Origin of the sequence: Nostoc cf. commune SO-36 (genome assembly GCF_023734775.1) — a bacterium.
GTDB lineage: Bacteria > Cyanobacteriota > Cyanobacteriia > Cyanobacteriales > Nostocaceae > Nostoc > Nostoc commune_A.
In genome coordinates this window covers 4,285,001-4,342,671 of the sequence record NZ_AP025732.1, presented here as the reverse complement: position 1 = coordinate 4,342,671, position 57,671 = coordinate 4,285,001, and the positions used below count along the sequence as shown (strand labels likewise).

The 57,671-nt window shown below is 41.4% G+C and carries 40 protein-coding genes, 2 rRNA genes and 12 pseudogenes (2 of these 54 running past the window's edge); 28 read left to right on the top strand and 26 right to left on the bottom strand.

Annotation, left to right across the window (positions count from 1 at the left end):
* Together ANSO36C_RS19500 and ANSO36C_RS19495 are read left to right on the top strand one after the other, a co-directional pair.
* Positions 1 to 189 (top strand): annotated as a pseudogene (locus ANSO36C_RS19500) (helix-turn-helix domain-containing protein) (its annotated part extends 279 nt beyond the left edge of the window); the annotation flags it as partial.
* A gap of 263 nt (positions 190 to 452) precedes the next feature.
* The gene (locus ANSO36C_RS19495; RefSeq protein WP_251955862.1) at positions 453 to 1,208 is read left to right on the top strand and encodes a metallophosphoesterase family protein; all 756 of its coding nucleotides are present in this window, start codon (positions 453 to 455) and stop codon (positions 1,206 to 1,208) included.
* 56 nt (positions 1,209 to 1,264) lie between these two features.
* Here the strand turns inward: ANSO36C_RS19495 and ANSO36C_RS19490 are convergent, their stop codons facing one another.
* Positions 1,265 to 2,128, bottom strand: a complete 864-nt coding sequence (locus ANSO36C_RS19490) for a M48 family metallopeptidase (protein WP_251955861.1) — start codon at positions 2,126 to 2,128, stop codon at positions 1,265 to 1,267.
* 393 nt (positions 2,129 to 2,521) lie between these two features.
* On the opposite strand from ANSO36C_RS19490, the gene ANSO36C_RS19485 reads away from it, so the two are divergent.
* Positions 2,522 to 3,058, top strand: a complete 537-nt coding sequence (locus tag ANSO36C_RS19485; protein WP_251955860.1) for a DUF4330 domain-containing protein — start codon at positions 2,522 to 2,524, stop codon at positions 3,056 to 3,058.
* 180 nt (positions 3,059 to 3,238) lie between these two features.
* Here the strand turns inward: ANSO36C_RS19485 and ANSO36C_RS19480 are convergent, their stop codons facing one another.
* Entirely contained in the window at positions 3,239 to 4,135 is an 897-nt protein-coding gene (locus tag ANSO36C_RS19480) for an alpha/beta fold hydrolase (protein ID WP_251955859.1), read from the bottom strand.
* A 641-nt stretch (positions 4,136 to 4,776) separates the two neighbouring features.
* On the opposite strand from ANSO36C_RS19480, the gene ANSO36C_RS19475 reads away from it, so the two are divergent.
* Positions 4,777 to 5,574, top strand: coding sequence for an armadillo-type fold-containing protein (locus tag ANSO36C_RS19475; RefSeq protein ID WP_251955858.1), 798 nt, complete (start codon positions 4,777 to 4,779; stop codon positions 5,572 to 5,574).
* 63 nt (positions 5,575 to 5,637) lie between these two features.
* Here the strand turns inward: ANSO36C_RS19475 and ftsE are convergent, their stop codons facing one another.
* A complete protein-coding gene (gene ftsE / locus ANSO36C_RS19470) occupies positions 5,638 to 6,384 on the bottom strand; it encodes a cell division ATP-binding protein FtsE (RefSeq protein ID WP_251955857.1) in 747 nt (248 codons plus the stop codon).
* 265 nt (positions 6,385 to 6,649) lie between these two features.
* Positions 6,650 to 7,405 carry a WecB/TagA/CpsF family glycosyltransferase gene (locus tag ANSO36C_RS19465; RefSeq protein ID WP_251955856.1) on the bottom strand — a complete coding sequence of 252 codons (756 nt, stop codon included), beginning with the start codon at positions 7,403 to 7,405 and terminating at the stop codon, positions 6,650 to 6,652.
* A gap of 425 nt (positions 7,406 to 7,830) precedes the next feature.
* On the opposite strand from ANSO36C_RS19465, the gene ANSO36C_RS19460 reads away from it, so the two are divergent.
* The 3 genes from ANSO36C_RS19460 (at position 7,831) to ANSO36C_RS19450 (ending at position 10,816) form a co-directional block, all read left to right on the top strand.
* The gene (locus tag ANSO36C_RS19460) at positions 7,831 to 8,550 is read left to right on the top strand and encodes a response regulator transcription factor (RefSeq protein WP_251955855.1); all 720 of its coding nucleotides are present in this window, start codon (positions 7,831 to 7,833) and stop codon (positions 8,548 to 8,550) included.
* Positions 8,551 to 8,713: 163 nt separating this feature from the next.
* Entirely contained in the window at positions 8,714 to 10,387 is a 1,674-nt protein-coding gene (locus ANSO36C_RS19455) for a SpoIIE family protein phosphatase (RefSeq protein ID WP_251955854.1), read from the top strand.
* A gap of 3 nt (positions 10,388 to 10,390) precedes the next feature.
* Positions 10,391 to 10,816 carry an ATP-binding protein gene (locus tag ANSO36C_RS19450; protein WP_190940748.1) on the top strand — a complete coding sequence of 142 codons (426 nt, stop codon included), beginning with the start codon at positions 10,391 to 10,393 and terminating at the stop codon, positions 10,814 to 10,816.
* A 269-nt stretch (positions 10,817 to 11,085) separates the two neighbouring features.
* Here ANSO36C_RS19450 and ANSO36C_RS19445 read toward each other — a convergent pair whose 3' ends face one another.
* On the bottom strand, positions 11,086 to 11,517 hold the full coding sequence (locus tag ANSO36C_RS19445; protein ID WP_251955853.1) for a ketosteroid isomerase family protein: 432 nt from the start codon (positions 11,515 to 11,517) through the stop codon (positions 11,086 to 11,088).
* Positions 11,518 to 12,451: 934 nt separating this feature from the next.
* Here ANSO36C_RS19445 and ANSO36C_RS19440 point away from each other — a divergent pair.
* The 6 genes and pseudogenes from ANSO36C_RS19440 to ANSO36C_RS19410 all read left to right on the top strand — a co-directional run.
* A complete protein-coding gene (locus ANSO36C_RS19440; RefSeq protein ID WP_251955852.1) occupies positions 12,452 to 14,359 on the top strand; it encodes a PAS domain-containing hybrid sensor histidine kinase/response regulator in 1,908 nt (635 codons plus the stop codon).
* Between the two features lie 29 nt (positions 14,360 to 14,388).
* Positions 14,389 to 15,602 (top strand): annotated as a pseudogene (locus ANSO36C_RS34955) (ISAzo13 family transposase).
* A gap of 83 nt (positions 15,603 to 15,685) precedes the next feature.
* A complete protein-coding gene (locus ANSO36C_RS19425; RefSeq protein ID WP_251955851.1) occupies positions 15,686 to 15,988 on the top strand; it encodes a response regulator in 303 nt (100 codons plus the stop codon).
* Positions 15,989 to 16,083: 95 nt separating this feature from the next.
* Positions 16,084 to 17,159: pseudogene (locus tag ANSO36C_RS19420) on the top strand (hybrid sensor histidine kinase/response regulator).
* A gap of 274 nt (positions 17,160 to 17,433) precedes the next feature.
* Positions 17,434 to 17,673: a transposase domain-containing protein gene (locus ANSO36C_RS19415; RefSeq protein ID WP_410174620.1), complete on the top strand. Its 240-nt coding sequence runs from the start codon at positions 17,434 to 17,436 to the stop codon at positions 17,671 to 17,673.
* Positions 17,674 to 17,895: 222 nt separating this feature from the next.
* Positions 17,896 to 18,136, top strand: a pseudogene (locus ANSO36C_RS19410) (IS4 family transposase); the annotation flags it as partial.
* A gap of 536 nt (positions 18,137 to 18,672) precedes the next feature.
* Here the strand turns inward: ANSO36C_RS19410 and ANSO36C_RS19405 are convergent.
* The 11 genes and pseudogenes from ANSO36C_RS19405 to ANSO36C_RS19360 all read right to left on the bottom strand — a co-directional run bounded on the left by ANSO36C_RS19405 (position 18,673) and on the right by ANSO36C_RS19360 (position 28,393).
* Positions 18,673 to 18,783, bottom strand: coding sequence for an RNAseH domain-containing protein (locus ANSO36C_RS19405; protein ID WP_251955850.1), 111 nt, complete (start codon positions 18,781 to 18,783; stop codon positions 18,673 to 18,675).
* A gap of 55 nt (positions 18,784 to 18,838) precedes the next feature.
* On the bottom strand, positions 18,839 to 19,018 hold the full coding sequence (locus tag ANSO36C_RS19400) for a hypothetical protein (RefSeq protein WP_251955849.1): 180 nt from the start codon (positions 19,016 to 19,018) through the stop codon (positions 18,839 to 18,841).
* Positions 19,008 to 21,839 (bottom strand): pPIWI_RE module domain-containing protein, encoded by a 2,832-nt coding sequence (locus tag ANSO36C_RS19395; protein WP_251955848.1) that lies wholly within the window; start codon positions 21,837 to 21,839, stop codon positions 19,008 to 19,010. The genes ANSO36C_RS19400 and ANSO36C_RS19395 overlap by 11 nt, the downstream gene beginning before the upstream one ends.
* A gap of 2 nt (positions 21,840 to 21,841) precedes the next feature.
* The gene (locus ANSO36C_RS19390) at positions 21,842 to 23,428 is read right to left on the bottom strand and encodes a hypothetical protein (RefSeq protein WP_251955847.1); all 1,587 of its coding nucleotides are present in this window, start codon (positions 23,426 to 23,428) and stop codon (positions 21,842 to 21,844) included.
* A gap of 99 nt (positions 23,429 to 23,527) precedes the next feature.
* Entirely contained in the window at positions 23,528 to 23,686 is a 159-nt protein-coding gene (locus ANSO36C_RS19385) for a hypothetical protein (RefSeq protein WP_251955846.1), read from the bottom strand.
* 7 nt (positions 23,687 to 23,693) lie between these two features.
* The gene (locus tag ANSO36C_RS19380) at positions 23,694 to 25,085 is read right to left on the bottom strand and encodes a pPIWI_RE_Z domain-containing protein (protein ID WP_251955845.1); all 1,392 of its coding nucleotides are present in this window, start codon (positions 25,083 to 25,085) and stop codon (positions 23,694 to 23,696) included.
* Positions 25,051 to 25,209, bottom strand: coding sequence for a hypothetical protein (locus tag ANSO36C_RS34950; RefSeq protein ID WP_410174715.1), 159 nt, complete (start codon positions 25,207 to 25,209; stop codon positions 25,051 to 25,053). Before ANSO36C_RS34950 ends, ANSO36C_RS19380 begins: the two co-directional genes overlap by 35 nt.
* Before the next feature lie 43 nt (positions 25,210 to 25,252).
* Positions 25,253 to 25,891, bottom strand: a complete 639-nt coding sequence (locus ANSO36C_RS19375) for a restriction endonuclease-related protein (RefSeq protein ID WP_251955844.1) — start codon at positions 25,889 to 25,891, stop codon at positions 25,253 to 25,255.
* 146 nt (positions 25,892 to 26,037) lie between these two features.
* Complete coding sequence (coaBC, locus tag ANSO36C_RS19370; protein ID WP_251955843.1) at positions 26,038 to 27,228, bottom strand: bifunctional phosphopantothenoylcysteine decarboxylase/phosphopantothenate--cysteine ligase CoaBC; 1,191 nt, start codon at positions 27,226 to 27,228, stop codon at positions 26,038 to 26,040.
* 192 nt (positions 27,229 to 27,420) lie between these two features.
* A pseudogene (gene isiD / locus ANSO36C_RS19365) lies at positions 27,421 to 27,633 on the bottom strand (protein IsiD).
* Between the two features lie 154 nt (positions 27,634 to 27,787).
* Positions 27,788 to 28,393, bottom strand: coding sequence for an alpha/beta hydrolase (locus ANSO36C_RS19360; protein ID WP_251960376.1), 606 nt, complete (start codon positions 28,391 to 28,393; stop codon positions 27,788 to 27,790).
* Between the two features lie 187 nt (positions 28,394 to 28,580).
* Between ANSO36C_RS19360 and ANSO36C_RS19355 the strand changes: the two genes are divergently transcribed.
* From ANSO36C_RS19355 to purH, 3 genes and pseudogenes are all read left to right on the top strand, one after another.
* On the top strand, positions 28,581 to 29,642 hold the full coding sequence (locus ANSO36C_RS19355) for a TIGR03032 family protein (RefSeq protein WP_251955842.1): 1,062 nt from the start codon (positions 28,581 to 28,583) through the stop codon (positions 29,640 to 29,642).
* Positions 29,643 to 29,705: 63 nt separating this feature from the next.
* Positions 29,706 to 34,686: pseudogene (locus ANSO36C_RS19340) on the top strand (beta strand repeat-containing protein).
* A 224-nt stretch (positions 34,687 to 34,910) separates the two neighbouring features.
* Entirely contained in the window at positions 34,911 to 36,431 is a 1,521-nt protein-coding gene (gene purH / locus ANSO36C_RS19335; protein WP_251955839.1) for a bifunctional phosphoribosylaminoimidazolecarboxamide formyltransferase/IMP cyclohydrolase, read from the top strand.
* A 513-nt stretch (positions 36,432 to 36,944) separates the two neighbouring features.
* Here the strand turns inward: purH and ANSO36C_RS19330 are convergent.
* Positions 36,945 to 37,435 (bottom strand): annotated as a pseudogene (locus ANSO36C_RS19330) (orange carotenoid protein N-terminal domain-containing protein).
* A gap of 510 nt (positions 37,436 to 37,945) precedes the next feature.
* On the bottom strand, positions 37,946 to 38,344 hold the full coding sequence (locus ANSO36C_RS19325) for a DUF6335 family protein (RefSeq protein WP_251955838.1): 399 nt from the start codon (positions 38,342 to 38,344) through the stop codon (positions 37,946 to 37,948).
* Between the two features lie 346 nt (positions 38,345 to 38,690).
* Here ANSO36C_RS19325 and ANSO36C_RS19320 point away from each other — a divergent pair, with 346 nt between their 5' ends.
* The 6 genes and pseudogenes from ANSO36C_RS19320 to ANSO36C_RS19295 all read left to right on the top strand — a co-directional run bounded on the left by ANSO36C_RS19320 (position 38,691) and on the right by ANSO36C_RS19295 (position 43,950).
* Positions 38,691 to 39,788: a DJ-1/PfpI/YhbO family deglycase/protease gene (locus tag ANSO36C_RS19320; RefSeq protein WP_251955837.1), complete on the top strand. Its 1,098-nt coding sequence runs from the start codon at positions 38,691 to 38,693 to the stop codon at positions 39,786 to 39,788.
* A 105-nt stretch (positions 39,789 to 39,893) separates the two neighbouring features.
* The gene (locus tag ANSO36C_RS19315) at positions 39,894 to 40,592 is read left to right on the top strand and encodes an SRPBCC family protein (protein ID WP_251955836.1); all 699 of its coding nucleotides are present in this window, start codon (positions 39,894 to 39,896) and stop codon (positions 40,590 to 40,592) included.
* A 46-nt stretch (positions 40,593 to 40,638) separates the two neighbouring features.
* Positions 40,639 to 41,808 (top strand): zinc-dependent alcohol dehydrogenase, encoded by a 1,170-nt coding sequence (locus ANSO36C_RS19310; RefSeq protein ID WP_251955835.1) that lies wholly within the window; start codon positions 40,639 to 40,641, stop codon positions 41,806 to 41,808.
* A 62-nt stretch (positions 41,809 to 41,870) separates the two neighbouring features.
* Positions 41,871 to 42,254 carry a hypothetical protein gene (locus ANSO36C_RS19305; RefSeq protein ID WP_251955834.1) on the top strand — a complete coding sequence of 128 codons (384 nt, stop codon included), beginning with the start codon at positions 41,871 to 41,873 and terminating at the stop codon, positions 42,252 to 42,254.
* 178 nt (positions 42,255 to 42,432) lie between these two features.
* A pseudogene (locus ANSO36C_RS19300) lies at positions 42,433 to 43,601 on the top strand (zinc-dependent alcohol dehydrogenase).
* 7 nt (positions 43,602 to 43,608) lie between these two features.
* Complete coding sequence (locus ANSO36C_RS19295) at positions 43,609 to 43,950, top strand: cupin domain-containing protein (RefSeq protein WP_251955833.1); 342 nt, start codon at positions 43,609 to 43,611, stop codon at positions 43,948 to 43,950.
* Positions 43,951 to 44,121: 171 nt separating this feature from the next.
* Here the strand turns inward: ANSO36C_RS19295 and ANSO36C_RS19290 are convergent, their stop codons facing one another.
* A complete protein-coding gene (locus tag ANSO36C_RS19290; RefSeq protein ID WP_190728582.1) occupies positions 44,122 to 44,304 on the bottom strand; it encodes a CsbD family protein in 183 nt (60 codons plus the stop codon).
* A gap of 305 nt (positions 44,305 to 44,609) precedes the next feature.
* Between ANSO36C_RS19290 and ANSO36C_RS19285 the strand changes: the two genes are divergently transcribed.
* Positions 44,610 to 45,497, top strand: a complete 888-nt coding sequence (locus ANSO36C_RS19285; RefSeq protein WP_251955832.1) for a TIGR02587 family membrane protein — start codon at positions 44,610 to 44,612, stop codon at positions 45,495 to 45,497.
* Positions 45,494 to 45,889: a TIGR02588 family protein gene (locus tag ANSO36C_RS19280; RefSeq protein WP_251955831.1), complete on the top strand. Its 396-nt coding sequence runs from the start codon at positions 45,494 to 45,496 to the stop codon at positions 45,887 to 45,889. Before ANSO36C_RS19285 ends, ANSO36C_RS19280 begins: the two co-directional genes overlap by 4 nt.
* Before the next feature lie 223 nt (positions 45,890 to 46,112).
* Here ANSO36C_RS19280 and ANSO36C_RS19275 read toward each other — a convergent pair whose 3' ends face one another.
* From ANSO36C_RS19275 to ANSO36C_RS19260, 4 genes are all read right to left on the bottom strand, one after another.
* The gene (locus ANSO36C_RS19275; protein WP_251955830.1) at positions 46,113 to 46,880 is read right to left on the bottom strand and encodes a ChaB family protein; all 768 of its coding nucleotides are present in this window, start codon (positions 46,878 to 46,880) and stop codon (positions 46,113 to 46,115) included.
* Between the two features lie 291 nt (positions 46,881 to 47,171).
* Entirely contained in the window at positions 47,172 to 47,711 is a 540-nt protein-coding gene (locus tag ANSO36C_RS19270; RefSeq protein WP_251955829.1) for a Dps family protein, read from the bottom strand.
* A 279-nt stretch (positions 47,712 to 47,990) separates the two neighbouring features.
* Positions 47,991 to 48,347: a hypothetical protein gene (locus ANSO36C_RS19265; RefSeq protein ID WP_251955828.1), complete on the bottom strand. Its 357-nt coding sequence runs from the start codon at positions 48,345 to 48,347 to the stop codon at positions 47,991 to 47,993.
* Between the two features lie 550 nt (positions 48,348 to 48,897).
* Positions 48,898 to 49,998, bottom strand: a complete 1,101-nt coding sequence (locus tag ANSO36C_RS19260) for a glutamate--cysteine ligase (RefSeq protein ID WP_251955827.1) — start codon at positions 49,996 to 49,998, stop codon at positions 48,898 to 48,900.
* Positions 49,999 to 50,831: 833 nt separating this feature from the next.
* On the opposite strand from ANSO36C_RS19260, the gene ANSO36C_RS19255 reads away from it, so the two are divergent.
* Positions 50,832 to 51,509, top strand: coding sequence for a Mo-dependent nitrogenase C-terminal domain-containing protein (locus ANSO36C_RS19255; RefSeq protein ID WP_251955826.1), 678 nt, complete (start codon positions 50,832 to 50,834; stop codon positions 51,507 to 51,509).
* 60 nt (positions 51,510 to 51,569) lie between these two features.
* Positions 51,570 to 52,597 (top strand): annotated as a pseudogene (gene obgE, locus ANSO36C_RS19250) (GTPase ObgE).
* A gap of 472 nt (positions 52,598 to 53,069) precedes the next feature.
* Here obgE and ANSO36C_RS19245 read toward each other — a convergent pair.
* Positions 53,070 to 54,434: pseudogene (locus ANSO36C_RS19245) on the bottom strand (IS1634 family transposase); the annotation flags it as partial.
* Between ANSO36C_RS19245 and ANSO36C_RS19240 the strand changes: the two are divergent.
* Positions 54,432 to 55,342 (top strand): annotated as a pseudogene (locus tag ANSO36C_RS19240) (ISL3 family transposase); the annotation flags it as partial. The pseudogenes ANSO36C_RS19245 and ANSO36C_RS19240 sit on opposite strands and share 3 nt — an antisense overlap.
* 311 nt (positions 55,343 to 55,653) lie before the next feature.
* Positions 55,654 to 56,659: pseudogene (locus ANSO36C_RS35305) on the top strand (IS1634 family transposase); the annotation flags it as partial.
* A gap of 576 nt (positions 56,660 to 57,235) precedes the next feature.
* On the opposite strand, the gene rrf reads toward ANSO36C_RS35305, so the two are convergent.
* Positions 57,236 to 57,353: ribosomal RNA gene (gene rrf, locus ANSO36C_RS19225) — 5S ribosomal RNA — on the bottom strand.
* Positions 57,354 to 57,412: 59 nt separating this feature from the next.
* Positions 57,413 to 57,671 (bottom strand): 23S ribosomal RNA (locus ANSO36C_RS19220); it runs 2,633 nt beyond the window's last position.

The following is a 57,671-nucleotide window of genomic DNA, read 5'->3' as shown; positions in this document are numbered from 1 at the left end:
GATAAAAGTAAAGGATATACAAAAAGATTAGCGACGGATATAGTGCAACAAGTATTAAATAGTAATATCCGTAGTGTTGCCCAAAGAAACGGCTTAAGTGATGAAGAAGTAGAATCAATGTTAAAAAAGCAAGGGTCGCAAATATTAAATATTAACTTAAGTCAGGTTAAAAAGTTAGGTATAGATGAAAAATCTAGTGATCAATATGGCAAGTGCCTAAATTCTTAGCTAAATATTTTAAATTAGCAGAAAAATCTAGTTTTATGCCATCGTTATTATAAGTGATATGTGAAAAACAACTGCTCTTGTATATATTTGATAAGTTAAGTTTATTACTCGTACAACAATTAAATTAAAATAAACATTATCCAGTATTTTTACCTTCTATTGCGGAACGCAGACAGCTTAAACTGTAGCAGAAGTATTAGCCAAACTATTGCAGCTAAGAGACAATGAGCGAAACTAGCCCCAGACGAATTGTAATTGGGGATGTACATGGACATTATGAAGGTTTAATGACATTGTTGGAGGCGATCGCCCCCATGTCAGAGGATCAAGTTTATTTTCTGGGTGACTTAATTGATCGCGGGCCTCATAGCGCACAAGTAGTTAATTTTGTCAAGCGAAATAACTACCCGTGTTTGCTGGGAAATCATGAGCAGATGTTATTAAACATTCTGACCAATGAAAGGACTTCTTCTTCGACGATGCAAGCATGGCTGTATGGTGGAGGGCAAGCTACCGTGGCTAGTTACCAAGAGGCTCCAATTCCTGATGACCATCTGGATTGGTTGAAAAATTTGCCTACATACCTTGACTTGGGGGATATTTGGTTAACTCATGCTGGTGTTGACCCTTCCAAATCGGTGGCAGAACAAACTGCTGACCAACTCTGCTGGATACGAGAGGAATTTCACAGCATTGAAAAACCCTACTTCCTAGATAAGCAAATTATCATCGGTCATACCATTACCTTTACCCTGCCGGGTGTTTCTCCGGGAAAACTAGCACGGGGACAGGGATGGCTAGACATAGATACTGGTGCCTATCATCCCCGGAGTGGGTGGTTGACTGGACTCGATGTCACAAATAACTTGGTTTATCAAGTTAATATCTTTAAAAACTATATCCGTACCCTGCCTTTAGAAGAGGTTGTAATTACAATTGATCCAGCCAAAATCAAGCTTGATCGTCGCAATAGGAATTGAGCAATATTTGAGATGAGAGGGACTAGGAGACCACGAGAAAACTATAGCCAATACCCTCAAGACCTGGCTAATGGTCGAATATTAGCTCTATAACTAGCATTATCTAAACCATATTTTCCATTACTAGGTTGAGAGTTAATTGCGCGTCTGAGGGCATCAATGCGATCGCTAGTTCCGGGGTGCGTACTCAAAAATGTCGGAGTAGAACCACCTTTTTTCAGCAGCTTTTGCATAAAAGAAACCATGCCAGACTGGGCATAACCAGAGCGTGTCAAAGTTCTTAACCCCCTTTGATCGGCATCAAATTCATCTTGACGACTGCGAGGACGATTCAAGGCAAGTTCTACACCAATGCCCACAGCCGTATTGCGATCTAAACCTGTTGCTGTTGCTAAACCACTAGCGATCGCTTTTTGCCGCATCTGTTTAACCAGGTGTTTACCGCCGATGTGACCAATTTCATGAGCGATGACACTTGCTAATTCCGCTTCATTGTCGGCAGTTTTCAGCAAACCCGTGTGGACATATACATAACCTCCTAAAGTAGCAAAAGCATTAATAGCATCATCTTCAACTACTTGGAAAGTAAAGGGAAGATTGGGGCGATCGCTATTAGCTGCTAAACGCCGACCGATTTGTTCTACATAGCGATTAACTTCAGAATTCCGGTAAAGTCGAATTTTACTTCCCAGTATTTCCTCATTAATCTGCTTGCCAATATCACTTTCCTGGCGATCGGATATATTAGAAAGCTGAAGTACCTGGACTCCCTGCAATATAAGAGGCAAAAAATCTAAAGTTCTTCCAGGCAAAGGTGTACTCAGGCACAGACTCAGGGCGACTACCACCGAAATTAGGGGATAAAACCAGCTACGTCGCCATACACGGTAATTTGCAACAAAACCTTTCCAATTGAACATAATACACTCTGAAGATTATTTTGGGAGAACATAAAATAATGGGATAAACTATGAGACGGATTTAGAGTATTCTGAGTTGCATTCTTAACTCAAAACCAAAGGAGTTGTCATACAGATAATTCTGACGCAAATTTACCTAACTGTGACAGGCTAGGGGTTCCCTCTCAAGATAGGCATAAACACTAAATTTTACTTTCTAGCTACGTCAGTCTTAACAGGTGAAAGTTTGAGGGTTAGTTACCACACCTTAGAACTTACTAGCTCGTGATACACTGTCGCATAACCGCAACTTCCGGATGCTTTGAGTTATTACCAAATAGGGAAAATTGCCGTTCCCATTAAAAACCTTCTTGCTACAATCAATTACTTCGCTATTACCTCGGAAAAATTTTTATGGCTATTTTAGATTCAAAAGGTCGTTTGTTCGGCAAAATCAACCTTCTAGATTTAGGTGCTGCGCTAGTAACTCTGCTAGTTATATTTGTCATCTTGTCTACCTTCTTATCTAGCTTGGGTCTAGCCCAAATCGGTGAGAAAATAGTACCTATAGAAGTAGACTTAGTAGTTCGTGGTTTGAATGTACGCGATCCTGAGCAATTATTTAATAACGGCTTAAAAAAAGGCGGGAAAACTAACGTGATTATCCGCAATCAACCATACGGGGGGGCGATTGAAATTAAATCTGTCCAACTCCTACCTAGAACAGTCAATGTTTTCCAACCAGATGGCACTGTTAAAGAATTACCAGATCCAAAAACCAATAATTTTAGTACAGATTTGCTTATAACTTTAGATGGCAAAGCCAAAAGCACCGAAAGCGGGCCAGTTCTGGGTAGCAGTAAAGTAAAAATTGGGATGCCATTTGAGTTAGAAGGCTATAACTACAACTTCAATGCAACTGTCATTGATATCAGATTGAAAGATAAATAGTATTCTCCCGAATTTCTCACAAGCTCAAGGCGTTTGATGGAGCAGAAGAGAAGTAATGAGTAATGAGTAATGAGTAATGAGTAATGAGTAAAAACTTCTTACTTCTTACTCATTACTTATTACTTATTACTTCTCCCCTGCACAAAGTCCCCCAGAACCACAGTGGCAGTTTTGATCATATTAATTAAGCAAAGGCAAAAATTTGCGAATTAATCCAATTGTCACTGCTGGCAATTCTAACTGTGGTGTTAACCCGACATCTTCCAACTGTTGAAAAAATCGGATTGCTTGGGGATTGATTTCGGCAAGGCGGCGACCAATTGAAGGCCCTGTAAATTCTGACTTTTGTCCCCAAATAATGGCGGTGGGAGTAGTCAACTGTTGAATGTAAAGAGATAAATCAAAGCATAAATCTCCACGTACAAAGGACAGTGCTGCATATTCAGCATTTGGTTGTTGGGCGGATTGTAGATAAGCATCTACAATTTCCTCGTACACTCGATTGGATTTAGCAAATTGCCGTTGTTCTAAGAAGCTACGAATACCACCACTAGTAGCAACTCCAGTGCTGTAAATTAGACGATCAACGATGGGAACGCTAACTAACTGGGCAAAAAAACTACGTGAGTAGTCTTCGCCAAAGTCAGAAAGTCCGGCGGGAGTGGTAAGAATTAAAGACTTGAATAAATCAGGGTGATCTGCTGCTACCCGAATTGTAAATGCTGCGGTTAAAGAAGAAGCGATCGCAGTTACTGGGCCGGTACAAGTTTGCTCGAAAAACTCCCGAATAGTGGTTAAATAATCCTCAATATTATAACTCCGTGCTGGATGCTCAGACCTACCCCAACCGAGCAAATCTGGCGCAATCACCCGATATTCAGAGGCAAAAGCCGGATAAACTTTCGACCACTCATAAGCAGAAGACCCGCCACCAAAGCCATGCAGAAACACCAAAGTTTCCCGATCATCTTTGGTTGCCAAATCATCCTGCCAAGGTGTCCCAGTGCCAGTATAGTATACTATCCTACCCAGTGAACTATTTATGGAGCGTTGTTCAAATCCTAGTGGTTGAAGCATAGTACTTTTTCTTACTTTTGTGTTTACGTGTTTAGTTCTAACTTCCTACTCATTGTTATTATCGCGAACCAATCATTGTCAGACTTCTCACTACCGTCAGATTAAGTACTTTCTTGCATCCGGTTAATTCGGTTAGCGCCTTTGTCACTAGTTCGCAACGGCTAGTGCTTTCGGCTGACGATCGCGCGCACTACCAGGCTATAATCTTGCCAACTCAGACTCGGCAATTTCTCCTAATACCTTATTATCTATAGGACTCATATTTGATTTTTGAAAAAACTCCGTACACTCAAAAAGTCTTTTTTCCTACTCCCCACTCCCTACTCCCCACTCCCAGCCTACGCAAATAATTTCAGTAATCAAACCGGATTCCTATATAAATGTGAATGAATCTACAGCGTTACCTTCCGTGCTTTTGATGGTCAATTCACCCTTGATAACTTTCGTTTTTGTTTTTAATTAAGACTTACGTACAAGATGCCCTTGCTCTGAGCCATTGAAAATGGTATCTTAGTTTGCGCCTGTAATAGTCTACTATCCGTTCATAAAAGCGGGCACATTGTGGTTTGAGCCTTCATCCTTTCTTCATCCATAGTAAAACTTATACAATAGGTAATTTCGTAATCAAGTAGGTAAACACTGTGGCACAGGCTTCGTCTTCTTGGCAGCAATTGATCAACCAAATCCCCAGATGGAACTGGTCGCTTCCAAAAATCAAGACAAAGGGAGCCATAAAGCAGCAAACATTTAAGCGCTTCTCTGGGCCTGGGGGCTTTCTTGGGTTCCTGACAATCGTCGTTGCCATGTTGTTGTGGAACTGGAAACTGCTATTGGCTCTCTTAATCGGCATTGGAGTAATGGTATTGGTTTACTCAATGCAAGAGTGGGACTGGCAATTGCGTTGGTCTAAAATACGTAAGTCTTTAAATAGTTCAAATCGTCGATTAGCCTTAGCAGTCGTCAGTGGTGGTCTTGCTACTGTCAGCACTTACATGGCAGCGGCAATTTGGGTTGACTCTCGCAGTCACTGGATTGCTGCTGGTGCTATTGTGCAAGGTGTGGGAACATTGTTAACTTTAATTTTATTGGTGTGGCAAATTGTCAACTTCTATGAAAATCGAGAAGAAGACCACCTAGATCAGTTGTTGGTGAATTTAACAGAAAAAGATCCATTGAAGCGGTTGATTGCCCTACGTCAACTAACTAAATTTATCAGCCGTCAGCGAGTTGATTCTTCAGTGCAGCAAGATGTTGTGGAATGCTTGCAACTCCTACTCAGTCGAGAAAAAGAAGTTGTGGTTCGAGAGGCAGCTTTTAAGAGTTTACAAGCCTGCGATGACCTCCGGTCGGTCGAAGACCATCGCCCACAAGTTTTATCCCCCAAAACAGCAGCAACTTTCACACCCGTATCAGCAAAAGTCAAACACCACGTTTATTAGTCATTTGTCCTTTGTCCTTTGTACTTTGCAAATGACCAATGACCAATGACTAATGACAAATAACTATTTTCGAAACAGTCGTCCATTACAAACTTGCACTACCGGATGATTACACCGCCGCACCAATTGTTCATCGTGGGTGGTAACAATTACTGTAGCCCCAAAGGAATTTAACTTTCGCAGAATCTGGATCACTTGCCAAGAATTATCTGGATCGAGGTTTCCAGTAGGCTCATCTGCCAACAGCAAGGGTGGCGTACCAACGATCGCACGAGCAATACTCACCCTCTGTTGCTCTCCCCCAGAGAGTTGATCTGGAAAACAGTCAGCTTTATTCAGCAAACCTACCAACTTCAAGGTTGGTTCTAAACGTCGTTGAATTTCTTTACGGGTATACCCTTGAGCTTGCAGCACAAAAGTGACATTTTCTGCCACTGTTCGTTGAGTAATTAATTTGTAGTCTTGAAACACAATACCAATCCGTCGCCGCAATAATGACAAGCGATCGCCCCGTAAACCAGCTACATTACATTCATCAACGATTACTTCTCCCTGTGTAGGCAACTCCTGGCCATACAACAGTTTCAAGAGCGTTGATTTACCAGAACCACTTGGCCCCGTGATAAACAAAAATTCTCCCTTTTTTACCTCAAGGTTCGCATTCAACAAGGCGTGAGTCCCGTTAGTGTAAGTCTTGCTTACAGATTGCAATTTCACCTTTGCAGTAGTACTGCCATCATGCTGTTGAGTTTCACAGTCCTCTCTATGAAGGGATTTGTCTTTCTTAACTTGAGTTGTTAATACTGGCATTGTTAAATTTTCCTCATACCCACAACCAAACTGTTTGGTAGCTTAGATGTGACATTCCTCTCAAAAATAAGGATTCCCAGGTTTCGCCTGGGAATTTAAATTCAACAAATAAAATTTAAAACTTTTTAAAGACTTTAATAGTAGCTAAGTAATAACACTCAAAATTGGGCATTGGGCATTGGGCATTGAGACACTCTTACACAGAGATAGTATTGATCTTTTTTTTGCATCACCACGTCTCCTCATCCCCATGCCCCATGCCCCATTAACTAATTGCACCCCTTGCTGTTAAACGATAAACAAAAGCTTTTACCGCAAAGGCTGGCAAAGCCAACATTCGCCGCCAGCGCCAAGGTTCTTGATAAAGGCGATACAACCATTCCAAATTATTATTTCCTAACCAGGCAGGAGCGCGAGTTTTAGTTCCCGACCAAATATCAAAACTGCCACCAACGCCAATCCAAATTGCTTGAGGACACAAATGGCGGTTTTCGGCAATCCATAACTCTTGACGTGGCACTCCCAAACCGACAAAAATCACTTGTGGCTGCAATTGAACAAGAGTTTGTCGCAATTGTGCTTCTTCTTCTGCCGAATGGTAGCCAGAGTGAGTGCCTACTATATTCAAATCTGGAATTTGCTGCTGCCAAAAATCTGCCGTTTTTGCGGCGACTCCAGGCGCTCCTCCATAGAAAAATACCTTTGCTCCTATCTTCTGCTGCCCAAGTTCTTGCAAAAGTTTTTCTGCTAATTCAATTCCCGGAAAACGCTGCACTTTTTGCCATAATAGCCACCGTAAATATAAAACCACCCCGGCTCCATCTGGAATTACGAGTTCAGCATTTTTAATGACCTGAGCTAATAATTGATTTCGCTCTGCCTGCATAGTCATTTCTGCATTGAGCGTTACTACATGAGTTCCTCTGCCTGCGTGCAGGCATTCTAGCAACCAGCCTGGATAGTTAGCCATCACATGAACTGGTATTCCTAACACTGAAAATGCTTGATTGCCGTTAGACATAGCCTATTCTTGAGTAATCCTCACACCAGATTTTGCATGAATGTTAAGTTTATCAAATTTTTTATATTAGAACTTCCACAGGATAGACGCCCCATTGCCCTGCAACAATAGAAAGCATAATTAAACTAATTAGAGATATGAGTGAAAAAGAATGTAGACATATAGCAGTGCTACGTCTCTACAAGGATTTCAAGTAACGCATAATTAATTTCACCAGATGTCTATTAATTTTGGGCGCTTGTACTTGGGCTGAACCAGCCCAACTTGTATTGTTAAAGTGTAATATTCACTCAGTATAAAACGCTCAACTCGCAACTCTGGTTCCGGGAACAGAAGCCTCCACTATACTACTTGCAGTTAGTGTAGGAGTATGTAACGAAACTCGACTTTATGGTTATAGGTAGTGTCACGGGCTGAAGTTGGCTATGAGTAAAATTCGTATCGCTTTAATTGAAGATCATGACCTAACTCGTGTAGGTATTAGGACAGCACTACAGCAAAAGGATGAAATTGAAGTTGTAGGTGAAGCTGCCAATGCTGTTGAGGGACTAAAAATGTTAAAAATGGTACGACCAGATATTGCCATTGTAGATATTGGTTTACCAGATAAAGATGGCATTGAGTTAACACGGGAGGTAAAATCTACTACTAATGGACAGCAGCTACTGACAAAAGTGTTAATTCTGACGCTGCGGGATAACAAAGAAGCAGTATTGGCAGCTTTTGCTGCTGGTGCAGACTCTTACTGTATGAAAGATATCAAATTTGATAATTTGCTGGAAGCAGTGCGAGTAACTTACAATGGCAACGCCTGGATCGATCCGGCGATCGCTCGAATTGTATTACAACAAGCACAACAAAATCCCCAAAAGTTAGAATCGGCTTTTGCCGACAATAAGACTATTGCCCCTAACCCAGATTTTCTTGAAAATCTGGAAGGAATTCAGCCTTACACACTGACAGAAAGGGAGTTAGAAGTGTTACAGTTGATTGTCGAAGGTTGCAGTAATGCAGTAATTGCGGAAAGGCTTTACATCACTGTTGGGACTGTTAAAACTCACGTTCGCAATATTTTGAATAAGCTATGTGCCGATGACCGTACCCAAGCAGCAGTCCGCGCCTTGCGTTCTGGGTTGGTTGGATAAAGTTAATTTTGCTGTGGATCATTGAGAATCATCAAAGGAAACTTACAACTTTGAGAAAGTTATTTTTTCAAAGTGAATAGCTTCTTTGATTTTCTGTTATTTATCAGGTGGGATAAACATCATGCTATCTCGCCATTCAAATATGTGAAAACAAAAGTCAAATATGGCTGAGATCGGGGCGGACAAACTTAAGCTCATGGTGGTAGATGATGAGCCAGATAACTTAGACTTACTCTACCGCACTTTTAGGCGAGATTTTCAAGTATATAAAGCCAATCATGCCTTTGGTGCTATGGAAATCTTAGATCAATTTGGTGAGATGGCGGTGATTATTTCTGACCAAAGAATGCCAGAAATGAATGGGACTGAATTTTTTAGTCGCACCGTAGAACGCTTTCCAGACACGATTCGGATTTTGTTAACTGGTTTTACTGATGTCGAAGATTTGGTAGATGCGATTAACTCTGGTCAGGTTTTCAAGTATATTACCAAACCTTGGAATCCAGAACGGCTCAGAGGCTTAGTTGAGCAAGCCACTGATACATATCGCCTAGTTAAGAAGCGCACTCAAGAGTTGCGTCGGGCCCTACGGCGAGAATCTTTGTTTAATGCGGTAACAACAGCAATTCGAGAATCTTTAGACTACGATAGTATGCTACAAAAAATTGTCGCAACTATTGGAGAAAGATTTGAAGCTACCAGTTGCTTGCTCAGACCAGTAGAGAGCGATCGCCTGACACAAGACCAGTTTTTGTACCACAATCCTAAATCCACTGTATCAGATTTTTTCTTCGACCCCAGTGTTTTAATCGAAAAAGTGCTGGAAACTCGTCATTATCAACTTGATCAAGAGCTATATAAGGGTAATCCTTGTCACCACCTGGTTGTGCCACTTAGCTACCATCAGCATCTGTTGGCTGTGCTAGCTCTCCACCAATGGGGAAGCGATCGCCCTTGGCAAGACGAAGATATCCAACTGATTGCAGGTGTTGCTGAACAAGCAGCCTTAGCGCTCTCTCAAGCAAAACTTTACCAGCGCCTCCAAGAAAAGCAACAGCAGATTCACACTGAGTTAGAGGTGGCTCGTCAAATTCAATACAACTTGCTACGCCAAAGTTTACCTGACATCAAAGGTGTGAAGGTACAAGCCTGCTGCTATCCGGCGCGGGAAGTGGGAGGAGATTTTTTTGAAGTGTTTGTTCATCCCAAAGGCGATTTATGGCTAGCAGTTGGTGACGTTTCTGGGAAGGGTGTCCCGGCTGCGTTATTTATGGCTAGTATTATTTCCGTTTTGCGGCGAGAATTATCTCAAGAGACACCAGCCGAGCCGAATGTGGTTATGCAGAACCTCAACCACGCTCTGAGCGAAGATTTAATTAGTAACAACTATTTTATCACCCTTGTGTTAGCTTGTTATACCCCTAGCACTAAGGAACTAGTTTATACTAATGCCGGTCATATCTATCCACTATTATGGTCACGCTGCTCGGCTTTAGCCGACAATCCCAATTATCTCAAAGTCCGCAGCGTTCCTTTGGGAATCTTGCCTAAGTGGCAGGCAGAGTCTGGTCGCTTGGTTCTCGCTGCTGGAGACACATTGTTGCTAGCCAGCGATGGAATTACAGAAGCAATGGTATCAAATAATCCTGATTCAACGGTAAAAACAGTAGCTGGTGTTGAACCAGTGAACCGTTCTATGCTGAATCAAGATGGTCTTTGGCAACTCTTACAACAAGAGGAACAACCACTTTCGCTTAACCATTTACTAGCTCGCATCCAGGCAGATAATCACGTTCAAGAAGATGATCAAACTATACTTTCGCTGGAGATTTTATAAGTAATGAAAAGTGAGCTTCATGTACCAAGCGACTTGAATTTTCTTAATATTGTTGAAAACTGGTTGCTGGGATGTTTGAAAATCCAGCTAGGAGAATCTGTAGACTGGTCGCGGCAATCAAGTCGTTTGAGGCTGGCTTTAGTGGAAGCTTACTCCAATGCAGTCCGTCATGCCCACAAGGACAAACCAAATTTACCAATTTTACTGCGTTTGGAAGTCAAAGACCGGGATTTGGCCTTAGAAGTTTGGGACTACGGCGAAGGCTTTGATATGTCTAAATACTACGCTCCAAACCCTATGGAAAAACAAGAAGGTGGTTATGGTTGGCTGATTATGAATCGTCTCATGGATAAAGTAGATTACAAGCTACAGGTTAATGGTGCTAACTGTCTGAAGTTAGAAGCTACTTTACCTGAGTTAGTCCAATAAACAAAAGTTGCTATTTTTAAGTCATGTTATTTATGAAAAAGAATTCAGGAGTTAGAATAAAGCCGTTAGTTTTTTATAGCTGGGTGAGAGCATAGCGGTAGCGAGTCAGATAAAGTCTGAGCGGTAGCGAGTCAGATAAAGTCTGAATATTTGTTTAAAACTTTGCCCTTTTTAGGCAAAATAACTATTAAATATTCTTCTTTATTAAAACTCATTAAATCCCCTCAATTGATTTATGGGGATTTCTCCTGACTCCTAAAAGTTATTTGCTAGTCTTCACGACGTAAAGAAAGTAACTCTTTGGGAGAAGCTAAAAGTTTGATTCTAGTATATGAGATTTGCTGTTGTTGGTTGAGGATAAATAACCACAATACATTTACACTACACCACGAAGTTTGGGCTTTGCCTGTTACCTGGATTTGAATCGTAGCGTTATCTAAAGTTTCGACTATTCCTGTGTGGGGGTAAGCTTTAATGTTTTGGCCTTCTTGTTTTAAGTAGGCTGCGATCGCATCTGTCCCCACAATATCAGATTCAAATGGTGGACGCATCACCCCATCTACCCCAAACAAGGCAGCAGTCGCCTCGAATTCTCCTGCATTTAAGGTTTCAAAATAACGCAGTACACTTGGTTCTGTAATTCCCTCAATCTGGGATTCCTCTTTAAACTGTGCTGGAGATACAAATTCAGCAGAGGTCATAAAATTACCTGTATTATGCTAGCTGAATATTAATTTCAGTACAAAAATAGGTGAAAAGAAAGCTGCTGTTGAGATAGATTCTTACGTAGTGGTAAATCTTCCTCACGATGGAAGTATTAAGCTGCATAGCACCTTACCCGGATTTCTCACCACACCTCTTAAAGGCTGTGCTTGTGCCGGGGAGAAGTAATAAGTAATGAGTAAGAAGTAAGAAGTTTTTACTCATTACTTCTCTTCTGCTCCATCAAACGCCTTGAGCTTGTGAGAAATGCGGGTAATTAGGAGGAATATTTTAATTCTTTTCGTGCCACTTGCGGGCAAGGTTTTAAACCAATATTCAGACGCGACGTTCGAGGACTCGCTACCGCTCCGCTATCGCGGACTCGCTCTAAGCGAAGCATCCCGAAGGGTATACGCTGCGCTATCAACCACTCGTACAGTATTCATGGCTTTTTTCTGACTCCTGATTTCTGAATTCTTCTTATAAAATGTCTCAGGTAAGCTAAAAATCTTTTAATTTGCATCCTCAAAAAAATGAATCTCTTGTGGGGTGGGCATCTTGCCCGCCCTAGTTGTGCAAATTAAATGCGCGACAGCTTATCTTGATTTTAATTTTCTATCCAACTATAACTTGACTTGTCAAGCTATTAACATGATAATATTCCACATTTAAATTGCATAAGCTGGGCGCTCATGTTGCCCACCCCACAAGAGTTATATAGATTTTAGATATGCAAACTAGATGTGGTTTAGCTTAGTTGTCGAAGTCCAATTTCTTTGAAGCGCGATCGCGTTTGTATTTTTAACTTAGGGACTTCCAAGAAATAAATTATTCCAATTTCTGGACTCAACACGACTGTTCCTCCCCCTGCTCCCTGCTCCCTGCCCCCCTGCCCTTAAAACGATGGGATATTTTTTTATTTGGAAGTACCTTATGAGTCACCACTCCCCGATAACGATCCTGCTGATTGATGATTGCGCTAAAGAACGGGTGAAGTTGCGTCATATCTTGCAGCAGGATAGCTTGTATACCTATTGCATTTTGGAGTTTGATACGGCAAGGCAAGCACTGGAATGGTGTATCGCAATTCAACAAGGAAGTACAGCTCAAAGTCATGCCGATGGTCAACCTATGCAGTCAGTCGGCAGTTTACTAGAAATCACCGATGTCTACGACGAGCTTCTCTACGAGATGCCATGCGAACGCTTACGCAAACAAGCCGAACAAGAACTTATCCACAACCGGGATTTGCGAGAAGCAATTTTTAATGAATCTGCCGATGCCATCTTTCTAGTTGATCCGGAAACGCTGCTTACCCTAGATTGCAATCGGCGGACGGTAGAATTGTTTGAGGCGACTGACAAAGCTGAATTGATCAATATTAATGGGCAGACACTCCAGCGCCGTCCATTCACTGCCAGCGAAACAGATTCGATTGTGGCAGAGATGGAGTCAAAAGGTATCTGGAGCCGAGAGCTTGAATATGTTACTCTTCGGGGAAAGATTTTTTGGGGAAACATTGCAGCCAAGCCAATCACTGTAGCCGGACGTACTATGAATCTAGTACGGATCACAGATATTAGCGATGTCTACGAGGAGCTTCGCTTACGCAAACAAGCCGAAGCACAACTGCGGCAGACGAATGAGCAACTTGCTAACGCTAACGTGGAACTTGCCCGCGCCACTCGCCTCAAAGACGAATTTTTAGCAAACATGAGTCATGAACTGCGAACACCTCTCAATGCCATTTTGGGTATGTCAGAAGGTTTACAAGAAAGTGTGTTCGGCTCCATTAATGAAAAACAAGCAAAAGCGATCGCTACTATTGAACGCAGTGGTAGACATTTGCTAGAACTAATCAACGACATTTTAGACTTATCTAAAATCGAATCTGGCAAACTGGAACTGCAATTGAGTGATGTTTCTGTCAGCAGCCTTTGTGATGGCAGCTTTGCCTTTATCAAACAAATGGCTTTGAAAAAGAATATTCATCTTAATACTCATATTTCTGAAAATATTGACAGCATCAAAGCAGACAATCGCTACCTGCGCCAGATACTGATCAACCTATTGAGCAACGCTGTCAAGTTCACGCCACAAGGGGGATCTGTAACGCTAGAAGTCCGTCTGGAAGGAGCAACGGAGGCGGGGGAAGTGCCCTTACATCTCTGCTTTTATGTCACTGATACTGGCATTGGTATTGCCCCTGAAGAAATCGGCAAGCTATTTCAGCCTTTCATCCAGCTTGACAGCAGCCTCAACCGCCAGTACAGTGGCACTGGTCTAGGTTTGGCACTGGTACAAAAGATTGTTACCCTACATGGAGGAACGGTGTCAGTTAGCAGTGAAGCGGGGAGGGGAAGTTGTTTTACCGTCCGTATTCCTTACCGTCCCAGCGATAATGTGCCAACAACGCAAGTAACTACTTTATTGCCCAGCTATCGTTTCCCTGCTGAGAATGCTCAGGTTTTGATTATTGAAGACTCTGTTGCCGCAGCTGACCAGATTACTCGCTACTTCGGCGAAATGGGAATGCAAGCCATTGTCTATCCTCAAGGTGAAGGAGCCGTAGAAGAAGTACTGCGCGTTCAGGCTGCTCTGATCGTTCTGGATCTACAACTACCGAACCTATCTGGTTGGGACGTGCTAAGTCAGCTTAAGACCAACCCAAAAACCAAAGATATTCCAGTAATCATCATTTCAGTTGTGGATGAGCATAGCAAAGGGCTAGCTCAAGGAGCGTTTGAATATTTGGTCAAACCGATTACCCGTACTCAACTTCAGTTAAGGGACTTGCAAGAAAATAAAATACCAGCCATTCTAGAAGAGAAGAAGCGGTGAACTGTCCGCGCCTAGTTTAAATATCTAGAATGGGAATCCCTCAATTCATGCTCACCGACACCATCAAATCGACCTTTAAAGATGCAGCACAGAAACTGACTAGCAATCGCAAACGAGATTTCATGGCAAAAGTTACCGAAGATTACTTCGATAGTTCAGCACGCATTGCAGAAACCGTTATGGGATGGAATCGCCAGAGTGTGCAACTCGGCTTGCATGAAAGGCGGACGGGGATAGTCTGTGTAGAGAATTATCAGGCAAGGGGACGACACAATAGTATTGAGGTATTGCCCAACTTAGAAGCAGATATTCGTTCATTGGTGGATGCTCAAGCTCAAGCCGACCCTAAATTTCAATCGACCTTTCTGTATGCCCGCATTAGTGCCAGAGCAGTAAGAGAAGCATTAGTAAGTGTTCATGGCTATAACGAGAGCGAATTGCCATCTCGTCAAACTTGTGGAGAAATTCTCAATCGCTTAGGGTATCGCCTAAAAAAACACAAAAAACGAAACCCTTGAAAAAGATTCCGCAAACTGATGCCATTTTCGAGAATGTGTTCCGGGAGAATCAGGCATCAGATGAAAACCCCAAATCGTTGCGAGTGTCTATAGATACTAAAGCTAAGGTGAAGATTGGCAACCTTTCTAGAGGCGGTAAAGCTCGGACAATGGAGGCGAAAGCTGCTGATGACCACGATACACAGTGGTCATCAGTCTTAGTTCCCTTTGGCATTCTCAATACACATAATGACCAGCTATCGATTTACTTGGGTCAGTCGGCGGAAACCAGTGATTTTATCGTCGATTGTTTAACCGCTTGGTGGCATGAGAATCAACACAATTACCTGGAACTTGATGAGTGGGTGATTGATCTTGATGGCGGTGCCGCTACTCGCAGTAACCGCACACAATTTATCAAACGCATGGTTGAGTTGTCTTGTGCAATTAATTTAAAAATTCGACTGATTTATTATCCCCCTTACCATAGCAAGTACAATCCAATAGAGCGGTGTTGGGCTGCCTTGGAGAACTATTGGAATGGTGCGATTTTAGATTCTGTTGCCGCCGCAGCACAATGGGCCGCCAATATGACTTGGAAAGGAATTGCTCCCATTGTACATCTGGTTCAAACCACATATCACAAAGGAATCAAGGTTCTCTCGCAAGAGTTAGAACAATACCAACCCCAATGGCAGCGTTCTGAAACATTACCCAAATGGGATATTACTATTGTCCCTGTTTAGCTGGTACTTTATTTTCTTGCAAGTCCCTAACTATAGAGAAACTGCAATATTCTGCCTATCCCGAGTCATCAAATCTGATCGTATTGCCAAAAACCGATTTGAAACCTCCTTTAATTTTGCTGGCAGAAGATAATCAAGCAAATATCGATACCATGTCCGACTATCTTGAAAGCCAAGGGTATCATCTCATTCTGGCAAATAATGGACAACAAGCTATTGACCTTGTGAGAGATCAACGCCCCGATTTAATTGTGATGGATATTCAAATGCCGGGAATGGATGGGTTAGAAGCAATGCGCCGTATTCGTGACGATCGGCAATTTATGCATATTCCGATGATTGCACTAACGGCATTAGCTATGCCTAGCGATCGCCAAGCTTTTTAGCAGCCGGAGCTAACGAATATTTGACTAAACCCATAAAACTTAAACAGCTTGTAGCCACAATTCAACAACTTTTAGGAAAATAGCGGAAATTCTCGATGGATAGTCAACCCTCTATTTTAGTAATCGATGATCAACCAGACAACTTTGATGTTGTTGAAACCTTGTTGGACGGTGAAAACTACCAGCTATACTACGCTTCTAGTGGCCAACAAGCTTTAAGTCGCCTCCATAGTTTTCAGCCTGATCTGATTTTATTAGATGTAATGATGCCCGATCTCAATGGGATGGAAGTTTGCCAACAGATCAAGCCATCCACAATGCAAGCAGTACCAATCATCATGGTGACAGCATTAACCGATAAAGAAGATTTGGCTCGATGTCTGGCGACGGGTGCAGATGACTTTATTAGTAAGCCCGTCAATGGTATGGAATTACGAGCTAGAGTTCGTTCCATATTGCGGATTAAGCAGCATTACGACAGTATGCAAGTATTGCTCAAACTGCGAGAAGACATGGTAAATATGATTGTGCATGATCTGCGAAATCCACTTACCAGTATTGTCTTAGGCGCACAGATTCTTCGGTTTCCAGATTTGTCGCCAGAACAGCAGCAAGGAAAAGTCGAGCAAATTTTAATTGCTGGACAACAACTACAATCGTTGATTGATAGCTTGCTGATGATGGCAAAGCTGGAATCGGGTAAAATGGTTCTCAACTACACAGAAGTAGACCTTTATACCCTATGTATGTCAGCATTAGCAGATATTGAGGCGATCGCTACTCAAAAAATCTCACCTTGATTAGTGAATTACCCGAACCTGGTGGCATTGTTACACTAGATGCAGTTGTTTTTCGTCGAGTGCTAGATAATTTGCTCTCCAATGCCATTAAGTTTTCTCCATCCAAGTCTCAAATCATTTTACGGGGAGAGTATTTGGCAGCAGGAGGTGCTAAAGTGCAAGTTGCTGATTCCGGTTCGGGAGTAAGTCTGCATTTAAGACAAATCATTTTTGAGAAGTATGAAACTGGAACTGTGATGCCAGAAGTTTCGCAAATTGGTTTAGGATTGGCTTTCTGCAAAATGGCGATCGAGGCACATTCTGGTACTATTACCATCGAAGATAATCATCCAAAAGGTAGTATATTTACTGTATTACTCAACAATAAATAATTATAAAATCACTCTCGTATTTTTTCATTATCAATATATTGGGGCACTTTTCTAGAAAAATAATTAAATCGGTTTTAAAGGCTTTTGCCTATATTAAACACCAATACGGTTCAGTTAAGGCTAAAATAGCTGTAAAATAGGCATTGTTTCCAAAAATGGAAATCAAGCACGGTGCATCTCCAAGAATTCTCATTAGTGTCTCCCAAAATACAAAGTACGGAGATATTCAAAGCGATAGAGGTCGCTATCCCAGCAACTTCAATCGAACAAGCGAGTGCGCGAAGGCGCACGCTACGCGAATGCTAAAACTAAAGTAGAAGAGGAACGCCATCGTTCGTTACCAGCACATCTGGTAATTTGTCTAATAATAGCAATGAGCTTGTGGTCGAGAGATTCAATGCGAGATGTACAAAAAAATCTCATTGATCAAACAGAATTCAGGAGTCAGGAGCCAGAATGGGCTAAACGCCCCGCTACCGCTAACAGAATGGAATTCTGCGCGACTGGCGGATAGCGCAGCGTAAAGCCTGCGGCATGGCTTCGCTTAGAGCGAGTACTCGATAGCGACGCGGAAAGCGAGTATTTTCGAGTCGCGTCTGAATAAATGGGTTTAAGACCCCCACAAAACAAGAAAATTTGGTGGTCTACAATGAGTGGCGGGTCTGAATCCCCCACTCATTGATTCTGACTCCTGTTAGCGGTAGCGGGGCGTTTAGCCCATTCTGGCTTCTGAATTCTTCTTCAAGGTCTTTCAGAGGCATGGGTAAAAGTTGGTAAATATTGGAAGTTTTCTAAACGAACTAAGAATTGTAGTGTTCGATGGAACTTGCTTAGATATCCCAGATAGTGATGACAATGCAAGGGTTTTTGGTCCTCCCGGTAGTCGTCCTGGTACACGAGCGGCATTTCCCAAAGTTAGATTAGTTATTTTGGTAGAGGCAGGGACACATTTAATTTTTGTGGAGAAGTTGCACCCTTGCGTCTAAGTTTCACTGGAACATTACGAGTTGTTCGTCGTGCCCTCCCTAAATTTCAGCGTTTGCAACCACAAGATTTCCCCTTTTTTTAGTGGTTAACTGTAGAAATCCTCGACCAAGTTTTACCTGAAAGGGTTCATAGAAATAAACCCAGGGTTGTTAAAAGCTGTATCAAAAGTTCGCTCTAACAAAGTTAAACACAGAGCCACTGGAATAATAACTAATCCTCCTGTGTTTGTTATTTTAAGCACTGCATAGCCTTAACTGAACCGTATTGAGTTATAACCTTGTCTTGTTAAGTACAACATTTCATTAATTCGTAGCGAATTAAATTTGGCAATCCCTTACAATGCCAATGTATCGGGATGCATTGTTAATGCGTTTTTTTGCAATGCGAATGCGTCAGGATGCATTCTAACAGTCATCTTTCTGCGAGTTGATTGTAATAATACCCGCTTCAAGTTGTAAATTTATTAGTAGCCTCTTTCTACACTGGCAGGATATTTAATCTTCCTCTGCTTCTATTTCCTCATCTTCTATGGCAAAATCACTAATATAGTCCGTACAACACGCTCAAAAAATAAAGGAGCAGGTAAAGCTGTCCAATCGCTGTAGTGACCAAAGCCGTAGCCGCAGTGACTCCACAAGGGATGCCTAAGTCATCAGGATTATCTTCTGGCTGTCTCAAGGTAACAACAATTTCTAGGGGGTTGGAGTAGGCCAGCGACCAGTAAAAGCAGCTTTTTTAGTAAGTTGATGTACCTCTAACCCAGCTTTGTTACAAATTGGCTTTTTAGAATCATCTATTTTTTTAACTAAAGTGTCGGGTGGACGATAGCAACTTTGCCCACGAGCTTTTCTTTGTGGTAATTCACGCGCCACAGATAGATAAAGCTACGCATCTAGTTTGGTTGGTCGCGCTGAGTCGGAATAACCCTGTCGCACTAGATGCTGAGGGAATTTCTAGCGTAGGTGGCAGTTCCTTTAGCTCCTCTTTAGTTCTGGTATCCTCTACAGAAGTTTCTATTATATGTCTAACTTTTTTCTCAATAATGCTAGGGGCAATTTCTTGGCGTATGCGAATTATACGTGCGCTTTGCCAGTCAACCTCCATGTTTTCATGCTTCTGACCAAGATTGATTTTATTAGCATTTATTTTAGTATCAGCTAACCAAGGCCATAGTTGAACGCAGTTGGAAGAATCAATCATCACCAATGGTTGCTTCCCTCCTTCTACAGAATCGGAAATAACCTGTTTCACAAAGTCCATGAATCGAGTCTTGCGTACTTCCTCTTTATCAGCTAGTTTGATAGGAGTAAGTTCAGCAACAAAAGCTCGTGCATCAGAAAAACCTGTCCACGAACTGATTACTAAATTTCCTCTATCATAAGCACAACAAAATTCACATTTACCTGTATCCACATTGATGCGGATTGCTATTGGCAAAAATGTACTCTCTATTTTGCCACGAACGCGACCTTTTTGTTTTCGGACGATTGTAATTACAATAATTTCTTTTGGTCTAGCTTCTGGTGGAATATTTTGCAGGTACTTATCCACTTTTCCTTTGACATCATCAATGCGGCCAGAATGAGCAAATATTAAATCTTTCAGTGCTGACTGCATCCGATGGAAAAAGTCTGCAAGTTTAAGACCGTTTGTTTTCCTTGTCTTTTCAATGGGTAGTAGAAACTGCACAGCAGCACCAACCTTTGCTAGTGCTTGACGAGTTGAAGGTTTGTTAACTTTATCGTCAGGTTTAACAGTGTTTTGACCATTAGGATTTGGATAAAACTGCCGCGCCATTATTAAGCAGAAAGTTGGCTGATTGAGCTTTTTAATCTGTTGTGCAGTAGATTCCCATGCTTTAATTCGCTCGCGCGATCGCTTTTCAGCTTTCTCATCTTTCTCAGGTAAACCTTCTCGTGGCCCGTGGGTATCTTCTGGCAAGCGATTAATTTCTATTTCAAGTGTGTCTCCCCACAAAAGTTGAGTAACCTTCTGCAACAGTTTTGCTTCTGTTTTTAAATGAGCTTCATAAAAGATAAAAAGTGACGGTTGTTCATTGGGATATAATCTCTGCATCGCTGCTTGATTTGCCTGAGTAATGGCTTGAAGATCACCCGTTTGATTTTTTGTGCGCTGGCTGAATTGGAGAGCTTTTCTTCCCCAATGAATACCTTCTAAGCGAATGTCAAAATATTTACTTAGTAAGTCATCAATTTGTTTATCATTGAGTTGATCGAGATATTTCGGAGTAAATTCCAAGTTTGTATTTGTTTCAAGAGCTTCCAAAACACCACCAAGGAGTGTAGGAAGATTAATCATGCGTGTCGCTTTCTGTGCGTTCTTCCAGTCATGGATTGATTTAACCAAAGAATATTTATTGAATACTTGCATTCCTAATGGTTGAAGAATTTGAGCGATCGCTTCAAAAGCGTCTAATTTATCGCGCTCTGGTACACCTGTTTCGATACCATATTTTTCTGGAATTTCCTCATCGTCTTCTGAATTATCTTGAAGTCCATTACGGTAAGTTAGAAGTACCTCACAGCTATTAGTAGAGGCTGAACCTAAAGCGATTTCTTGACCATCACAAGATGACCCAAGATTTAATTCTCTCCGCAGGATTTCAAAATCTTTATCTGTTCTCCAAACCCATTTTACCTGCTCTTCCTTGTTAGTTTTAGCATTTTTGCCTTTTTTATCTCGTTCGCATTTTAATTGATAGTTAAAGGCTCGATCGGTATGCTCTTGAGAAAATATGAAACCGCTAATATTTCTGCGGTCATATTTAGGAGCTTTTAGCTGAGTGAACCAGCGACGTTTAGAAACCTCAACTTTTAATAAAGGTTGATGTAAAGATGGATAAGTAACAACTTCTAAACTTACGACAAAACTGAATTTTCCTTTTGTTCCCTCTAAGGAAATCGGCTCTGTAATCAGTTTTGCAATACCAGAAGTAAATGTGCCATTGCTGAAAATAATGCGTTTCATTGGCTTTAAACCTGGAAAAATTATTTTTCCAGCAATTTGACGAGCCAGATAATCTGCAAGCATTCGATATGCATATTTATCTTTAGGTTGAGTTGTTTCCGTTTCTTTATTCCAAGCCCAAGGTAATACTTGAGATTTGAATGGAGAAACTTTTATTAAATCTCCTCTTTCTTGCACATCCTCTAAGCGCTCAATAATGTTTATTGATATATCCTCCTTCTCAGCAAATGGTTTGAGATAGTTTATTAACCAATCATTAATAATTGGGCGAAGTATTCTATTTATTTCTTCCTCATTGCCACCAGTAAGGTAAACAAAAGGTTCTGGCTCATCTCCCTTGCTAGCATGATAAAATGCACTCTTGCTAAGACCTATCTCTGGTTCAATTCGCGTAGCATCTTTTAGCACTATTTGTAGAAAATTTCGCAATGAGCCATAAGGAAGATTTGTGACATTATCTCCTTGTCGAATCTCGCTAAAACATTGCAAAGCTGCTTTTGTCCAAGTAAGGTTACAACCCTCTACTATAATTGGTAGTAGTTTATCTGGTACGCTAAAAGCCAAAGGAAATTTTGCAATTGGTTTGATTGCACCTTGCTGGATATACAATGTATCTGAGACTAAATCACCTTCAGTTTCTTCGTCTTCGTCTTCTGCCAATAAATCTTCTTCCAATTCAATTTCATTATCAAAGTTATTCATCATTTTTACATCTCCAATAGTGGTGAAAACTCGTCAAAACCTTCTTCTTCATCCGCCGATTCTTCTAAGGAATGTAATTCATCAGGATAAATTACTCCTTGAATGTGCTGTAAAGGTTCTAGAAATGCGCCATACAGTTCTTGATAAATTTCTCGAATTACGGGGTCTTCATGGTTCACACATTCTTCTAAAATAATTCGCATCTGAACCAGCATACTATCTCGTCCAGAGTCGGGTTTACCTTCTGTTGATTTTTTAGCCCAAGCTGCATCAACAAAGTAAACTGATACCGGGCATCCATTCCGCATCCCTCGACCAATTGTTTGCAGAATAGCTACCATTTGATTAGCCATAAATGATTTGAATAGTTCAGGCCATAAACGGCTTGCCATTAAGGGTTCACGTAACAATCTATTGGCAGTTAACCAGAGGTCTTTTCTAGATTGTCGCCAAGCTGTTGCTATGGCATTCAAATCTTCTGTTTCACTAAAAACTCGACTATCAAATTCTTGTGTTGCTCGTCCTGCCAAACTGTACAAAAGCTGCATATCATTTTTGGTAGGATGAGGACGAGTGAGGAAGTAAATCGAGCCAATTGCTGCATCTAGTTTCCTTTCCCCTTTGGTGAAAACTATGTTGACACCTCTACCAATTGCCAGCATGGGAAAAATTAAAATGTCACAGTTTTCATCATCTCCCAATGCTTCACACTGAGCAGAAGTGACAAAATCCTTTGGTTGTTCTCCTTCTCTCAAAGAGTTAACAACTGCTTTTGTATACCTACCAATATCAGGATAATAGTTATTTATGTATTTCTTAATATGGCGAGCTTGATCATAACTGTTAACAACTAAAGCGGCTTTACGTCGAATACCAGACTTAACATCAAATTTATTCATAGCTTTATAAATTTCAGATTTAGTAGTTCCTCCTTTAACAAGAGCATCTACCATCAGCTGAAGATTACGTTTTTGCAGGTCGGGATCGCCTGCGCCACTGTATAGTAAAGGCTGATCACCTCGTTGACTATCTGAAAACCATTTGAAACAATAAGTGCTTTTTGCTGATGTATGATTTTTTGGCTGACGTGCTTTAAGTAAATAATGTGGCCCAGCGTTAATATGATAGGCTGGACTTGCTTGTAAAAATGATGTGGCTGATGTAATTAAAATAGCTGGGCTTGCTTGTCCATTATCTGCTTCTAACAACCGATGAAAGCGGTGCATTAACATCCGAGGCGCACCTACAAATGTAATGTAAGATAATTCCACGTTTCTGGCAGCAGTGCGCGTTGTTAGGGCTTTAAAAAAACTATATTGCACACCAGAAAATGAACCTAAAATGCTTTCTGGAATAAATTTTCTGAGTTCTGGTGATGCAGTAGATTCTACAATAGGATCACGAATAAAGCCTTCTGCAACCATTGTTCTTGTTCCTGGTACAATTCGCTGATAACCCAAAATTACGAATGTAACAGTTATCAGTAATTTAATTAAATCCTCAGCTTCGATAGTTAATTGATGCTTGGGAAAACAGAGTTTGAAAAATAATTCGATAATTTCTTGAACGATCGCATCACGGTGTTTAATCAAATTTTCAGCTAAGTAGCGCCGAAAATGCTGAATGAGAGTATTCCATTGCTGTTCTAAGTTTCTTTATTTATGCCTATGTAATGAGGCCAAAAATCAGCTTTAAAAATCTTGAGGGTTATTAACACCTGTGCGGTCATAAAAGGCGTTATATGCTGCTTTTTCCCAAAATTCCGCTAAAGCTCGACTTCTGGTAACTTCTGTTTTGGCTTCTTGTTCATCAATTTCATCTTGCTTAGTAGATTTTTTAACACTATTCAAGAGTTCGCTAACAATCCGTTAATACAGTCAGTAATTGATTTTCGTAGCGTTCTTTTACCCGCGACGCTGACATATTATGGATGGTGGTAATCAAAGAGGTATTATGATTGCCAAATTCCGCTAAGTCACGACTATAAAGTTCTATATCCCGATCAAATAGTCGATAGTTTTCACCACGAGCAAAGCGATTAAGAATTTGTTCGAGAATGACTCTATGAATCGATCGCTCTGAGCCGGAAATACTTAAAGTTGCAGCCCCATAATCATCTAAGACTTTCTGCACCATGTCGCCTTCGTCGAAAACCACTAGGTCAAAAGTTCGGGCAATTAATTCAAAATATCGTAATTGTTCGTAAGTCGCATGGGGTGATATTTGAGTATCGAGCGATCGCACATGACCAACCCAAATATTAGCATCCAATAAATCTCGCTGTGCTTTGTTACGACCGCACATTGTCCAGAGGGGACACAGGCATTTTTTCATCTTTCCCTGTTTCCCCCCTCCTTGCAATACCTCATTGCAAGGTGCATAACCAAAGCCCCACAAAGACATATCCGCAGTTGAAAAGGCTGGTAGAACGCAGTTCAGTCCAAAAACTTCTGCCTGTTCTAAGCTGTAAGCAAAACCACCATTGTTTCCTATAGCAGCGATCGCTTCTGCAATATTATCTGCATGGCGACGACGAGTTTCATCACCTTGACCGACAAGCATTCCCACCTTAACTTGATGAAATGCCAAATCAGCCATGTACTGTCTAGCAACTTCAATTGAGGGGAATACAAACATTGCTTTATAAGCATGTAGCCCCAACCAGACAGCTATCAACACCAGTAAGGTAGTTTTACCCGACCCTGGCAAACCAATTAAGTGCTTAATATCCTCTAATTCCAGCACATCATCTTCTTTCCGCAGTCCTTTTCCAGCCTCTGACACCATCAGGTCAAAGCGTTCAAAGCGATCTGCCCAGTTCCCAGACCGTCGTTCAGGATATTGCTGTTCACGCTCGTCCATTTCAATAGCCAAATCACGCAGTTCTTTTAGGGGAATGCGAATCTTTCCTCTTGGTTGGCGGTTGAGGGAATGTGTGCGATGTGCAGCGATCGGGGCAGAGATACGCGGAATGTCTAGTTTCACCGAGGTTGAGTCTTCACCTAACGCCACAGCCATTGGCTGACGAGGATCGGCAACTGTAAAACCATAGGTATCGTAGGGCAAAGGGTTACTGAGAATTTGCCGCGCCTTTGTAATTTGCGAATCTTCTAAAGCATCAGTCCTTTGAAAGTGAAGTGTTTCAATATCAATTTCATACGTCCCTTGAGTATTGTTGGAGTAATGATAATTGTTATAGAGAGCAATTGCGTGCTTAACTGATTGGTGCGTTACATAAGCCAGTGACATCTGCCGCATATTGAAAATAGCTTGACGGGCTTGTGCAAAGGCAGGTGCATTTAAAAATGCTGGCCATGCCTGACATAACTACTGGTGCATACTCCAGTGAATTAGTGCCGATAAATTCTTCCATGAAGACGCAAAGCCAACAAATTCGCTCTGCACCTTTCCAAGAATCAGGTTTGGTTCGCATAGGGCATCTTCTTTAAAAACTCAATGACGGAGGAGACTGACATAATTTCTAAACTGGCCGCATCACCTTTTTTCTCAAGTGTTGATTTGAGGGTAGAAATGTAGCTTGGGTTATCCTCAATTAAGCGATCGCTCACAGCCAAAATCCGACGACGATAATAAATCAGCCCGCCAATACTACGATTGAGACGCAAACCTAAAGTCACTGGACTTGTATAGGACTTAGCATCAATCCCAATTGTTCGTTCATTAATTGCTATATCGCATAAATCTGACTCTGGATAAAGTTCAGCGTTTAAGCTACTTTGTTTTGCGCTATCAAAAATGGCTAATTCATCAATTGCTGGGCCTGTCCAGTAGGTGAGAATTTGCGGCTTGGCAATGCGTAAAATATCTTTGTTGGGATCTAGTTTCTCGGATACTTTTGGCAATTCATGACCAATACACTGGCGAATGGGACAGCGCCCTTGTGGAAAAAGTTTATTGTTAGGATGAAGTCGCATCAGTGTGCCGCAGTATGCACAACGGTTTGCTAAACCATCAATTAGCCAGATATCCGGTAATAGGTCGAAAAATCTATCAATAATCATTCCCTGTAAAGGAGTTAAGTCATTTTCAAGCAAGTAATCTAATAGTTGGCGTTGTCCTATCAGAGAATGCCTACCAAATAACTCTCGTAATGCAGTGTAATTCGCAATGTCAATACATCAGCAAGACGCAAAGAGAAATTTTTGTATCTTGGCACGCTACTAGAGATTGAGGAACTTAGTCAAAATAAGACAAAATCAAATAATTGATGTGCCATTTCTAATTTAGAACAAGGTGCGATCGCTACTTGCCGTCCTTGATAATCTAAAAATATCGCTTGATTATTATCGCTACCAAAACCACTATCAGGTTGATCGATGGGATTGGCAACAATCGCATCGAGTTTTTTATTCTGTAACTTTTCTAACGCAGGTTTGATAATATCCCCGCTTTGTGCCGCAAAACCAATTAATATCTGATGTGGCTGTTTAATTTTTGCTAATTGGGCGACTATATCCGTTACTAGTTCTAGGGGTAAGGCTTGGGGGAGCGATCGCTTGGGCAATTTTTCTGTACTATAATTCTTTGGCTTCACATCTGCCACGGCTGCTGACATCACAATTACATCAGCGTTGGGTAAATATTCCAGCATTGCCTGGTGCATTTGCTCGGCACTAATGACGGGAATTGCTTGCACTCCTAATGGTACATCCCAATTAGCTGGGCCATGTACTAGGGTGACGTTTGCCCCTCGGTGAAGTGCGGCTTGGGCTAAAGCTAATCCCATTTTACCTGTGGAAGGATTGCCAATAAACCTTACTGGGTCAAGAAACTCTCGCGTTCCCCCAGCACTAATTAACACTCGTTTACCTGCTAAATCCCGTTTACCTTGAGTGTGTAACAGCGATTGGATGTGAGCCAAAATTTCTGGAGGTTCTGCTAATCTCCCAGCACCGATGCGATCGCACGCTAATAATCCTGATGCTGTATTCATCCCATGATATCGGCTATCGATCAATAGCTGTTGCCAATTTCGCTGCACTGATAGCTGTTCCCACATATCCGTATTCATTGCGGGTGCTAACAGCACGGGACAAGTAGAAGCCAGCACGGTATTTGTAAGTAAATTATCAGCCATTCCGTGGGCTAACTTGGCTAATGTATTAGCTGTTAAAGGAGCAATTACCATGACATCTGCCCATTCACCCAACTCAATATGCAACGGGCGAGAGTGAGTTGGTTGCCAAAAATCATCATCTGTGTAGGCTCGATGACGAGATAGGGTAGCTATTGTCAGAGGCGTGATAAATTCTTGCGCGGAACGGGTGAGGATAACTCGAACCTCCACCCCAGTTTTAAACAGCGTCGAAACTAATGGACATACTTTGTAGGCGGCGATACCGCCACCTACAGCAATTAGAACCCTGTTCAATTTGGATTTTGCGAAAAGTTGTAAGGAGGGTTTCCCTCCGTAGCAAACTTTTCAAGACGGATTTTGGATTTTGGATTAAGTGGTAATGGCATTAGAAGTCTCGGAGCAACCAGGTAATACATTAACCGTGATAATCTTCGATTTTAGCCAGTTGACCCCAATCTAAAATCTAAAATTTAAAATCCAAAATTATTACGCTTCATCGTAAGGTTCCAAGTCTAAGAGGTAGATATAGGGTTCAACTAACTCTGGGCGCTGAAATGCGATCGCTCGCAATAAATGCCAATCATTTAAACCCCTCAAAAGCATTACTATAATTATCTAGCTCCAGACGTGTTGCTAGTTCTTCTACTTCTGCCACAGTCATGCAGCAATTTCTTTCCTGGAAATGCTTAGAGTTGTCATAATGCTCGCCCCTCCCTTATGCAGCACTCGCCTTCAGCATGGGTTAAGTTGCACTGAACGCAGCCACCCAATATATATTACTCATTAGAAGGCATTGATTTCGTGAAAATTGTCAGAATTTGTACCAGAATTTATAAAAAATTCGTAATCCTGACTAACCAATTGTATTTACAACGAAATTTCGTAGCACCTCTAACGTTTGTGGATTTATTTCATGCCCCATATCAAATTCGTGGTATTCTACCGCCACTTTTAGAGACTTTAGAGTTTCTCTTGCCTTCAAAGCAGCTTGTAGAGGCACAACTTCATCATACCTCCCGTGGCTGATTAAAGTCGGCGGAATCCCTTTTTGATCTGCCGTTACTGCATCAGGATGTAAATACCCACTCATAACAACTAAACCTGCTAAGGGCAATTTTGAGCCGACATCTAAAGTCATTGCCCCGCCTTGAGAAAATCCGCTTAAAATGGTGCGTGACAAAGGTACACCAGTGGTACTTTCTAAAGATTGCAAAAAATCTATTAGCAGTTGCCGACTTTCTGCCAATCCTTGATACATATTCTCCACCCGTAGGTCATACCATGCCCTCCCTACTGGGGAATAGGGATAAGGGTAAGGTGCGTTGGGTAATACAAATTGGTAATCAGGTAAGTTGAGCAAGGGTAACAAAGACGCTACATCTTCAGCATTAGCTCCCCAACCATGCAAAGTGACAATTAAGCCTGCGGGGGGTTGAGTGGCTTCTTTTTTAACGGTGATAGCTTGTAAAGACAGAGGTTTACTCCTAAAATTCTACTTTTTTAATAGATTCTATCTGCTTGCCCAAAGATACAAAAATTGACTTATGAGTATTCAGTAAATAACTTTACATGACCTTGCTTCAGTGATAATAGGGAACAAGGAAGGAGGAGCTAACAATTATAAACTTTCATACTGAGGAAAAAAAATGAATCAAAATCCTGTAGCTGCTTCCTTGGAGTTGAATGCTTCCCGCCAGTTCACTCCGTGGCTGTTCGAGCAAAATCTGAGTTTGGCGTTTACCACCTATCAAGCAGGTAAATTATTTTTCATCGGCTTGCAATCTAGCGGCAAACTATCAGTATTCGAGCGCACCTTTGAGCGTTGCATGGGATTGTATGCCCAAGGTAGCAGCTTGTATATGAGTTCGCTATATCAACTGTGGCGTTTTGAAAACATTCTACAACCGGGACAAATCCATAGCAACTATGATGCTGTGTATTTGCCGCAGGTGAGTTATGTGACTGGAGACTTAGATATCCACGATATCGCCCTGAGTAATTCTCAAGCAGATAGCGATACACAGAATTTAGTATTTGTCAATACCCTATTTAGCTGTTTAGCTAGAGTCAGTCAAACGCACAGTTTCATACCCCTGTGGCAACCGCCGTTTATTAGTAAATTGGCAGCAGAAGACAGGTGTCACCTTAACGGGTTAGCACTGCGAGATGGTCAACCCAGATACGTCACTGCTGTGAGTCAGTCGGATGTGGCAGAAGGATGGCGGGATAGGCGAGCTGATGGTGGTTGCGTCATTGATGTCGAAAGTAACGAGATACTGATCACAGGACTTTCCATGCCCCATTCTCCTCGGTGGTATAAAGAGAAACTGTGGTTACTCAACTCTGGGACTGGAGATTTTGGCTACCTAGATTTAGAACGGGGCAGTTTTGAACCTGTGGCTTTTTGTCCGGGATATATGCGCGGTTGTGCATTTCATGGTGATTTTGCGATCGTCGGAGTTTCTCAGCCCAGGCACAACAAGACTTTTAGTGGGTTGCCTTTAGACGAGAAATTGTTTCAGAAAAATGCTGAACCTCGCTGTGGGTTACTGGTGATTGACCTGAAAAGCGGGGATATTGTGCATTCTTTGCGAATAGAGGGGGCAGTACTGGAATTATACGATGTGGTGGCACTACCGGGGGTGCGTCGTCCAATGGCGATCGGCTTTAAGAGTGATGAAATTCGGCGGATGGTGACGATGGGATGAAAGACATGATAATTTCACCTCTCTACAGATGACAAACAACACAACGAAAGAGAATCAACAACAATGGCTAATGCAGTTTTAAATCTATCTGAGCTTAACGGCAGCAACGGCTTCGTGATTAACGGTATTGATGCGAGTGACTATTCAGGTTTCTCAGTCAGCAGTGCGAGGGATATTAACGGCGACGGCATCGATGACCTGATTATCGGGGCACCCAATGCCGACCCCAACGGTCGGCTTTATGCAGGTGAGAGCTACGTGGTGTTTGGTCGCAATAGTGGCTTTGGTGTCCAATTTAACCTCTCATCTCTGGATGGCAGCAACGGCTTTGTGATTAACGGCATTGATGAGCGTGACTTCTCAGGCGTTTCTGTCAGCAGTGTGGGGGATATCAACGGCGACGGCTTCGATGACCTGATTATTGGGGCAAATGGTGCCGACCCCAACGGTCAAAATAATGTAGGTGAGAGCTACGTGGTGTTTGGCAACAATAGTGGTTTTGGGGCCCAATTCAACCTCTCATCTCTGGATGGCAGCAACGGCTTTGTGATTAACGGCATTAATGTAGATGACTACTCAGGTTTTCCAGTCAGCAGTGCGGGGATATTAACGGCGACGGCATAGATGACCTGATTATCGCGGCAAGAGATGCCGACCCCAACGGTCAAAATAATGCAGGGTGAGAGCATACGTGGTGTTTGGCAGCAATAGTGGCTTTGGTGCCCAATTCAATCTCTCATCTCTGAATGGCAGCAACGGCTTTGTGATTAACGGCATTAATGTAGATGACTACTCAGGCACTTCTGTCAGCAGTGCAGGCGATATCAACGGCGACGGCATCGATGACCTGATTATCGGGACAAGATATTTTGAATTCTACAATCAGTATCAGCGTAATTCAGAGGAGAGCTACGTGGTGTTTGGTAGCAATAGTGGCTTTGATGCTCAATTCAACCTCTCATCTCTGAATGGCAGCAACGGCTTTGTAATTAACGGCAGTGTGGGTTACTCAGGTTTTTTAGTCAACACTGCGGGAGATATCAATGGCGACGGCTTCGATGACCTGATTCTAGCGGCAAAAATTACCGACTCCGAAGATCAGTTTGGTGCAGCGTCAAGCTACGTGGTGTTTGGCAGCAATAGTGGCTTTGGTGCCCAATTTAACCTCTCGTCCCTGAATGGCAGCAATGGCTTTGTGATTAGCGGCAGTGATGCAGATGACAGCTTAGGCAGTTCTGTCAGCAGTGCGGGAGATATCAACGGCGACGGCTTCGATGACCTGATTATCACGGCAAGCGCTGCCTCCCCCAACGGTCAGTTTCGTGCAGGGTCAAGCTACGTGTTGTTTGGTCGTAGCAGTGGTTTTGGCACCCCATTCAACCTCTCATCTCTGGATGGCAGCGAGGGTTTTGTCATTAACGGCATTGCTCCCGGTGACTACTCAGGCGGTTCTGTCAGCAGTGCGGGAGATATCAACAGCGACGGCTTCGATGACCTGATTATTGGGGCAACTGGTGCCGACCCCAACGGTCAGTCTAGAGCAGGGTCAAGCTACGTGGTCTTTGGTTTTGCATCACCTACACCTACTAATAAACCTCCTGTCGCGGTTAACGACACGGTTAGCACCGACGAAGACACTGCCGTTAACATAGAGATATTAGCTAACGACAGCAACTTCCTAACGGTGTCGGCTGTCAATGGTAATACAGTTGTTGTTGGCACTGCCATTACCCTGAGTTCTGGGGCCTTAGTTACCCTTAATGCTAATGGCAGCTTGACCTATGACCCGAATGCTTCATTTGAAGTTTTGACTGTCGGTGAAAGCGGCACTGACAGCTTTACATACACCACTAACAATGGCAGCTTGAGTAACACAGCTAGCGTCAACTTGACCATTAATGGAGTCAATGAAGCACCTCAGTTTACTTCATTTAACCTCTCATCTTTGGATGGCAGCAACGGCTTTGTGATTAACGGCATTAATGAGCGTGACTCGTCAGGTCGTTCTGTCAGCAATGTGGGGGATGTTAATGGCGACGGCTTCGATGACCTGATTATTGAGACATCAGGTGCCTCCCCCAACGGTCAGCGTTATGCAGGGTCAAGCTACGTGGTGTTTGGTAGCAATAGTGGCTTTGGTGCCCAATTTAACCTCTCGTCCCTGAATGGCAGCAACGGCTTTGTGATTAACGGCATTGATGAGCGTGACAACTTAGGCAGTTCTGTCAGCAGTGCGGGGGATGTTAACGGCGACGGCTTCGATGACCTGATTGTCGGGGCAACAGGTGTTTCCCCCAACGGTCAGCGTTATGCAGGGTCAAGCTACGTGGTGTTTGGCAGCAATAGTGGCTTTGATGCCCAATTCAATCTTTCCTCCCTGAATGGCAGCAACGGCTTTGTGATTAACGGTATTAATGAGCGTGACTTCTCAGGCGGTTCTGTCAGCAGTGCGGGGGATGTTAACGGCGACGGCTTCGATGACCTGATTATTGGGGCAGATCGTGCCGACCCCAATGGTCAAAATAATGCAGGTTCAAGCTACGTGGTGTTTGGCACCAATAGTGACTTTGATGCCCAATTCAATCTTTCCTCTCTGAATGGCAGCAACGGCTTTGTGATTAACGGCATTGATGTGAGTGACTACTCAGGCCGTTCTGTCAGCAGTGCGGGGGATGTTAACGGCGACGGCTTTGATGACCTGATTATCCTCGCGGCAAGCTCAGGGTCAAGCTACGTGGTGTTTGGCAGCAATAGTGGCTTTGATGCCCAATTCAACCTCTCATCTCTGGATGGCAGCAACGGCTTTGTGATTAACGGTGACTTCTCAGACAGTTCTGTCAGCAGTGCGGGGGATGTTAACGGCGACGGCTTCGATGACCTGATTATTGGGGGAGATCGTGCCGACCCCAACGGTCAGAGTTATGCAGGGTCAAGCTACGTGGTGTTTGGCAGCAATAGTGGCTTTGATGCCCAATTCAACCTCTCAACCCTCAACGGCAGTAACGGCTTTGTGATTAACGGCATTAATAGCGATGACAGATCAGGCACTTCTGTCAGCAGTGCGGGGGATGTTAACGGCGACGGCTTTGATGACCTGATTATTGGGGCATATGGTGCCTCCCCCAACGGTCAGTTTCGTGCAGGGTCAAGCTACGTGGTGTTTGGCAGCAATAGTGACTTTGATGCCCAATTTAACCTCTCAACCCTCAACGGCAGCAACGGCTTTGTGATTAACGGCATTGATGTGGGTGACGTCTCAGGCAGTTCTGTCAGCAATGCGGGGGATGTTAACGGCGACGGCTTCGATGACCTGATTATTGGGGCAAGAGATGCCGACCCCAACGGTCAGCCTTATGCAGGTGAGAGCTATGTGGTGTTTGGCTTTCAGACTGCGGCAGCCACTAATGAAGATACCTCCGTTAACATATTTGCTAGCAATATCATACGTAGGTATACAGATATGAATGGTGATACCTTAACTATTAGTGATTTCGCTAACCCCAGCAACGGCATACTGACACTTAACGACAATAACACTCCAGACAACCCAAGCGACGACTTCTTCATCTACACCCCCAATGCCAACTTTAGCGGCACTGATAGCTTCACTTTCACTGTCGCTGACGGCAATGGCGGTAGCACTACCAATACTTTCAACCTTAATGTCAAGCCCGTCAACGATGCACCCGTGGCAGCTAATGATAGTTTGACTACTGGTTTCAATACTGCACTAAGTATCCCAGCTAGCGATCTGTTAGCTAATGATACTGACATCGATCGCAATAACCTCAGCATTACTGGGGTTAGCAGTGCAACCAACGGTACTGCTGTACTGAATGATAACGGCACTCAGGACAACTCGACAGATGATTTCATCGTCTTTACCCCAATTAATGGGTTTAGTGGTGATGCCAATTTTAATTACACCATCAGCGATGGTAGTCTGACTAGTACTGCTAGAGTTGCGATCGCTGTTGGTGCTAACATCACTGGGAATAATGGCGACGATAACATCTCTGCGGGTGACGGCAACGATAACATCTCTGGTGGCAATGGCAATGACACCATTGCCGGCAATGGGGGCTACGATACCATCTCCGGTGGCAATGGCAATGATACCTTTGTCTTGGGACTTGGCGATGGCAATGACACCATCACCGATTTTGCTGGTACTGGTATTGGTTCAAATCCATCAACAACGGTGATTAGTCAATTGGATACGTTGCAATTTATCGGTAGTAGTTTAACTGCCCGAAATCTTCAACTTACTCAAAATGGTAATAACTTAGAACTCACCTTTTTCGATACAGCTTCTACCAAAGTTACCTTGCAAAACTTCCAATTAGAAAACTTGGATAATCTGCCAGGAAAGGGTTCACGTCCAGCTATCGGTAATATCCTCTTTGATGAGCAGACTAATGTAACTGACACTTTTGATGTCTTCAATGCCAACTCTACTCAAACTAATCTGTTTAACAAGAACACCGTCACCTTTCTGAATGAGCTTAACAATAATGTCGCGGGTTTTGACAACTCCAATGATGTAATTAATGGTCAAGGGGGTAATGACATCATTAATGGTAATAGTGGTGATGACCTATTGCGGGGTGAGTCGGGCGATGATGTTCTCATCGGTTCTGAAGGTAATGATAATCTTGTGGGTGGCAATGGCAATGATATTCTTATTGGTGGTGTAGGTGCTGACAAATTCCTTTACAACACCAATGCGGAGTTTTCTACCACTGTTGTTGGAATTGATGCTATTACTGACTTCAACAGTTCTCAAGGTGATAAGATTTTACTAGATAAAACTACCTTTAGTGCAATTACTTCTGCTACGGGAACAGGTTTCAGTTATCAGAGTGATTTTCAAGTCACAAATTTAGCGGGGACTAGCACAGCGAAAATTGTCTACGATGCTGTGAGTGGAGAGTTATTTTACAATCAAAATGGCAGCGCGGCTGGTTTTGGCAGTGGTGGCCTATTTGCAACTTTAACTGGTGCGCCAACTCTCACGGCATCAGATTTTCTGTTGCAAGCATAGTTTGCCCAAAACTCAGTAATCAGTTTCAAATAACTGATTACTGTTCACTGATTTAACAATATCCTTTTTGATTGTGTCAGTGAGTTACGGAGAACCTGTCCGCCTCCTGTTGTTGTCACGTTACTACCGTATCTCAGAATGATTCTTAAAAGTCTTGAAGTGAACCAAGGCTTATGCAAAACTTGAGATCCTTCGCTTCTAGCCTAATTTTAAGGAATTGATCAATGGCGCGTCTAGCCCTGCTGAGTGTATCTAACAAAACTGGTTTAATTGACCTAGCCCGTAGCTTGGTTGAAGAATTTGACTTTGATTTAATCAGCAGTGGGGGAACAGCCCAAGCACTCAAAGATGCGGGACTCCCTGTTACGAAAGTTGCAGATTATACAGGCTCACCAGAAATTTTAGGTGGTCGAGTCAAAACCCTGCATCCCCGAATTCATGGCGGAATTTTGGCGCGGCGAGATGTTTCGCAAGATATTACAGATTTAGAAAATAACCAAATTCGCCCGATTGATTTAGTGGTGGTGAATCTATATCCTTTTGAGGAAACGATCGCTAAATCAGGGGTAACATTATTAGAAGCTGTTGAGCAAATTGATATCGGTGGCCCAGCAATGCTACGGGCATCATCGAAAAACTTCGCCCATCTCGCTGTATTATGCGATCCAGCACAGTATGACGAGTATTTGGAGGAATTGCGCCAAAATAACGGCGTAGCATCCCTAGAGTTTCGGCAAAAGGCGGCATTAAAAGGATTTTCGCACACTGCTAGTTATGATCAAGCGATCGCATCTTACCTCGCAGAAGCACAGCAATACACCCTTAGCGGCACACAATTACAATCTCTGCGTTACGGCGAAAATCCACATCAACCCGCCACTTGGTATCAAACTGGTACTACTCCAACAGGATGGACAGCCGCAACGAAACTCCAAGGCAAAGAACTTAGTTACAATAACTTAGTTGATTTAGAAGCAGCACGCCGAATTATTGCTGAATTTACTGATACTCCAGCAGCTACAATTATCAAACATACAAATCCGTGTGGTACGGCACTAGGCAACACGATTGTGGAAGCATATCAAAAAGCTTTCAATGCTGATTCTGTTTCTGCCTTTGGTGGCATTGTTGCTCTCAATCGTCCGATTGATAATGATACAGCAAGCGAGTTAACCAAAACATTTTTAGAATGTGTGGTTGCACCGAGTTGTGAAGCGGATGCTCAAGAAATTCTGGCAAAGAAATCTAACGTCCGGGTTTTAACTCTAGCAGATTTGAGCAGTGGCCCTAAAGATACAGTGAAAGCGATCGCAGGTGGTTTTCTTGTCCAAGCTAGCGATGATATAATTGCAGACACTAGTCAATGGCAAGTTGTGACTGAACGTCAACCCACCGACAGCGAATTAGCCGAATTGCTGTTTGCGTGGAAAGTTTGCAAACACGTTAAATCTAATGCCATTGTTGTAACTAGCGATCGCACTACACTAGGAGTAGGCGCTGGTCAAATGAACCGCGTCGGCTCAGTTAAAATAGTCCTAGAACAAGCTGGAGAAAAAGCCAAAGGTGCAATTCTAGCCAGCGATGGATTCTTCCCCTTTGATGATTCTGTGAAAATAGCCGCAGCAGCAGGAATTACAGCCATCGTCCAACCAGGGGGAAGTGTACGCGATAAAGATTCAATCAGAGCTGCTAACGAACTAGGTTTGCTGATGGTCTTAACTGGTGTACGTCACTTTTTACACTAAATTATTGACCGCAGGGTGTGCAGTTTAGAAAGTGTCACATACCTCACTTGCCTTTTGATTGAATTAGTGATATGTTTTAGTCGTGTGTGAGGAGCAAGTTAAGAATAAAAAGCGCCTGGGGTGGAAACACGGCAACACTCCCAAGCGCTTTTTAATTTGCATATAGAAATTAGATTCCTTGTGCGATTTTAAAAGTGTCACTCAGTATACTTGCGATCTGATGAAAGTAGTGATACTTTATATTTGTGTGTGAGGAGCAAGTTAAGAATAAAAAGTGCCTGGGGTGGAAACACGGCAACACTCCCAGGCACTTTTTAATTTGCATATAGAAATTAGGATCTAAAGTGAATAGCATTAAGATATGGATGATGACAGAGTAAGAGCTTTAGTTCTTACTCTGTGTTTATTAATGCTTTTATTCTGAATGAAGTTGGTATAGCTACCATCGTCATTTTGAGACTAAATAGGCAGCTTTAAGCAGTCTAAAAAGTTGAAAAGCTCAGTTCTAAATTGCTAAATTTCAGCACCTGCTTTTGGTTCTGCCCCCATTGGCGAAACATAATCACGGAAAAGAGTAATTTGTTGCTCAAACTCTAATCCTTGAATTCTGCCAAACAACTCTTGACATTCTGAGGGAAGTTGATAGTCAGAAGGTACAGGAATGATAGTACCATCATCCATACCTTGAGATAATCGATACCAAAATAGTAGCTTAGTGGTATCACCCAAAGAACCATATTCACGAGAAATTAAGGTATCCACTTTATTAATCAAGTCACGCTGGACTTGTAATTGTTCTTCGTGAGATAATTCCTTAACTTGATTAAACAAACCTTCCGCAATTTCTGGTGAAACAGTGCTAGCACCAGGAGCAGCCGGTGTAATCGACTTACCCATTCTTTGTAAATGAACCAAAACAAAGCCAGTTGTTGATCCACATCCAACTGTTGCCAAGCTTGGACATGCTCACGAATAGTTGGATCGCCAGTTTGTGTAAATGTCATTATTAACTCCGATTGTAATTTATCAGTTCTATTAGTAACGTTACCAAATGTACATTTAACGTTTTACCCTACTGAAGACAGATGTATTAAAATCAGAAAGAAGAATAATTATAAGCAGAACATAAATCGGGTAAAGTATAGTCTAACTTTAGAAAGAAGCATTAAATTTAGATATAAATGCAATATAAAACTCATATTTTATTTCTGAAAACATTCAGTACAACTCAAATAGGCTTCTTGGCTGCTACACAACTAATTATGCCTACACCAACCACGTTGCGCGAACAGAAATCAAAGCGGATTGCTATATCAAAAGCTAAAATAATGCTTGGGAAAGGCAATGTAAAAACCTGGTAATTTCAATCCTGCCAAATTGAGAGATTTTCGAGATATGTTTCGATAGATAGATGATTCCTTTTATTGTGACAGTGCTTATAAAAGCACTGCCCAATTTAGCCACATCAAATTTTTGAATTCACAGTAGGAATACGGCTTCTGGTTTTGTTAAGCTTATTCTCCCCGCTCTTGATAATCTTCAGAAGACTTTGGATCTAACTCCCAGCGATCGCCATCACGATCCTCTAAAATATCATTGGTATGGAGAAACTCAGAATCAGCCATTTCTAGCCCTACTGCTGCTTCTAGCTCCTCAGTCACATTTTTACCGGGAGTGGAAGTACTACCACCAACAGCTTCATCCCCAACTGCATCTGCATCTTGCCAATAAGCATCAACATCTCCACCAGTGAGTTCAGGACTAGTTTCTGTATACTCCTGTCTCTCTGCTCTCATTGAACGCCCACCAATATTGTATCCCGGCAACTCTTTTACACCAGTACCGTAGGATTCGGTAATTTCCTGTGGCAAATCATTGGTTTGAATTTCGTCATTATGATTTTTTTCTGCCATGATACTAGCCTTTTTCTGCATTCTCACAATAGCGTTTTCCGGCTACGAAGTTATCTTACTAGAGATGTATAGCTTTAGAAATAAAATAATCTATCCCCTAGGAACGAAGCTAAACTACCTATTGGCACATACTATTGTCAATATGAATTCATGGTCAAGCAACTTGTAGTTGAAGTTTTTAGTTATGAGTTAGGAGTTATCAAACGTGAATTATTCAGTAGTAAACTTCTCACTCATAACTATTTTCTTTCTATTTAGCAAAAATAAAAATCCTAGCTATTTACTGTCCTAATCGATAAATATTGTAGCTAGTTAAATACTAGAAATAAACAGGCAATACAAATTTATGGCTGACTATAACAATCATTCCGGTAAGAAGAAAGTTGCCATCCTCATTGAACAGTCGGTAGAGGATGCAGAATTTACAGTTCCTTATAATGGACTAAAACAAGCTGGAATAGAGGTAGTAGTCCTTGGTTCCCGAATGAATGAAAAATATAAGGGTAAACGCGGCAAACTCAGCATACAAGCTGATGGTACTACAACAGAGGCGATCGCAGCCGAATTCGACGCGGTGATAATTCCCGGCGGGATGGCTCCCGATAAAATGCGGCGAAACCCTAACACAGTACGCTTTGTCCAAGAAGCTATACAACAAGGAAAATTAGTTGCTTCGGTATGCCACGGCCCACAAGTTTTAATTGAAGGCGACTTGCTCAGAGGTAAACAAGCCACTGGTTTTATCGCTATTGCCAAGGACATGATTAACGCTGGTGCAAAATATATAGATGAGCCGGTGGTAGTTGACGGAAATTTGATTACATCTCGTGAACCTGGAGACTTGCCAATTTTCACCACAGCTATTTTGAGCCGTTTGGGTTATGGTGGCAAAGATGCTGCATTACCAAATGAAAAAGACACAAGTGCTGAATGGTGGAAGTTGGGTGATGCTTGGGGTGGCTCAACTAAAGGTGAGATCACCAAAGGTTTAAATAATGCCCTTGCTGGTGAACGTTATTCCCTAGAAGCATTTGAAAACTACTTGCAAAAGGAATCAGATAACGAAGTTAATTCAGTCTTTCAAGAAATAATTGCTAATAAACAGCGCCACATTGAAAAACTGGAAACTTATCTTGAGCGATTAGGCGAAAAACCTTCTTTAGGGGCAAATATTGCTAATCAGTATGCCAAGGTGAAAAGTGCCATGACAGGAAGTGATGATATATATCAGTTACGTTCTGCTCTAGGTGATGTGCAAACTGGTATCGGCGATATTGGCAATTTGTCTGCAATGTTCACTGACCCAGTAGCAACTGCTATTTTCAAAGAAATTTACCACGATTTATTGAAATACGAACAGCAATTGGCACAGTTGTATCGGGCACGGGTAGTAGCTCAGATTCAGCCTCCTAAGCCGACGACAGGGGCTGCTGTATCAATGTAAGGTTTTTTGAACATAGACGGCTACCGCATAGGCGCAAATAACAAAGAGGAAAGAAGAGAGTATTTGCGCCTCTATGGTGAATTTACAGTAATGGAGATATAAAAAGTGACTTCAACATCAGGGGATAAATCAAGTACAAACCAGCCAGAAGCTGGTGAAGTTGAGCGTTGGGCATCTCTCATTGGTGGTGGTGCGATGGTGCTAATGGGTTTAAGGCAAGGTTCATTGCGGGGAGCGCTGACGGCTTTAGCCGGTGGCGGTTTGGTTTATCAAGGTGCAACCAAGCAAAGCACAATCCAGAAAGCACAGGAAGCAATAGGTATAAACCAACCCATCAAAGTTGAAAAGACGGTAACTATCAATAAATCGGCAGAAGAATTGTATCGCTTTTGGCACAACTTTGAGAATCTGCCTACATTTATGAAGCATCTTAAATCTGTCAAGGTGCATAACGAAAAACGTTCTCATTGGATTGCTAATGCACCTTTGGATAATACCGTAGAATGGGATGCAGATATTCTCGAAGACCGAGAAAATGAATTTATTTCTTGGGCTTCTGTAGAAGGTGCAGACATTGATAATTCTGGTTTTGTCCGCTTTAAAAAAGCACCAGGCGATCGCGGCACGGAAGTCAAGGTTGTTTTGGAGTATAACCCACCAGGTGGAGCATTGGCAGCTACTGTAGCTAAACTTTTTGGTGAAGAACCAGAACAGCAAATTGGTGATGAATTGCGCCGTTTCAAGATGCTCATGGAAACAGGCGAAATTTCCACCACTGAAGGTCAAACTTCTGGACGCAAGTAGTTATTTGTTCTTTGCCCAATGCCCACTTGCCCAATGACTAATAACTATGAAAGCAGTCTGCTGGAACGGTGCAAATGATGTGCAGGTACAGTCGGTACCAGACCCGACAATTCTTAACCCGCGTGATGCGATTATTAAAATTACTTCCACGGCAATTTGTGGCTCTGATCTACATATATATGGTGGCTATATTCCCACAGTGCAACAGGATGACATTATTGGTCACGAATTCATAGGAGAAGTCGTGGAAGTTGGCAGAGGAGTCAACAATTTAAAAATAGGCGATCGCGTTGTTGTTCCTTCCACAATTGGCTGTGGTAATTGCCATTATTGCCAAGGTGATATGTGGTCATTGTGTGATAACTCCAATTCTAACGGTTGGATTGAAGAAAAATTGTTTGGCAATATCACCTCAGCCATTTATGGCTACTCCCACATGTTAGGTGGGTATGCAGGCGCACAAGCAGAATATATCCGTGTACCCTTTGCTGATGTGGGTGTCGTCAAAGTTCCGCCAGATTTGCCGGATGAGATGTTGTTATTCATCTCCGATGCTATTCCCACCGGTTATATGGGCGCAGAATTATGCGATATCCAACCAGGTGATACTGTAGCCGTTTGGGGTTGCGGTGCTGTTGAACAATTTGCCATGATTAGCGCCTATATGATGAGAGCCGAAAAAGTGATCGAGATCGATCGCTTTCCCGAACGCCTGGAAATGGCGAAAAAGTTTGCCAAAGCAGAAGTGATTAACTACGAAGAAGTTAATGCTGGCGAAGCGTTGAAAGAGATGACTGGTGGTCGTGGTCCTGATGCTTGCATCGATGCCGTTGGTTTAGAAGCACACGGCGTTGGTTTAGAAGACTTCTACGACCAAACAAAACAAAAGCTCAAATTGGAAACCGACCGTCCCCACGTTCTGCGGGAAATGATGGTTGCCTGTCGTAAAGGCGGGACTCTTTCAATTATGGGTGTTTATGGCGGTTTTGTAGACAAAATACCATTTGGTGCAGCCTTTAATAAGGGTCTAACTTTTAGGATGGGACAAATGCATGGACAAAAATATATGCATTCGTTATTGCAGATGATTTTGGATGGAAAACTTGATCCATCTTTTGTTATCACCCATCAATTGCCTCTAGAGCAAGCACCCCACGCCTACAACATTTTTCAACAAAAAAAGGATAACTGTATCAAAGTTGTTCTTAAACCCTAAATGCCGAATAGTCATTCAGTGTTTGGATTTGTACATCTTACATAATGGAATTGAGGTTTTTTATGAATCGATTAACTTCTCGGTTACGAAATATTCGCATTTCTCAAGTCGTTGTAGTTTTCCTAGTAGGATTTATGTTTTTACTGGGTCAAGCTTTTAGTTACGTTAGTGTAGCACAAGCTGATGTTATAACCCCAGAGGGCACTTATTACAAAGGAATACCAGACGGGCAAGGTGAAATCAGAAACGATACCCAAACAACAAGTAACCAAAATCCGTTAAAAAGCGCTGCTGATAATATCCGCGAGAAGCTAAATTTGGATGAAGAAACTCCTAGAGCTACAAAAGAGTTTCTGAAGTCTACAACAAATAAAGTCGAAGAAACAGTTGAGCCATTGACTGAAACTAAAGAAGGTTATTACCGAACTCCTGCTGCTACCAGATAGTGAACAAATAGGGTCTAAGCTTATAACAATTTGTCTCATTGTTTGACTAAATATATTGTCGCATAAGCTTTGTGCAGTTACTGGGACGCGATAATTATCGCGTCTCTAAATTAGACCCAATCAAGATATTTATCTTGATATTAACAAGCCAGAAATCATAAACTAAGGACTAAATATTATGAAAGCAGTTTGCTGGCATGGAGCAAACGATGTGCGGGTTGATACAGTTCCCGACCCCAAAATTCTCAATCCACGCGATGCCATTGTTAAAATTACATCTACGGCAATTTGTGGTTCTGATTTGCATCTTTATGACGGCTACATTCCCACGATGCAAAAGGGCGATATCCTTGGTCATGAATTCATGGGGAAGTGGTAGAACTTGGAAATGCAGTTAAAAATGTCAACGTAGGCGATCGCGTCGTTGTTCCTTTTACTATATCTTGTGGTGGTTGCTTTTTCTGCAATCGGGATTTATGGTCATTGTGCGATAACTCTAACCCCAATGCTTGGTTAGTAGAAAAGCAAATGGGACATTCGCCAGCAGGTCTATTTGGCTACTCTCATTTATTCGGCGGTTACGCTGGTGGTCAAGCAGAGTATGCACGAGTACCCTTTGCTGATGTCGGCTTGTTCAAAATCCCCGATGGTTTAACGGATGAGCAAGTGCTATTTCTAACAGATGTTTTCCCCACTGGCTACATGGCAGCCGAGAACTGCAACATCAAACCCGGTGATATTGTCGCTGTTTGGGGTTGTGGCCCAGTCGGACAATTCGCCATCAGAAGCGCATATATGCTCGGTGCGGAACGGGTAATTGCCTTTGACCGCGTTCCTGAACGTCTGCAAATGGCTAAAGAATACGGCAAAGCTGAAGTTCTCAACTATGAAGAAGTAGACATAGGCGAAGCACTCAAAGAAATGACTGGTGGTCGTGGCCCTGACGCTTGCATAGATGCAGTGGGAATGGAAGCACACGGCACAGATTTTATGGCGATGTACGACCAGGTAAAGCAAGCAGTACGTTTAGAAACAGACCGTCCAACGGCATTACGACAAGTAATTGTGTCTTGTCGTAAAGGTGGTCACGTATCAATTCCGGGTGTATATGGTGGCTTTATAGACAAAGTGCCAATGGGTGCTGCGATGAACAAGGGTCTAACCATGAAAATGGGACAAACACACGTCCACAAGTATCTAAAACCTTTGTTAGAACACATCCAAAATGGTGATATCGATCCAACGTTTATAATCACTCACAGCTTACCTTTAGAACAAGCGCCCCACGGCTACGAAATTTTTAAGCACAAGAAAGATAACTGCATCAAAGTTGTACTCAAACCGTAAGGTAATTATGAGCGATACCAGCGTTAAAAAAATAGATTCTACCCATTCCCCTAAAGGTAAACTCGGTCAGAAGTATCTTGCTTCTGGTAAATCTATTTCCATGCGTCTTTGGGAAGAAGAACAACCAAACGAAAACAAAGAACCAGCTTCGCGCGACTATGAAACAGTTGGTTATGTAATTAATGGTCGTGCCGAATTGCACATTGAAGGGCAAATGATTTTGCTAGAGCCTGGGAATTCTTGGGTTGTACCCAAAGGAGCCAGCCACACATACAAAATCCTGGAACCATTCACGGCTGTTGAAGCAACCAGTCCACCGGCTCAAATCCACGGACGGGATGAAAATTAAGCGATAGATAACAAGCCGTTTTTAATTGTGTTTAATGTAGGTATTTCGTAGGGTAGCACAGTTGTGCTACCCTACTGTCTTTTGGTTATGCCTTTATCGAGAGAAGCCGGGGCTTTCTGAAATCCTTTCCTAGACAGAACTATTATTTCTATTTACACTGCAAAAACTAAATTAATCTAAAGCTTTCTTAAGTTCGTCTTTAATGTTTTCTACAGTGTGAGTAGCTTGGGCTTGGGCTTGCTTTGTTTGTCCTTCAGCTTTATCTTGTGGATTGCCAGTTATTTCACCCACAACCTCTTGAATTTTCCCTTCAATATTCTTTACAGTAGCTTCTACTCTTTTTTCGGCGCTCATGGTTTTTACTTCCAGCTTGTAGTTGATTCAGCTATTACATAAACTAACAGTTGTGTATTATTTTTGACTTCCATCAACCGAGAGAAGAATTTGCTAGATTATGTATCTTAAGATAGATACGGGGTGCGACAGAACACCCCCCTTGAAAAATATGAAAATATTATAAATTCGCAGTGTCCAGATCCCCGGTTTCTTTGAAAAACCGGAGATCTAACTTTTCACGAAGGATTTAGGACTGCTATATGCATCTTCATAGAGAATGAGTATAAGTCAAAGCAAATTTTCAACAAAAGGAAAGTCCAGGAGTGACAACAAAACGTCAAAAAAATATATGGAGGAGTGAGATTAATGACATCATTAGGGGTGCTTGTGGAGGTTTTTTATTTGGCATACCCTTACTGTATACAATGGAGGTTTGGTGGATTGGATCAGGAGCCAAACCACAACTGATGATGATGGCGATCGCATTGATGTTTATTGTGGTTTTTTTGCTTAATCAGATAGAAGGCTTTCGGAAACGCAGATATACTAGGCTAACTTATCAAGCCGCAATAGATACCGTAGAAGCGATCGCGATCGGACTAGCTTGTTCTGCCTTTGTGCTGTTACTATTGCGAGAATTGACCCTAGAAACTTCCCTAAAGGAATCTTTAGGTAAAATCATCTTTGAAAGTGTGCCCTTTGCCATCGGTGTAGCATTAGCAAACCAGTTATTGGGAGATAGTGAAAACAATAATACAGAAGGAAAAGCTGCCAATCAGCTAAACGACGCAACCAAGAATAAGGGGGATGAGTTACACGCCACTTTTGCCGATTTAGGTGCAACTCTGATTGGTGCAACTGTAATTGCATTTAACATTGCTCCAACCGATGAAATTCCCATGCTTGCAGCCGCAGCCTCACCACCTTGGCAGTTGGCAATGATCGCCACATCTCTGCTCATTTCCTATGGCATTGTATTTCAAGCAGGCTTTTCTGACCAACAAAAGCGAAGACAGCAAAAGGGAATTTTCCAACGCCCATCGAGCGAAACTATTATGTCCTATCTAGTATCACTGCTAGCAGGCGCTTTTATGTTGTGGTTCTTTCAAAAATTAACTTTTAGTGACCCTTGGACAATGTGGTTAGATCACACATTAATGCTGGGATTACCTGCAACTATTGGCGGTGCAGCTGGAAGGTTAGCAATATGACTAAAACTGAACAACCATCACGCTCTATTGCAGAGTGGGTAACATTCAGCGTCGCCTCACTTATTGTAGCAATCATTGTGAGTCTGGTGGGCTACACTTGGCTGAACGAAAAGAATCAACCTCCCATCCTTTCTGTTACCAAAAAACAAACAATTCGGGAAGTTGATGGTCAATTTTATGTTCCCTTTGAAGTCGAGAATACTGGAGGAGACACAGCCGAATCAGTCCAAATTATGGCTGAGTTACTAATTAACGGCAAAGTTACAGAAACAGGAGAGCAACAGATCGACTTTTTATCTAGTGGGGAAACTGAAGAAGGCGCATTCATATTCAGCCAAAATCCGCGCCAAGGTCAGTTAAATCTACGTGTTGGTAGCTATAAATTGCCCTAATGAAGATTTAAAACCGCAGATATAGCGAATCTCAAATGATACAAATACGGTGGTAGGGGCATGGCCATGCCCCTACGAGAAATCTATATGTATCAGGATTTTTGTGAATTTGTATTACCCATGTGGAAACCGCTATAAATACAGATGAACGTTACCACCCTTAACTAAAAGTTGGCAGGATTACCCACTCTATAAAATTGGATAATTTATTTTTTGGAAATCCTTAAGCTTTAACCTTGGCTTTTGACCAGACACCGTTTTCATCTTCATCATATTGCTGATGAACAGACTCCCAGGCAGCTTGTTCAGCCGTGAACTCGTCATTTTTCTCATTAAAGACAGTGTTATAGCGCTCAATAAATGTGCGTTGAGCTTCTTCAGAAAGATGAGCGCGAACCTCAGGAGACAAGTCTTGTGGGCTGTTGCACTGTCCAGGACAAGGGCGAGCAAAGGTTTTTTCAATTGTGTGAATTTCTTCGCCACCAGCACTTTCGAGTAGCAATTGAAATTCGCCAGTGCGATCGCTAGGAACTTCTGCCATCACTAAAAACTCGCCGGCTTGTAAGCGGGTTTGATAGATAGCCGCTTTATCTTCTGGCATTCCTAAAGTAGTTAGAACCGATACTAGACCCGCACCTGCACTACCTGCGATCGCTCCGCTAGCAGCCCCCAATAGCACTGCACCAATAGGCCCTGCTGCCACAATTGGGCCGACAAAAGGAATAAACAGTACGCCTACACCCGTAAGCAAGCTCAGAAAGGAACCAAACAGGGAACCAAAAACTGCTCCTGTTCGCAAACCTCCGAGAATCACATCTTTTTTACTAATAAAGCCAGCAATTCTCGTTTCTGACTGGAAGTTTCTGCCCATAACCGAAATATGATCTCTCGGCACACCCCTGTCTAATAAACGCCGAATTACATCATCAATTTGCTTCTGTTCTTTGAATACAGCAGATATAGTACGTTCTGCTTTATATACTTCTGGCACTTGCTTAAATACTCCTTGTATTATGTTATTTTTGCAATGAATATGGCGAATTAGGTAGATGCAACGAGATTAATCCTTTGACACCAGTTACAAGGTAATAAGTTTGGTTTATGGGCTTAATCCTCCCTAACCCTCCTAAAAAAGGAGGGAATCAGAGCAAGCTTTTTAAAGGGGTTGGGAGGATTTTTCAGTGCAAAATATCACTAACTGAAGTGTGTTGAGTTATTAATGAGTAATCAATCTTCCCTCAACTGGTTTCACATACAGCCACCCTAAATTCAAACCTTAGAACTACACGCCTACAGGAGTCTTAGCATTTTCTGCTGGCTGTCTACCATCTGGGCCCAGTGCTTCTCCTTCAATAAATGAACGCAGCATCCAAGCCATTTCCTCATGCTGTTCCATAAGTCCAGTCAAAAAGTCAGCAGTTCCTTGATCGTGGAACTGCTCACCGGACTGATCTACATGTTCTCTTAAGTTACGAATAACCTGCTCGTGATCATCCACTAGATTAGATACCATTCCCGTTGCTGTGGGCACATTTCCAGCATGCTCCTTGAGGGTAGCAATCTTAAGAAATCCCTCCAATGTTCCAACTGGAAAACCACCCAAAGTACGAATCCGCTCTGCTAAGGCATCAATATTTAGAGTCAGTTTTTGGTAGTGTTCTTCCCAAAGCTGGTGCAAAGAGCGGAACTGAGGGCCAACGACATCCCAGTGATACTTTTTGGTTTTCACCAACAGTAGATAGGCATCTGCCAAATCTTGATTCAACAGATTAATTACACCTTGACGCTGTTCTTCGGTCAAACCAATGTTTATCGAACGCATTGTTTTCCATTCCTAAGCAAAGTTATCTATTAATTTCCCAAATTTTCCATCTAATCCACATCAACCAAAGGAGACATTCTGAGTTTAAATTAATTATCAGATGACATAGTTACACCTATTCCTTAATACGGATGAACATATTTGTATATTTAATTTTTAAATTTAAATATTTAATTTAAGTAAGTTATGATGTGAACGTCACATTAAAAAGCAGCAATGGGTCACTGCTTTGATGCAATCACCCATTACTATCGAAAAACTACTAAAGTATTAAATCTGTTACTTACCTGTAACTTTCTCCAACACATTCTTTATATTTTCTTCCACAGATGTTGAAGCCTGGGAATTTTCTGGACGCTTCTGTTTGTCAATATCAGCAGCTCCCTGAACCTCATTTAGCCCTTCGTTAGTCTCTTTTTGAGTCTTTCTCAATCCTATTGGTGGTGCTTTACCTGCTTCATCAGTTTTAGCCTGAATATCAAGCAGTTGTGTAGTACCTTCAGTCGGGTCACTTTGGTAGCTATCGATCGCAAAAGCAGGAAAAGCATTAGAGAACAATACTAGGGCACAAGTAAAAGCCACAATTAGAAAACGTACCGGACGGAAAATAGATAAAACAGAAGCAATAATCTTCATTGGAAGTCCTCGATAACAGCTTTTACAACGCAGAACTTTCATTAAAAGAGGGAAGCTTATACCTTTATTTAGCAATTTGAGCAATAATAAAACTGGCAAGCTTCGCTTCTATCTAAAAGTTCTTGATAAAAGAACCTGACGAAGAGATTGTCTTTGTTCTTTGTATTTCTGCATAGAATTAGTAAGGGATAATAAGCAAATACCACTTTAATTCTTTTGCAAAATCATTACATTTCAAAATTAAATTCTTCTCTTCAGATTCCCTGTTTATATTTTTACTTTTAAAATGCTAACGTCTGCATCAATCTGTAGAATGAAATTTCCTATATCTTTAGTTGCAATAAAATCAGTCTCTAGGTATATCGACTTGATTTAGTCTGGGTAGGTTAATGACTCTACTATTTTATTTATTATGTTCAGTTAGCTCGACTTTATCCAATCAAAGAATTTTCATTTAAATGCACATTTGATATTATTTGTAAAGTACCAAATTATATAAATATCTTCGTCCTCCTTAACCCCTTAATAAAGGAGGAAATAAATACTTTCTTTAAAAGTTATAAGTCAGCCTTATCACATCTTCTATTGAACTAAGGCGATGGAACATTTGTATTAATTCATGGGATCTTGTTTTTCGTTTCGCCAGCAGCAATTTTAATGGTGTCAAATAATGAATATCTTGATCATCTTCCAAAGCAACTTCGGCTGCTTGCAAGACTTTTGTCGCATTCCCAAAAATATCTTCGTTGTCAAATGCTTCTTTTGCGGAAAGTTGATGTAATGCTGCATCAGGTATAGTTGCTCTACCCAGCAAGGTTTTATCTAATACCAAACCTTTCAATAATGTCAGCAAAGCTGCATAGATTAAAAAATCATCACAACTATCACAAGCCTTAAATTCGATGCGTCCCACTTCAGCCGGAATCCGGGCAATTTTTGTTAAGGAAGGTGTGCTATTAATCAGTTGTTCTTCTTTCTGAATAAAAACCAAGGCGGCTGGTCTTTTTCCGGTTCTAATAAACGTTCGTACAGATAAACCATCCCATAAACCTCCGTTATAAAAAGGAGAACTATAACTAAAAGGGACTATGTAGGGACTATAATAAGTTAACTTTTTCCCAATATCAATTACATCTTCAGTAGGCAAATCTACTACTGAAATATTTAAATCTGGCCCATAAGATACCATGTGAATATTAGCAGTTTGTTCGTCAGGATAAGCCTCTAGCTGTTTGATTTCATAATGGTTTAATGGGGGTTGAGGCTCAAAAGCTGGATTGTAAGGATTGAAACTAACTAAAACCGGTGATAACCCAAAGTTAGCAGCAACTTTACGTAGCAACTTAAAACTTTCTGACAATTCAGTAATAGCGCCTTGAATATTAGAATGTATAGTTGTTCTAATTTCAATACCTTTAACATGACAGTCTATCACCTCATCGGAATCCGCAAATCTTTCAAATCCCTCAATATACCACCTCTTCATCTTAATACCCGCATCGCCAACGCGTAGTTGAGGATAGTCACTAGGGTACGTAGGTAGCTTTTCAATAATTTGATTTAAATCAGCAAATTTTGTGTGAGAAAAATCAGCAAACTTCCCTTCTTTGTTTAGAAAAGCGACTTCATGCTCAATCCCAAATAAAAACATTATGTATACCTTAATTTCTTAGAGTTAACTTAATTTAACTAATGCCAAGCGATAGGAATCCTACAAAGGAGGAAATAACATCACTAAACGATTCATTAGAGAAAAACGTCGGCTATATTTAGCTGGCAGGTTTGCATACTTACAAACAAATTGTCGCCGCACACAGCACTTCCGGCAGCTATGAGGTACATTCTAAAAGCTGAAAGCGATGATAGGAGAGGGCCAAGGAGAAAACTATATTGCATAATAGCCGGAAGCGCTGTAATCATGACATCCGGTAAATCTATGTCAAGCTAGCAAACCTTGCTGTTATCCACTCGTGCGCCAATCTCGATAACAAAACCTTGGGGAATGTTGATTGAGGTAGGTGCGTACCCAGTTGTCGAGGATAGTTCCTCTTAACCAACAGCCTATCTGAGAAGATTTAGCAATAGCAAGTTTATCAAATTAGTAGTCTATGGCTGCAAGAATCTCAGATAATTTAGGATCTAGTGTAATTGGATCTGTGTCTGAAGCTTATAAGCTCCAGCCCAGAGGAAATTAGGAGTGTTTCTGAATGACACCCAGGTTAACTTAGTTTTATTCATGAATACCTCCACAATAAAGATGAACCTCTTTTTTAATTTAAGTAGAAAAATTCTCAATATTAGCCTCAAATGGATTTTACCCCAAGACAGGCTTTTGTGATTTGAAAACTTTTCTGGTTTATTTCTTGAGGCGGCGATGGCTACGCCTACCTACTTTGATGATTTTTCTCCGTTGCCCCCACTATCTTCATAGCCCCTGGGTAGGGTAGCTTAGTAGTGACTGAGGAAAGCTTGAGACGTGAGTTTATGACAAGTACCGTTCAATCCCCCTACAGCAGCGAACAGATTGCCGCTTGGTTGCGTGGGCTGCTCACCATTGCTTGGGCAGATGGTAATTTTGATGCCCAAGAACAGGAATTAATTGCCAGCATCACCAAAAATGAATTAGCTCCTAAGATTCAATGGGATTCACTAGAGGTAATTACGCCAGAAGAATTAGCCGCAGTGTTGGGTAAAGGTACACCAGGCGCGGAAAATTTCTTAAGGACAGCGATAATGGTAGCGATCGCAGATGGTACTTATTCTCCCAGCGAAGATGAGGTTCTGCATCAGTTCTGCCAAGCCTTAGAACAGCCAGAGAATTTATTAGAAGCCCTTCGCCACACCCTGGAACACCCAGATCAAATCACCCCCACTATCGCCAGCACTGGGCTTACAAAGCGTCAAATTGATGCACTACATCCCTTGCGGGACTGGCTGGATGGGCTAGATATCCAAGACCCAAGAGTAGCCCGCTTTTTGTGTAAAATGATTCCCTCCCAATGTCCCTTTGAGCGGGATGTCACCCTATTTGGACGCAAGATTGTCCACATCCCGCCGATGTGTAAAATTAACCCGTTGTATGAGCAACTCGTGGGCTTACGTTTCCGTGCCCTTTCTTATCTGGCAGATAAATGTGGTGAAGATGTTTCACCATATATTTAGTTAGAGTTAGGAGTGAGGAGTTATAATTTTTAACTGCTCACTTCTCATTATTATTTAAGTATGCAATTTATCGACCAAGCAAAAATTGAAGTTGAAGCCGGTAAGGGTGGCGATGGTATTGTCGCCTTCCGGCGAGAGAAGTACGTGCCGACTGGTGGCCCTTCTGGTGGTAATGGAGGAAAAGGCGGTTCGGTATTTTTCGTTGCTGATGAAAACCTACAAACCTTGCTGGATTTCAGATACAACCATCGCTTTCAGGCAGAAAAAGGGACTCGTGGTGGGCCAAGTAACTGCACTGGAGCAGGAGGAAAGGATTTAATTATCGAAGTCCCCTGCGGTACAACTATTTATGATGCTGAAACTGGCGAATTACTAGGGGATTTAACTGAACCTAAGCAGACTTTGCTGATTGCCCAAGGTGGTAAAGGTGGACTAGGAATCAGCATTTCTTGAGTAACCGTAACCGCGCCCCAGAATATGCCCTTCCAGGATTACCAGGAGAAATAAAGCAGCTACGTCTAGAGTTAAAACTTTTGGCAGAAGTGGGAATTATTGGCTTACCAAATGCTGGTAAATCCACTTTAATTTCATCTTTATCAGCAGCACGTCCCAAAATCGCAGACTACCCCTTCACTACCCTCATCCCAAATTTGGGTGTAGTGCGTAAACCTACTGGCGATGGCACTGTTTTCGCCGACATTCCCGGACTAATTGAGGGAGCAGCTCATGGGGCTGGGCTGGGACATGATTTCTTGCGTCACATTGAGCGCACGCGAGTGCTACTTCACCTAATTGATGCTACCAGTGATAATGTGCTGAGAGATTACAACACAATCAAGGAAGAATTACAAGCTTATGGACGGGGTTTAGCAGAACGTCCACAAATTTTGGCGCTGAACAAAATTGATGCAGTTGATCGGGAAACGGTCGATTTGGAGGCGCTAGCCACCCAACTTAATCATCTTTCCTACTCCCCGGTTTTTGTGATTTCAGCAGTTACTCGCACTGGGTTAGAGACGATGCTACAAGAAATCTGGGGAATTCTCGACCAAATGAAGGTTCCACAAGAAGTAGAAGTATTTAGCTAAGAAAACGACGAATTATGCTGATATATCCTAGTTCAGGGGCATCTTAATCACAAACTCAGCGCCTTGTCTTGGCTACGAAATATCTCAGGAACCCTCATTTCTTTCTGTAATGATTTGGTAGCTAATGGCAGACCCTGTGAATTACACATAGCATTGGGTTTTTCTAAACTTCAATCCCACATTCCGCACCCTAACTGTCACAAAGGGGTTTTTACTGAATATTTTCTCGACAATGAGAGTAAAAAAATACTTCCCTGGCTCGTATACTCATATTATTTACTTATCCTAAATAATATTTTATTCTCAATAAGAAGCAATAAGTATTGACGTTTAATTAATAGATAAAAATTTATGAATGTTAAACTAATATCTATGTCTAGTTTATGATATACAAATTAAAAGTGATTACAATTTGTGACTATGAATTTTAATTAATAGTCTCTATGACAAATAGATTGTAGATACAGCCTGATTAACATTTATAATAATAACGACAATTCTCTGGCAAAAAACTCAGAATATATTCTGTTTCCAAATTCAAATTAGATATTGATATTTCATTATCAAATTTTACTAAATGTATAGATTGAAAGCGTTGAAATATCCATCGCATAGTCGGATTATTTATAGATTTACCAAGCTGATTTTTAATAGTAGATTCAGATGCCGATAAAGCTTTTCTTATTTGTCTTTGAGCTAAAGTATAAACTAATAGGCATAATCCCATTATCATAGCCATAGCTTCAATTCTTTCTGGAGATTTCAGAAAAATACTATCTGCAAAAAATAAGGGGTCTTTGAGAAATCCAAATCCCCGCTCACAGCTTTGCTGTGCCTTGTATTCGGAAAGCATATCATCATTACTAAGAGATTTTTCATCTAAAATGTTTGTAGCAAGTATGAAACGTCCAGCCCCTTGATAAGCTATTTTAATAGCATGTATATTCTCAGACAATGAAGCATTTACTTGATAAAAAAGTTTTTTATCTTTTGATTCTTTCTCTAAATAATCGATGTTATCAATTTGATGGTACTTGAACTTTTTCTTGAAATTGTCCACGGCTTTGATAGCACAGTCACGAGAATTAAATTTTGAGTTAAGTAGTTTTTTCAGATAATCTAATGCACTAGTTTTTGACTTAGATATTCTTTTTTCTAATTTTCGTAAATCAGATTCCTTTCTTTCAGTGCTTTCTATAACCAACCATCTTTGTTCAACTCCACCATAATTACTTTTAACTACAGAATAATAATATCCGGTTAAAGAACTACTAATAAAATTAGTTGATAATAATGTTGATACTAGTTCTTTTGCCAGTCCTATAGTCATAGGGACTCTACATAACCATCTCGTTCCAAATAATGAACTAATATTTTTTGCGTTATACAAAGCCGCATCTGCAACCATTAAACTATCTTCATTTTTTATTTCTGGTTTTTGCATTTGTTCTTTGTATTCTAAAAATATGTTAGCAAAACTTGAACAATCGGATTGATTTCCAGATGCAGATTTTAAAAATATTGGTATATCTCCATCAGATGATGATATTAAGTCTATAATAAATTGTTTTAAATCGGGTCTATGGTCACGAGAATAACCATGAGTAATTTCAATAGCTTGTGGGGATTTGATTTGGCCATTTGATGAATTATTATGAATAATTACATCTGGTAAACTAGTGTTGTATTCACCATGTAAATGTAGTGAAGTTGAGTCTAAATGTGACGATTTTAAACTAATATTAAATTGTTGTATTACATTTATAGTAATCGTTAAAAATATCTCAGTTAAACCTTTAATAAATAACTTATCCATTACTCTACCTAATTTATCATGATCCATGATTTGCCGTGGAATAAAAAACCAGTACTCTTAAAAATAAATTGCCGCCAATTTAAATGTCATAAGTGTAAAAAAGTATTTAGCGAACAACTAAATTTTGTAGATAAAAGTAAAGGATATACTAAAAGATTAGCGTCCGACATAGTTCAACAAGTATTAAATAGTAATATTCATAGTGTTGCCCAAAGAAATGGCTTAAGTGATGAAGAAGTAGAATCAATGTTAAAAAACCAAGCGTCACAGATATTAAATATTAATTTAAGTCAGATAAAAAGGTTAGGAATAGATGAAATTGCCTTGGTGAAAGGTCAGGGAAATTATCTAGCAGTATTAGTAGATTTAGATAGTCATAAACCAATTGAGATAGTGCAGTCGAGAAGAATAGAAGATATTCGTAAAGTCCTTGTCGGTTGGAGAATTGATGTACTTAATGAAATAGAAGAAGTGAGTATTGATCTCTGGTCACCTTATAAAAAATTAGTAGAAGAATTAATGCCAAATGCCAACATAACTGCTGACAGATTTCATGTGATGAAACAAATTACTGAGGAGTTAGATACTATGCGTAAAAACGAGAAAAAAGCCGCAATGTCGTTAGATGATGAATCAGAAAAAGCCAAAAGATTGGAAGCATTAAACAAGAGTAAATATAGCTTACTAAAAAACGAAGACTCTTTAAATGAAAAGCAAAAATTGAAATTACAGTCTGTGCTAGAAATTTCGCCTAATCTCGCTAAAATGCACGCACTTAAAGAACAATTTCGCCAGATGACACAACTAAATCTTGGGGAGATAGCATCACTCAATTATTAGACTGGATGTATGATGCTCGTTCATCTTTTCCGAAAAGTCTAGGGACAATGGTGAGATGGTTTGGGGAAATAGTTGGTTATTTTGACGGCAGTCAGCAGTAACACTGACTGCTTTTCTCTAGCCTTTTAGCCCACCTTCCGCACCCCAACTGTCACACATCAACAAAAAGTGGACAGAGTAGTACACAGGAACTAAGTTAGATTCAAAATTTAACAGACTTAATGAGAATAAGTAGTATTAAGTCTGGTGATTTAGCGAGAAGAGAAAGTTGTGTGATGAAGACAGAAGCAAGAGAAAACTTCATAGTTAAAAATAATTGATAACAAAAACATAAATGAGAGAATTGCAACAGAAGTTGTGGAGAATGGTGTTGTAATGTTGAATGCGGGAAGACATTTAAATTCAGAACATAGACCATTTAGGAATAGTAGCAGGAATAAATAGACGCGATAGGAATTGGTAGAAATAATTAATGAATTAATAGGTGAAGAGAAAGGAGAAAAAGTCAGTCCAGGTCATGTAGTTAAAGCTATGATATTGAACGGACTAGGATTTGTATCCAAACCTCTATATATGTTTCCAAAATATTTTGAAACAATAGCTTGTGAACATTTAATAGGAGCAGGAGTAAAACCAGAATATCTCAATGATGATAAATTGGGGAGAGTCATGGATAAACTATTTATAAAAGGACTGGATACAATATTTTTTATCATCGCATTAAAAGCAGCCAAAAAATTTAATGTATCACTGTCAACATCACATCTAGATTCATCCTCAATGCACGTGCATGGGGAATACAATACCAGCTTACCAGAAGTGATATTTGAGAATCAAGAATCAAGAAATACCCAAGACCTAGAAGAGTTAACGGTAAAATCACCAAAAGAAATTACCATCACTTACGGTTATTCAAGAGATCATAGACCAGATTTAAAACAATTTATCATAGAACTAATATGTTCAGGAGATGGGGATTAGCATCAGGAAACCAATCGGACTCATCATGTTTCGGAAAAATAGCAGTTGAGTATCAAAAACAATTACAAGTTAACAGTCTCATAGTTGCAGACTGCGCCTTATATACAGAATCAAATCTGAAATTGATGTCGGAATTACGCTGGTTATGTCGAGTGCCATTAAGTATCAAAACCGCACAATCACTAATATCAACATTACCAGAATTGGAATTTATCGATAGTAATTTGCCAGGATATAGATTTGTTTCAAAAACAGTTACTTATGGAGAAATAGAACAAAGATGGTTGGTAGTACAAAGCCAAGATAGAAGAGAATCAGACCTGCGTAAACTCTCCCAAAAAATTATCAAGGCAGAGTCAAAAGCTATTCAGGAGTTAAAAAAGTTATCACAAGATAAATTTGCTTGTGAGGCAGATGCAATCAAGACGAAAAACACGTTTCTAATTTGACTCAAGATAGGGATTTTATCCTGAATCTTTTACCAGATGATTGTCTCCGCTATTATCAATTAATCACATAATTTTCCTCTCTATTAATTTAGTATAGCCGTTTACATGAGCTAATCGTTTTGATTTATAGCTCTAATTTCCTGTGTCAAAAATCTAGTTTATTTACTTCAATTCATTATTCTAATTTATGATTTCAGCTTTTAACATCTTCATTTATTTATCTCATCCGAATCTATCTGCCATCAATTGTTATTGCTGCTTATTGAGAATAAGTTTTGATGGCATTTTTGGTGATTCATGGTAGCTCAAATATCTTTTTTGCTTTCAGATGTCTGTTTTTATTCTTACGTACCTTTTTTTTCTCAGTAATTTCCGTTTGTGACACTTAGGGATGCGGAAGGTGGGTTTTAGTCCAAAGTCCAGTAATTTAGCTGCTCGAGTTTAGCTAAATGATTTACCCAAATTCAAGATAAACAAAAACCTCCAAGGACTAAGCAAAACAAAACCCCCAAACTCTGATTAGAGCTAGGGGGTTTTGGTATAGGATTAAAAACCTGGCATCGAGCTATTTTTGCGTAGGGCTACCCCTAAACTATCGTGGCCGCAGCAGCGTTTCACCTCTGAGTTCGGGAAGGGTTCAGTGTGGTTCCACCGCGCAATAGACACCAGGAAAAATTGTTGGGTCAGAAACCCTGAAGACTGCAAGTAACGCGAAACCAAATGATTTTTGAGGTCAAGCCCTCGGTCTGTTAGCACGGCTCGGCTACATACATTGCTGCACTTCCACCTACCGCCTAAGAACGGGTGTTCTGCCCGTGACCTTACCCACTTAAAGTGGTGAGAGCACTCATCTTGAGGTGGGCTTCCCACTTAGATGCTTTCAGCGGTTATCCGCTCCGCACTTGGCTACCCAGCGTTTACCGTTGGCACGATAACTGGTACACCAGCGGTGCGTTCCTCCCGGTCCTCTCGTACTAAGGAGGACTCC

Excerpts from the sequence above, each read along its gene's own strand:
- ANSO36C_RS19495 (WP_251955862.1), top strand. The coding sequence starts at position 453 with ATGAGCGAAACTAGCCCCAGACGAATTGTAATTGGGGATGTACATGGA.
- ANSO36C_RS19490 (WP_251955861.1), bottom strand. The coding sequence starts at position 2,128 with ATGTTCAATTGGAAAGGTTTTGTTGCAAATTACCGTGTATGGCGACGT.
- ANSO36C_RS19485 (WP_251955860.1), top strand. The coding sequence starts at position 2,522 with ATGGCTATTTTAGATTCAAAAGGTCGTTTGTTCGGCAAAATCAACCTT.
- ANSO36C_RS19480 (WP_251955859.1), bottom strand. The coding sequence starts at position 4,135 with ATGCTTCAACCACTAGGATTTGAACAACGCTCCATAAATAGTTCACTG.
- ftsE (WP_251955857.1), bottom strand. The coding sequence starts at position 6,384 with ATGCCAGTATTAACAACTCAAGTTAAGAAAGACAAATCCCTTCATAGA.
- ANSO36C_RS19465 (WP_251955856.1), bottom strand. The coding sequence starts at position 7,405 with ATGTCTAACGGCAATCAAGCATTTTCAGTGTTAGGAATACCAGTTCAT.
- ANSO36C_RS19460 (WP_251955855.1), top strand. The coding sequence starts at position 7,831 with ATGAGTAAAATTCGTATCGCTTTAATTGAAGATCATGACCTAACTCGT.
- ANSO36C_RS19455 (WP_251955854.1), top strand. The coding sequence starts at position 8,714 with ATGGCTGAGATCGGGGCGGACAAACTTAAGCTCATGGTGGTAGATGAT.
- ANSO36C_RS19450 (WP_190940748.1), top strand. The coding sequence starts at position 10,391 with ATGAAAAGTGAGCTTCATGTACCAAGCGACTTGAATTTTCTTAATATT.
- ANSO36C_RS19445 (WP_251955853.1), bottom strand. The coding sequence starts at position 11,517 with ATGACCTCTGCTGAATTTGTATCTCCAGCACAGTTTAAAGAGGAATCC.
- ANSO36C_RS19440 (WP_251955852.1), top strand. The coding sequence starts at position 12,452 with ATGAGTCACCACTCCCCGATAACGATCCTGCTGATTGATGATTGCGCT.
- ANSO36C_RS19395 (WP_251955848.1), bottom strand. The coding sequence starts at position 21,839 with ATGATGAATAACTTTGATAATGAAATTGAATTGGAAGAAGATTTATTG.
- ANSO36C_RS19380 (WP_251955845.1), bottom strand. The coding sequence starts at position 25,085 with ATGTCACTGGCTTATGTAACGCACCAATCAGTTAAGCACGCAATTGCT.
- ANSO36C_RS34950 (WP_410174715.1), bottom strand. The coding sequence starts at position 25,209 with ATGGAAGAATTTATCGGCACTAATTCACTGGAGTATGCACCAGTAGTT.
- ANSO36C_RS19355 (WP_251955842.1), top strand. The coding sequence starts at position 28,581 with ATGAATCAAAATCCTGTAGCTGCTTCCTTGGAGTTGAATGCTTCCCGC.
- purH (WP_251955839.1), top strand. The coding sequence starts at position 34,911 with ATGGCGCGTCTAGCCCTGCTGAGTGTATCTAACAAAACTGGTTTAATT.
- ANSO36C_RS19325 (WP_251955838.1), bottom strand. The coding sequence starts at position 38,344 with ATGGCAGAAAAAAATCATAATGACGAAATTCAAACCAATGATTTGCCA.
- ANSO36C_RS19320 (WP_251955837.1), top strand. The coding sequence starts at position 38,691 with ATGGCTGACTATAACAATCATTCCGGTAAGAAGAAAGTTGCCATCCTC.
- ANSO36C_RS19310 (WP_251955835.1), top strand. The coding sequence starts at position 40,639 with ATGAAAGCAGTCTGCTGGAACGGTGCAAATGATGTGCAGGTACAGTCG.
- ANSO36C_RS19305 (WP_251955834.1), top strand. The coding sequence starts at position 41,871 with ATGAATCGATTAACTTCTCGGTTACGAAATATTCGCATTTCTCAAGTC.
- ANSO36C_RS19295 (WP_251955833.1), top strand. The coding sequence starts at position 43,609 with ATGAGCGATACCAGCGTTAAAAAAATAGATTCTACCCATTCCCCTAAA.
- ANSO36C_RS19290 (WP_190728582.1), bottom strand. The coding sequence starts at position 44,304 with ATGAGCGCCGAAAAAAGAGTAGAAGCTACTGTAAAGAATATTGAAGGG.
- ANSO36C_RS19280 (WP_251955831.1), top strand. The coding sequence starts at position 45,494 with ATGACTAAAACTGAACAACCATCACGCTCTATTGCAGAGTGGGTAACA.
- ANSO36C_RS19270 (WP_251955829.1), bottom strand. The coding sequence starts at position 47,711 with ATGCGTTCGATAAACATTGGTTTGACCGAAGAACAGCGTCAAGGTGTA.
- ANSO36C_RS19265 (WP_251955828.1), bottom strand. The coding sequence starts at position 48,347 with ATGAAGATTATTGCTTCTGTTTTATCTATTTTCCGTCCGGTACGTTTT.
- ANSO36C_RS19260 (WP_251955827.1), bottom strand. The coding sequence starts at position 49,998 with ATGTTTTTATTTGGGATTGAGCATGAAGTCGCTTTTCTAAACAAAGAA.
- ANSO36C_RS19255 (WP_251955826.1), top strand. The coding sequence starts at position 50,832 with ATGACAAGTACCGTTCAATCCCCCTACAGCAGCGAACAGATTGCCGCT.